The organism is Mechercharimyces mesophilus (genome assembly GCF_059818345.1).
Genome location: NZ_JCBAPH010000003.1, coordinates 67,867 through 125,537, shown reverse-complemented (window position 1 = coordinate 125,537; position 57,671 = coordinate 67,867). Strand labels below are relative to the sequence as shown.

Here is a 57,671-nt window from a genome sequence, read left to right as displayed (position 1 = left end):
GATAGTCGGCGGTTGGGGTCTAGCTTAAACACATGGCGCCATCCCTTCATTCTTTCTCTTAGCATGCCTAAGCCACTCCCTATCTTCATTCACTCAAGGTTCATTATACAATACGAGGGAGTGGGGAAAAAGGAAGAGGAGGCTTTATCCTCAGGCGGGTCATGAAATCGTCTTCCTATCAATCTTTTTGACCAAAAGAGAATCTAGGATACCCCACTCGCCAGAGCGGAAGGTGGTCACCTCCTTTTACTCAGCCGACAGAGCCAGCCCCACACACGCTTGTGCTGTTTCCATCAAGCGTCGATCCCCACGGTCGTATCCATACACAAACAAAGCCAGCGAGGAGAAAATTGCTTTAAACTGCGCCATCTGTTTGGTTGCTCGCTCAACCTCTCCATAGTGGGCAAAAAATCTCTCTCTTTCCGCTACTGGTAAGTAGGTATATACCAAGGAAAGATCAATAGAAGGGTGACCGATGTGTACATCTCCCCAATCAATCATCCCTGTCAAACGTTGCTCACTATCCACCAGAATGTTACGAATGTGCAGGTCTCCATGCACCAAAGCCAGCTGATCCGATAGGGAAATGGGCTGGATCGATCGGATATACACGTGCAACTTACGGTAATGTTGCTGAAGATCACTTTGCTCCATTACATCGAGGTAGTCTTGTAATATGGGTAAGCGCTTCGCTATATTCATCCGCTCCAGAGTGTCCTTCCCCACCCCACACTTCTTTGCTTGATCCAATGGAAAGTCATGAAGGGTTCGTAAAAACCGTGCCAATATAGCTGTCGATGCCCTTCTCCCCTCCTTCACTACTGGTCCCGGAATCTCTCCAGGAACCGTTCCATAACCGAGAAATGGCCAGCGGTACTTTGCTGTCGGCTTTCCATAATAAAACGGACGTGGGATAGGCAAGGGCAGAAGATCGACCAACTCGGGTAGAATCTTGCCTTCTGTCTCCAGCAATTGGACAGCCATTTGGCGACGTGGAAAGCGAAAAACAAGCTGATTGTTGACAAGATAAACCGTATTATCATACCCTTCTCCTAAACTTGTCAGTGTAAGAGGAAGGAGCTGAGGAAACTGCGCACCGATTAACTGCTTCGCTTCCTCTTCCCCTACTTCATGCTCGGGTAGCCAAACCTTCTCCATCTGAATCTCCCCTATTCTGTGAGTATCGCCCATTATACACGAAGACAGAAGCAAAAACCGCCCTCCACTTACGGAAGACGGTCCTCGAGATTTTATCTCACCAAGGGAGTACTGATCCATCTTGGTGATTATCGTATCGAACTTTTCAACTCTCGAAAGAGGCTTGACCGATCGATCTCCCCACTTGCGGAAGTTTACTAGGCCTAAATAAGATGAATAGGATCGCCAGAATGATGATAAACCCTGGAATCCCGATCGTCGCCATCTATATCCTCCTTCTCTCTCTAAATCGTAATAAAAATAGCGGTTACGAGCATAATCAATATCCCCGTCACCAAACCAGAAACACCCGCCGGTGAGAAGAAACCCTCTTTTCGTTCGGAACGAATCATTTTGAATATCTCAACCACTACTTGAAAAATAGCACCAGAACCAATAGCCAAGAAGACCAGAGACCAAACTTGTGAGTAAAGAAAACCACCGATCCATGTACCAAGTATCGCAGGCGCACCACCTAAGAGACCTAGCAAAAACAAATGTCCTAGTAGACGCGCTCGTCTCATCTTTTCACGAGCAATGGGGGCTACAATAGCCAGCCCTTCTGTAATATTATGCAAGGTGAAGCCCATGATCAAAAAGGCACCCATCGCTACTTCTCCCAGGGTGAAAGCAGCCCCGATCGCCAACCCTTCACCTAGATTGTGAATTCCTATGCCAAAGGCGACTAGGTAAGAGACCATCAAAGCCTGCGAATGTCCGCCCTTTTGTAGTTGACGAGATTGCGCATAATCTCCTACGCTCATTAATAAGAGAAATGTCCCCAATCCTGCCAGCAAGAGTAGACCCACACCTTGGTACGCATCAGGTACTTCCATCGCTAACTCCCATGCCTCTACCAACGAATCCAACCCGAGAAAGAGTAACAGACCAGCTGTAATCGCCAGTATAAAGGTATACGCACTCCCTTTTAATTGGGAGACAAACGGCTTCCACAAAAGGCCCAGCAACACAGGGATCACGCCGACAAAAAGGCCAATCAAGGCAAACAATAGGAAACTTTCTCCATTTGGTTTAGGTGCTTCCATCGCTACCGGAACCTCATCAGAAAACTTCGTTCCTGCTTCCGTTAATACGGTCACTTCATAGGGCTCTCCATATACCCAGTGAAAAGGAACCGTAATTTCGGCCTCATCCAAACGAGAGAGTGCTGCTTTCGGCTCAACATTTGCTTCCCATATAGCCCCATTAATCACCACGTGGGTAATGGTAACCGGATCGGCACCTGTATTGGTTACTTTCGCTTTAATGCTTCCTTCTTCCATCCAAACACGATCAAAGGTAATCTCTTCTTGTGGAATATCTGTGGGCTGGAAGACGCGATCTATACCGGAAAAAAGCCCAATCAAAACGGCAACGAGTAATATAACAGGTAACAGACCATAGAACCACTTTTTATAGATACTCATATTGTCCTCCTATTCCTGAACATCAAAGAAGCCCATCCAACCCAACTCAGAGAATTCACTCTGATGAGCATGGAACATAAACTTCCCAGGATACTTGAATGACATCTCCAAAACACTCCGCTCTCCTTGACACAACATCACCGTATCAGTGAACTCGTAATGTTCCAAAGAGGTTCCCGTCCGAAAGAGTTTAAACATATTCCCATGAATATGAAAAGAGTTAATTAGATCGAACTCGGTCACATTTACTAAGTAAATGCGTATTTTCTCACCTAGTTTCACTTTAATCGGTCGATCCATGTAGGCATTAGCAAACCCATTCACCGTATAAAATTCATTTTCTTCATCAAAATCCGTATCAAAAGCGTTCATCACCATAACCATCTCATTTGCTTCTTCACGTGGATCTTTCGGATCGATGATAAAGGCCCCGTACATCCCTTTTTCCATGTGTTTTTTCAACGGCATGACATGGCAATGGTAGAGGTGGCATCCAAAAGGTTCGGCTGTAAATTCATAGGTAAAGCTTTTTCCTGGTTCTACAATCTCAAACACGCCATCCATATTAGCTGGGTGAATACCATGAAAATGGATCGTGTGCGGATGTGAAGAAGAGTTTTGAAAGGTGATGCGAAGAAGATCTCCTTCTGTTGCTCGCAGGGTTGGACCAGGGACCTGTCCATTGTATGTCCATGCAGGATAGAAGACACCGGGAGCAATCTCAATTTCCTTCTCTATCGCAGTAATTGTATATTTTCGCAAAGTGCGTCCATTAGCTAGTTTCTCTATCTTTCCATAATCAAAGTTTTTGAGGATGTGATGCGCGTTATCCAACGACTTTTTCGAAGCCTTTTTCGTCATCGTCCCAGCATCAACCCCGGACATTTCGCTCATTCCATGCTCAGCATTGGCTGTCGTTTGTTCCTCTCGCAAAAGCCCTGGCATAAGGATCGCTCCCACGGTCCCCATCATCCCACCAATGCTTGCCTTTAGAAACTTACGACGGGACCAACGTTTCTTAATCGAAGTAGATGTTATTTGGTTTTTGCTCAATTTATTCCCCTCCTCCAATGGGTTAAAATAAAAGTAAATAATTGCACTGAGGCAAAAAGATTATCTTAATCTAAATATATTTCCTTCGTACCATTCTATTCGTTCCATAGGTATCTGTAAATACAAAAGGGCAAAATCAGAATGGCTTCACCTCTCAAAATAAAAATAACCGTCTTCTTTTGAAGAAGACGGCTCTCTTATTGGTTAGACTCACGATGAAGAAAACGAAAAAGGCTGTGCACATCTATGATGACCAGTCCTCTTCCCCTCATGATTACTCTTTGTTCTTCAGCGCATCTAATGCCAGTTGATACCCTTCCGTTCCATAATGTAAGCATCTCTTCACACGTGAAATCGTTGCCGTGCTCGCACCTGTTTCCGCTTCTATCTGGTTATACGTATACCCTTCTCGTAGCATCCGTGCCACTTCTAATCGCTGTGCAAGCGATTTCATTTCTCCCACTGTACAAAGGTCATCAAAAAATTGATAACACTGCTCCATATCTTCTAAGTTAAGAATGGCTTGAAATAGTTGTTCAATCTCTTTTTTATTTAATTTATTTAGTTGCATCTACTTTTGCTCTCCCTCCGCAACACTTTCACCCTTTACTGTATACAATTCAACAAGGCCCTGTCAAAGACCTTCTCTCATTTAACCTCCTATTCTTTTACTTTCGTACTAGCGAATAATGAAAGCGCCCCTTTCATACAAATTATATAAATTCTCAATCACCGATCAACAGCCATCGTCTATAATGATAGAGAATCGACAGGTTTCAAGGAGGAAACCACTTTGCGGATCGCCTTGTTTACCGATACGTTTGTGCCACAAATTAATGGTGTCTCTTTAACGTTGAAGCGGTTGGTCGCGCATTTAGCCAAACGTAATCTCCCTCATCAGGTATTTGTCCCTGAACATCGTGGGGAGGAAATGAAGGACCCCGCCACCATCTATCGTTATGCTAGCCTACCGTTCCTTCTCTATCCAGAATGTCGCCTTGCTCTGCCCAATTACTTTTCCATTCGCGAGTCCCTTCAGTCCTTTGCACCCGATATAATTCATGTTGCCACCCCCTTTAACATCGGATTATGTGGACACTATTACGGACGCAAAGAAGGCGTACCCTTGGTTGCTTCCTACCATACCAATTTTGATAAGTATCTGGCATACTACCACTTAACCTTCTTATCTTCTTGGAGTTGGCGTTACCTACGCTGGTTCCATCAACCTTGTCACAAGACCTTTGTCCCAACCGAACAGACTCAGACCACCTTAAGACAACAAGGGATTTCTAACGTGTCACTCTGGAAACGTGGGGTGGATGCAGACTTGTTTCACCCGAGCAAAAAATACAGCCATTTTCGTGAACGGTATCAGATTGATCAACCCTACCTCTTTCTCTATGTGGGTCGGATGGCACCGGAAAAGGATATCCATCTCATTCCTGAAATGATGAAATCCCTTCCTACACACGTACGCGAACGGGCTCACTGGGTCTTCGTCGGTGAAGGTCCTCTTCTTGCAGACTATCGCTCCTCTTTTCCCTATTCAGCAACTTTTACAGGCTACTTACAAGGAGAAGAGCTAGCAGAAGCTTACGCTAGTGCGGACTTGTTCATCTTCCCTTCCAGTACAGAAACCTTTGGTAACGTTGTCTTGGAAGCGATGTCTAGTGGGACACCTGTCATCGGAGCCCAAGCAGGTGGGGTGCAAGAAGTCATCAACCATGGAAATACGGGTTGGCTCTGCCCTGCCAATGATTCCTCCAGCTTCGCACAAGCGATTGTCCACATCTTACAGGATGACCATCTGCGCCTCTCTCTTATCCAACAAGGGAGACAATACGCCTTAAGTCAATCTTGGGACACCATTTTTGATCGCCTCTTGGCAGAGTATGAACAAGTGATTACGCGCCAATCCATTCAGAGCGCCTAACGACAAGGGAAAGGGGAATATACAGATGATTACAAAAGCGATCATTCCCGCCGCTGGCTTGGGTACCCGTTTTTTACCCGCTACAAAGTCGTTACCGAAGGAAATGTTGCCGATTATCAATAAACCCACCATCCAATATATTGTAGAAGAGGCGGTTGCATCGGGGATCACAGATATTCTCATCATCACTGGACGGAGCAAGCGAGCGATTGAGGATCATTTTGATAAGGCCTACGAGTTGGAACACATCCTCGAGCAACGGAAGCAGCGTGAACGTTTAGAAGGAGTAAAAGACATCTCTCATCCCGCTCGCATCCATTACATTCGTCAAAAAGAACCAAGAGGATTAGGAGATGCCGTCCTCCAAGCACGTACATTTGTCGGCTCCGAACCATTCGCCCTCTTATTAGGCGATGATATCGTGGAAACCAAAACCGATCAATCCCCCTGCCTCCAACAACTAATAGAGCAATATGAGCGCTTCCGTCGCCCCATCATAGGCGTGCAAACTGTCGCTGAAGAGGAAAAAAGCAGATATGGAGTGATCTTTTCCTCTGGAAAAGAGACCATCTCCGCCGGAGAGACCCTTCCCATTCAAGATGTGATTGAAAAACCATCCCCTGAACAAACCGTCTCACGAATAGCTATTATGGGGCGTTACATTTTGGAACCTTCCATTATGGAAACATTGGCAAGTATCTCTCCCGGTCATGGCGGGGAGTTTCAACTTACAGATGCCATCAAAGCACAAATTCCTTATCAGCCCACTCTCGCCTATGGATTTCATGGAACCCGACACGACGTTGGACATCCGCTCGGCTATTTGAGCGTCAATCTACTATACGCGTTAAAACACCCGCACTACGGACCGTTGCTACGAGAGGTAATACATAAGGTTGACCGCCAACTGCTCCAGTCTACAACGAAGGAGTGATTTCTCATGAAGATTGCTATCATCGGAACGGGCTATGTGGGACTTGTTACCGGCACTTGTCTGTCTGCCCTTGGACATGATGTCTCCTGTATCGACCGCTCTCATCAGCGTATTCAGAGCTTACAACAAGGAGTCATCCCTTTTCACGAACCCCATTTGGACACGCCATTGCAACAAGGACTCGCTCAAAAAAGGTTACACTTTACTCACGACCATAAAACAACCATTGCAACAGCGGAAGCCATTTTCATCGCTGTCGGAACTCCTGCACTTCCTGATGGGCGTGCCGATCTCTCACAAATAGAAGAAGTGGTGGATACCTTAGCCCACATAAAATTAACGAATCAAGTGGTCATCATCAAGAGCACGGTCCCTATTGGCACTGCGGATCAGATTCAGGAGAGATTAGATAGAAACGGTAGCCTATGCGAGGTGGTCTCCAATCCAGAGTTTTTACGTCAAGGGAATGCGGTCTATGACTTCTTTCATCCTGACCGTGTCATCTTAGGTGTTCGTTCGCTTAAAGCAGAATCCTTCATGAGAACCATCTATGAACCCCTGCAAGCACCCATATATGCAAGTGATCGCAGAAGTGCAGAGTTGATCAAATATGCTTCTAATTCCTACTTAGCCACGAAGATCTCCTTCATTAATATGATGGCTTCGATGTGTGAAGAGGTAGGAGGAAACATCGAAGCAGTGGCTACTGGAATGGGGGCCGATCCCCGTATAGGAGATCAATTTTTACGAGCTGGTATTGGGTATGGAGGATCCTGCTTTCCCAAAGATACACAAGCCCTCCTCGCCATGGGAAAAGAAGCGGGGGTTCAACTTCCTTTATTGGAGGCGACAGAAGCGATCAATGAAGCACAGAAGCTATGGGCCCTCCGCAAGCTTCTACAAGAATGGGGCTCCCTTGATGGAAAAAAGATTGCCTTGCTCGGACTTAGCTTTAAACCTGAGACAGATGATATCCGTTCTTCTCCTTCACTAACAATCAGCCAAGCCTGCTTAGCTCAAGGTGCGACCGTAAGTGCTTACGATCCTGTCGCCAAACAATTTCCTGTTGCTGGTGTTAAGATTTTTCCTACTCCCTATGAAGCGATACAAGGATGCGATGCTCTCATCATTCTAACCGAGTGGAAGCATTTTCTCTCACTAAACTGGGGCAAAATAACCTCCCTTTTAAAAGCTCCACTCATTTTGGATGGACGAAATCTTCTCTCTCTCGCTGAGGTAGAAGAGATCGCAACAAAACATCCGCTTCGTTACTTTTCTGTCGGTCGACCCAATATTGTAAATAAAAGCTTAATAGAAAAAACGTAATCACTTCTTATAAAGACGGATTTGAAGCCAGACCTCGCTTCACCCATGCCGAAGCATCAGGGAATCAGGTGGTGATTTGTCTCCACTCATTAAAAAATCACACTAGCGATTACCCCATCGAGATACGAAAAGGCCACCCCTCTGTTACCAATATTTTTCCTCTCTCCTCCGGTGTAATACCAACACCCGGTGAAACACTAGGAATAGCACTGGAGAAAGGAGAGAGGGAGCATGCAAAAAAATGTAGGCAATTGGGATGCCCTCATTCGTATCACCTTAGGATTCATGGGAATTGCTTGGAGTACGTCACAATTGGTTCTTCGTCCTCATCACAGTACTCCCCTTCTTATTGCGATGATGTCTGGAATGAAAATTGCAGAGGGGATTGTTCGCGTCTGTCCTCTCCTCTACATGATGGGACAAAGCACAGTAGGACAGTCCCTCCAACCGGAAGGATGTCAAGACGGAAACAACAGAAGCAAAAATGAACCTACCTCGAAGCAGAAAGAAATTCCTCTCCCATGATAACGTGGCTACTGCAGACGGATCCGTTGGATACGAACAATGCGTTTACAGAAGCCTTGAACGACTATGGTTATGTTTTCTTGTCGGTTATTGGCTCTGCGATTGTCATCGCCTTTGTCGTCGCTCATATGCGAAAAAAAGCGAAATAGCCTGGTTCTAAATATCCTCCCCTTGCATATTCTGTGTATGGATGAAATTGGGGGAGGAATTGTTTTGTTTATCAAAAACTGCCTTACATCGTATGACAAGATTCAACCGATCACCGCTAGCTGTACCTTACGCCAAACGGTCGATCACCTACGCAAGATGAAATTGGATACCATTCCCGTCATCAGCGAATCTCGATTCTTCATGGGGATTACGGGTTATTCCTATATTCTAAAAGCCCTTCTTGATGATGATCAGATGGAAGTCAAAACGGAGAAGTGGGAACAACCTGTTACCACTGCACTCCATACAATTGACCCCTTAAATATACATGACGATTTCGAAGACACTCTTCCCTACTGCACTCGCTATCCTTTTGTTCCTGTAGTACAGGAAGATGGAGAAACATTTGCGGGTATAGTGAAAATTGGTGATATTGAAAAGGCTCTTTCTTCAACCTATGGACAGGAAGTAGAAGGAATTCGTTTCTTACTGGGTGTCTTCATGGATATGCCTCACCAGCTGGAACAAATTATCTCGGCAGTCAAACCTTTCGATGTCAACATCATCTCTATCGCCTCCTTTGATGCAGGAGATTCTACCATTCGCCGTGTCCTCCTCAAAATCGAACCATTCCGAGACGTACGGGCCATTGAACAAGCACTAGAAAAAAGAGGCTTTCGTGTGCTAAATATTAAGCATCAATAATCTCCATAATCCGTACCTGCTTACGGTACCTATCTGAGTCATATCGCTCCCCCATTTGGTGATAAGGGGGGACTTTTTCTATGGACTCCATTTAGTGAAACTTGAATTCATTAAATGGAAAAACTGCCGTTGAAGATAAAAATAAAAGCTCCCTAAGAGTTGTTAGAAGATGGGCGAGCGGTTTCTCTTTAAGAGGCTCTGAGCCGTGGATCATGGATCGAAAAAAATACCACCGCCAATCAACCACACTCCGGGAGAACCTGGAGCGTGGTTGATGGCTACTTTAATCCGGTGTGGCGTGGTAACAACTATGGCGATTTACTATTTAAAACTACCTCACCGTTATAGAGATAGAGTTCAACAGCAAGTTTACCCGTACGTCTATTTATAGATTGCTATAACAACAGGGGTTTTCTCTTCCACTGTAGTATATTAAACTTAGAGAGAGACAAGAAGGGAGTGAAGCGTAGATGTTTATTAAAAATTGTTTATCTCCTCAAGATTCAATAGAAACCCTTACCCCATCTACCAGCATTCGTGACACCATCACTACTTTGCAAAAGCTAGGGCTAGAGTCCATCCCCGTAGTGGATGAACATGGGACTTTTCTTGGCATTACAGGCTATTCATACATCTTTAAAGAGATGTGCGATGAGTCCCTCTCATGGGATGAAGAGGTCTTCAATCGACCTACCCTCATTCATAAGATGGACCCTCTGCTTATCACCGATGATTTCGAAGATACGTTGCCTTTGATCGTACGTTATCCCTTCGTTCCCATCGTCGACGAAGATGGATACACCTTTTTAGGGATTGTTAAAATTAGCAACATTGAGCAAGCACTCATTTCCACCTATGGAAATGATGTTTCGGGTACTCGCTTCCTACTGGGTGTACTAAACGATGTTCCACATGTATTGGAGCATGTGTTGGAAGCCGTCAAACCAACTGACACCAATATCATCTCCATCGCTACTTTTGATGCTGGCAGTGATAATGCCCGCCGCATTCTCTTGAAAGTTGAATCCAACAGTAATATCGAAGAGATTCAACAAAACCTAGAACAAAGCGGATTCCGCATTCTCGGTATCAAAAACAAATAGAGAAGAGTAAGTAAGCCGCCTCAGACACAGGCGGCTTTTCTATAACCTCTAAAGAGAGCTCAAGGAATCCTTCTGCGTGACATTGCTTGCAACCGTCACGCAGAAGGATTCCTTGTGGCCCTCCACCACGTTGCGAAAAACCTGGTACTCCCACACTTTGTCTTCTTTCACCCAGGTGCGTGCATAGACCACGTATGTTTTTCTTTAAAATCCATTATGTTAGACTAACAAAGTCCCTAAATGAATTTATCCTATCTAGAAGGGGATCAAGCCTAGACATCGAAGTGAAACATAGAAGAAAATCAGCGCGTGCCAAATCGGCTTTCTCATGATAGAATAAGAGAAACAGAACATACGATCGTTTACCCAGGAGGTTGAAAACATGTTAAGCCAAAGCGAAAAAGAAACGGTCATTCAATTTGATGAAGCAAACCAACAAGCGAAAGTCTACACGGCCAGTTGGAACATGGCCCGTTCCTTAAAACGTGCAGGCTATCACCCTGTAAAAAAAACCAAAGGAGCATGGTGGTTCGAGATTCCTGTGCACGCGGTGCGCATTGAAGGAAGCAAAGAATCCATCTCCATCAGCTAAACCCTCGGTGTAAGACACCGAGGGTTTTTTATGACTGAAAGCGATAGATGAGTTCTTTCGCTATACATTATCTTATTGGCATCTCTTAAAACTGTTTTCTGAAGATCTTTCGCTCAGGCCTTCTTTTTCGGAGGCATTTTTTCGTATTTGTCAATCATCTCGTTGATCTCCCCAGTCTCTCTTACTTTCCCTCTTTCTAAGATCAACGCTCGATCACATATTTTACGGAGAGGGTTTAGACTGTGAGAAACAACCACCAAGGTTTTACCCTCTTCTCGCAGTTGTAACATCTTCTCATCACATTTTTTCTTAAAGTCTTTATCTCCCACTGCCAACACTTCATCCACAAGAATAATATCGGCATCAATATGGATAGCAATCGAAAATCCAAGACGCGCCTTCATTCCAGAGGAGTAAAACTTAACTGGAGTATTAATGAAATCACCTAGTTCCGAGAACTCCCTGATCAGGGGAGACACTTGTTCCATTCGCTCTCTACTCAGACCAAAGATCGCACAGTTGAGGCGAATATTCTCTTCGCCAGTCAAATCCCGGCTCAACCCCGCTCCTAATTCAATAAGAGGCGCGACTTTGCCGTTAATTTGCACTTTCCCAGCATCTTGTTGAATAATTCCACTCAGTACTTTAAACAGGGTACTTTTCCCTGCCCCATTCTTACCGATGATCGCATAGCCTTCGCCTTGTTTAATGTTAAAAGAAACATCATCGAGCGCAACAAACTCTTCATACATTTTTTCCCGCTTGGCCAAAGAAATAAAGCGACCTTTTAGCGTTTTATCATATGGTTTACGAAAATGTTTGGATATGTGCTCCACCACAATGGCATCATTCATTAGATCACTTCTCCTACACGACGACTCAGTCGTTTAAAGCTATAGCGTGCAATGATATATAACACCAGCGTAAAGATGATTGAATACGCAATCTGATTAACGCTCACCATGCCCGTCTTACTCACTGGGAAGTACAATTGATGGTACAAGTTGGTGATGGCCACCATTGGATTCAGTTGATAGAGGAAAGTGAACACTTCCCACGAGATACCGAAAGGAAGGGTATGCAGGCTTCCCGGTGGACCACCTTGCAGGATGGTTAATGGATAAATAATAGGAGTTAGATACATCCACCCTCTTAATACAAGGGTGATAATAAACTCTACATCCCGATAATAAACGTTTAATGCTCCCAGTAATAGAGCGAAGCTGAAAGTAAGGAGCGCTTGCAGTAAAACTAAGAAAGGCAGATAAAGAAAGTGAAGCCACTGTATTTCTCCTGGGTTAACGATGACAGCAACCAAAAAGACGAGTGCAAGAGCAGGTATTAAATTTACGATATTTGCTAACACGTCGGTTAGAGGAAATATCTCCCGTGGGAAATAGATTTTCTTTAGGAGCGACCCATTTCGTGAGAGTGAAGTCATTCCACGCTTTAACGTATTATTAAAGAACATCCAAGGCATTAAGCCTGATAATATGAAAAGTGGGTAGGTACCATTAAAATCATCAGCAAAGCTTCGTCCGATCACAGAGAAAACCAAAGCGTAAATCACCATCAAACCCAATGGCTCTAATAAAGTCCAAAAGAAACCAAAAAACGAATTGCGATAACGAATACGAATTTCCTTATGCACAAGAAAATAAATAAGTTCTCTGTACTTGAAAAGCTCTCGAAACATATGAAGACTCCTTATCTCCATTGAAACCCGTTTAACAGGATTCAAAAATAAAAGACTTTCACATCAAATATAACCAAAACAATCTTATTTATCATAAAGGATCCGTAACCAATTTTCAAGGGAAGATCTTCTTCCTCTTTCCCTAAACAGAGAGAAGGAAGAGCAACAGCTCTTTCCTTCTCTCCTCATTTATTCAGTTCTAATTTGTAACTAGATCAGCACCCATGTTAATAAAAGCTTAAAATCATTTTGACTGAAAGTTAAAACAAGATCCACCTACTTTAATGCTGCGATGGTAAGATAGAAGCGTGCCGTAGTTTTCAGGATCAAAATAAGCAGGAACAAGGCGACCAGATAGGCAGCAAAGGGAGCTTGTATTGCTGTTTGCGCCAAAACGGCAATCACCAGGACAGCAAAGAAACCAGGCAACCCTGTTAAGAATGCAATCCATTCATTCAACTGCGAGGTCTTGCGCATATCGGTTACAGGATCACTCTCTTCACTCTTTGTCTGTGCTAGGTGAAAAGAGAGTGGAACGAGCAAGGCCATCGTCGATATCAAGGAAGCACAATAGATCAACATGTTCATGGAAAATGACAATGGATCTCCATAGAAAGTAGCGAGAATGGAGAGCGCAAATGAAGTCAGCATCGGGATACTCATGGCACGAATCAATGTGTCCAGAAAAGCCCCTTTCTGACTGGTAATTCCCTTAATCCTAGCCACTTCTCCATCCACACAATCTGCCATATAACCGAGGTTATAAAACAGAGCCGCTAAGAGGAATGCCCATCCTTGACCAATCAACATCATTGTCCCTGTCAAGAAAAAGAAGAACAAGCTCATCCAACTAATTGCATTGGGTGTAATCCTTGTCTTACTTAACGCCACCGCACCGTAAATCGACACACGGCGCAGAACATACCATGTCCAGATATCTTCTAAAGCCCGTGGCTTTTGACATTCTCTGCGCAAAGCAAGGATTTCTTCTGAATCAAAAGGGAGGGTGGGGCGATCCAATTGTGCTTTTTCCTCCGCTGAAATCTGTCGCGAGTCTTCTTGTTCCTTTTCAGGCTTTTCCATATGCGAATCACTCCAAAGATACGACTTCACTAAACCAACGAAGGAGCCTATTCCACGACTCGTATGCAACAGAAAGAAAGACATCATACTGGGTAACAAATAGTTTATCCCTTTTTGCTTCACAATCCCCATTGACGAACTAAAAAGAAGAATAGAATAAAGAGCAAAAATGCTGAGTAAAGCCGCTTTAGCCACAAATGAGAAGAAGGAAGCGATCAGCAAACCCGCACCAATCAACAGAGCAAATAGCGGAATCAAGTGACGCAGACGAAGCACACCCGCTCCTCTCTTTCTGGCAACCATTGTCCATTTTCCGTCACCATAAGATTTCTTTATGAATGAGGAGACGGTATTTCGAACATAATAGGTAGAACGAATCGCTGTCGATAAATAGAATCCTTTACCTGTTTGGCGGATTCTGGAATGCATTTCAAGGTCTTCGTTTCTCTTCAAGCCTTCATCAAAATAGCCTACTTGCTCAAAAACATCTCGTCTGTATGCAGCATAGGGTACCGTGTCCACATACCCTTCCCAGTCTTTCTTCGCTGTACGGAATTTGGAGTTTCCTACTCCAAAAGGATGAGAGTAAACATGAGCATTTACTTCACCCCAGAAGCCTGTGCCTACAGATTCAATCATCCCACCGACACACGCCGCATCCGGTACTTTATTGGCTACTTGGTACGTCTTCGCTAAGAAATCAGCAGGAATTTGACTATGTCCATCCACCCGGATAACATACTCTCCCTTTGCTTCTTTAATTCCAAGGTTCCAGCCCGTCGCTAGCGTTTGTTTGGGGTTGATTAGATATTGAATGCGATTTGGATATTTCTTTACATATTTTTTAATGATTTCTTGGGTTGAATCGGTCGATTCCCCATCTATAACAATGATCTCGTAGTTTTCATTCGGGAAATCTTGGTTTAAAATAGATTCCAATAAAAAACTAATGTGCGTTTCTTCATTTCGTACAACCAATAAAAAAGAAAAGATTAGCTGTTCCTCTATTGGAGACGCGCCAATCATCACATCATGAGGTGTTTTACTCATGTCCATTCACTCTTTCATTATCACCTTTGGTGACAGAATAAGTACCTATATCATAACAGGTTCTGCGCCAAACGACAATGTAAAAAAGGAGTTTTTGGTTATTTTCGTTTCCTAGTTACTCTATCCTTTCATTTAATAGAGATCATAAAAGGAAGATGACTGCACCTAAGTGAACCCACCTTCACTCTGGAAGCAGTCATCTTTAGCGACAGCAACTTTAGACGCCTGTATATCCTCATTCTCTTCATTTATACATGCACGATCCGAATCGTTCTAACAAATGAAGTAGCCTTAGACTCCCCTATTAACAATCGCTTTGTTTCCAATATCTGTGCGCACATGAGCACCAGCAAATTGGATTTGTGCGACGCGGGTGTACGCTTTTTCTTTGGCAGTCGCAATATCCGTTCCCAAAGCAGTTACACCCAATACACGCCCCCCGTTGGTAACAAGTCCGTCAGCTGTCCATTTGGTTCCCGCGTGAAAGACCATTTCTTCTCCCATCTCTAGATTTCCTGCGATCGGAACCCCTTTCTCGTATCCTCCTGGGTACCCTCCAGATGCCATCACCACACAGAGTGCCGCCCCTTCTTTCCAAGTAAGGGACTGTTCACTTAAACGACCATCAACGACCGCTTCCAAGACGTCGACCAGATCCTGTTGCATGCGAGGCAAAACGACTTGTGCTTCCGGATCACCAAAACGGGCATTAAACTCGATTACTTTTGGTCCCGCATCCGTCACCATCAAACCAGCATAAAGAACACCGCGATAGTGAATTCCTTCGCTCCTTAGAGCACGAGTAATGGGAAAAACAATCTCCTCCATCGTACGCTCCACTACCGATGAGGGGAGATGAGGAACAGGGGAATACGAACCCATCCCTCCTGTATTGGGGCCTTGGTCATCATTAAAGACAGGTTTATGATCTTGCGCTGGCGCCATGGCTACTACTGACTCGCCGTCGACAAAAGCCATCAAGGACATTTCTTCCCCATTTAAGAATTCTTCAATGACGACTTCACTACCCGCTTCTCCATATGCCTCCTGTTCCATCATATTCTTCAATGCCTCTTCCGCTTCGGCAAGGGTATGTGCAACCACAACGCCTTTCCCTGCTGCCAATCCGTCCGCCTTGACGACAATCGGCGCTCCCACTTCTCGCACATATTGCTTCGCTTCTTCATATTCAGAAAAAGCCCGGAAATGACCCGTGGGGATGTGGTACTTTTGCATCATCTCCTTAGCAAAGCGCTTACTTCCTTCTAGTTGAGCGGCTCGTTTCGATGGACCAAATATTTTTAATCCACGTTCTTCAAATTGATCCACAATGCCTGCTAACAATGGGGCTTCTGGTCCAACGATGGTCAGATCGATCGCTTCTTGCTCGACAAATTGTATCAACTCGTCAATTTCGCTTCCATCAAGGGGGACACAGGTAGCAAGTTCCTTCATTCCTCCATTTCCCGGCGCACAAAACAAGGCTGTTACTCTGGAGCTCTGCTTTAACTTCCATATCAATGTATGTTCTCTACCCCCACTACCGATGACCAGAATACGCATCCATTATTCCTCCCATATTCAACAAATAGAAAAGCTTGTCCTACAGACTGAAATCAGCCGACAGACGTGGCTGATTTCTCCTATCACTTACGATAATATCGCACTGAAAAAAAAGAGTAGGATCGTGACCAGAATTAAGGTGAGTGACAAATCAATGCGTAGGCTTCCAATCATGCGCTGACGACGACTTCGTGATGTTGTCACGCCCCCTAGCCATAGTGCCATAAAGAAAAAGGTAGCACCAATTACCTTCAAACTTTCTAACCAAAAAACAGGCGTACGGTCTAACCAAGCCGTCATCAACCAGCTTGCGAGTAGCGTAAGTACAAAGAGTCCCAATGTCCACCGAATAACAGGCATTGCCTTCCTCTCCCTGTTCCACTTCTACTCATATATACGCACATCCCACTCATTTGGTCACCTTTTTTAATGATTAAAGTGACGAACTCCTGTAAAGACCATTGCCATCCCATGACGATTCGCTTCTTGGATGGACTCTTCATCTCGAATCGATCCACCTGGCTGGATAATGGCTCTCACACCTGCTAAAGCAGCAACTTCAACGGTATCTTTCATCGGAAAGAAAGCATCGGAAGCTAAGATTGCTCCTGTCACTTTATCGCCTGCTTGACGTATCGCAATTTCTGCTGCTCCCACTCGGTTCATTTGCCCTGCACCAATCCCAATTGTGCCCTTCTCGTTAACCAGTACAATGGCATTCGATTTCACATGCTTCACCACTTTCCAGCCAAAGAGAAGTTGCTCCCACTCCTCAGGAGTTGGTTGTCTCTCTGTCACCACACGACAATCCTGTACTTCGATTTCTTTTTGATCTGCTTCTTGCATTAAGAGACCACCACTTACACTTTTCACTTTCATTCTCTGTCTCTTCATTTTAAATGAAGGGTTATTCACCTTTAACAAGCGCAAATTTTTCTTTGCTTGAAGAATGGTCAAAGCTTCTTCTGTAAAGGAGGGTGCGGCAATAACCTCTAGAAAAATTTCGTGCATTCTGGTAGCTGTCTTGCCATCCACTTCGCGGTTACAAGCAACGATCCCCCCAAAAATGGAAGTCGAGTCCCCTTCATAAGCATGATCAAAAGCTTCCGCCATATTTTCTCCTTGACCGATACCACAAGGGTTGGTGTGTTTAACAGCTACCACAGTCGGCTTTGTGAACTCTTGAACCATTTGCAGTGCCGCATCCGTATCTTGGATATTATTATAGGACAGTTCTTTGCCATGTAGCTGTTCAGCCATGGCGATGCTCCCTTTATCTGCTAAAGGATCTTGATAAAAAGCGGCATGCTGATGAGGGTTCTCCCCATAGCGTAGGGAGTTTTTGAGTAAGAAAGGAAGGGTTAATTCTTGAGGGAATGATGGTTCATCCTCTTTCGAAGAGACGCGTTCAGATAAATATTGTGCGATGATGGCATCATAATGAGCCGTATGCTGAAAAGCTTTAGCTGCTAAACGCTGACGCGTATAAGCATCAATTTTACTCTTTGCTTTCAGTTGCGCAATCACTTCATCATAATCGGCCGCATCAACCAATACCGTTACATCCTCATGGTTTTTGGCTGCTGCCCGAATCATGGAAGGGCCACCAATATCAATATTTTCGATCGCTTCAACGAAAGTTACATCCGGTTGCGCGATCGTTTGTTGAAAAGGATATAGATTGGTAATAACAAGATCAATCGGTTGAATCTCTTGTTCGGCTAGTTGACGCTGGTGGTTTTCACAGTCACGCATAGCCAAAATGCCTGCATGAATACGCGGGTGCAGTGTTTTCACCCGACCATCCAGCACTTCTGGAAAACCCGTCACTTCAGACACAGCCGTTACAGCAATACCTGCTGCTTCCAATGCTTTTTTGGTGCCTCCGGTAGACACGATTTCATAACCTAGTTGAGTCAATGCGTCTGCCAACGAGACAATCCCCGTTTTATCATAAACACTGATGAGTGCGCGTGGTTGTTTCGACAAAGTCATTCCCCTTTTCCTCATTTCCCTATGAAAGTCTCCGAGAACCTGATGCTCCCATGTTGTAAAAAGCGGACTTCCTACATCATGAATAAGAAGCCCCTAGCTTCGTTCGCACCGCCTTCGTCTCGGTCCCTTCGATTATATGGCGGATGGTCTGTGGATAGAGTTGATGCTCCACCTTCTGTATTTTTGCTGTAACTGTTTCACGGTCTTCCCCTGGTAGAATCGGAATGGGCTCTTGTGCAATGATCGGACCCGTGTCCATACCTTCATCTACAAAATGAATGGTGACTCCCGTCCAATGAACACCGCATGCCAACGCCTGCCCGATGGCGTCCTTCCCAGGAAAAGCTGGGAGCAGTGAAGGGTGGATGTTGATCGTTTTTCCCCAATAAGGATGAAGCAAGGTGGGACCAATCAAGCGCATGTAGCCAGCTAAAACTAACCATTCTATTTGGTATCGTTGAAGAGTCGCCAGTATTGCTTCTTCGTACGCCTCTTTGGAGGAATATTGTTTAGGGGAAAACACCTCCACATGGATTCCCAGTCGCTCGGCTCGACGAGTAGCAACCGCTCCAGGACGATCACAGATCAACACCTTAATCTCCTGTTCCCATTGTTGCTTTTTAGATGCTTCCACCAGGGATTCGAAGTTGGAGCCACTACCGGAAGCAAATACGGCAATCCCCATTAGTTGGTCCCACCTTTCCAATGAAACCCTTGCTCACTTGTGATAATTCGTCCGATTACGAAGGCACGCTCACCCAAGTTCGTCAGTTTTGCACAAGCTTCCTCCGCCTCCGCTCTGGGTACACAAAGGACCATACCGATGCCCATGTTAAAGGTGCGCAACATATCTTCTGGTGAAATCTGACCTTCCTTCTCAATACGGGTAAAGATTTCAGGTACCGTCCAACTTTCTCTGTCCACCTCTACCCCATGCCCCAGAGGAAGCATCCGCGGAATGTTTTCAATGAGGCCACCACCTGTGATATGAGCCGCTCCTTTCACCGTTATGGACTCCCGTAGAGAAAGCAAAGAACGTACATAAATGCGGGTAGGACGTAACATTTCCTCTCCTAAATCCGGTTCGTGCTCCAGACGCGATGGATGATTGCCCAGTAATACCTTGCGTGCGAGGGAGTAGCCATTGCTGTGAAGTCCAGCAGAAGCAATCCCGATCAGCGCATCCCCTGCTTGAATGGACTGGCCCGTCCAAATCTCCGCTCGTTCTACTCCACCCACGGCAAAGCCGGCAAGATCATACTCTCCGTCCGCATACATACCTGGCATTTCCGCCGTTTCTCCACCGATGAGAGCACAACCAGCTTGCTCACATCCATCGGCAATCCCTTTAACCACTTGCTCTGCTTGCTGGGGTTCCAAATGACCAGTTGCTAAATAGTCGAGAAAGAAGAGCGGTTGTGCCCCCTGCACCACAATATCGTTCACACACATCGCCACGCAGTCAATCCCGATCGTGTCATGGCGATCAAGTTGAAAAGCCACTTTCAACTTCGTTCCCACACCATCTGTGGCAGAAACAAGAACAGGATGTTGCCATCCACCTAAATCAAAGAGACCACCAAACCCACCGATCCCTCCCATTACTTCCGGACGGAGGGTACGCGCTACATGCGATTTCATCCGATGAACCGCTTCATTGCCCGCATCAATGTCCACACCCGCTCTTTTATATGCTTCGCTCATCGTTTCCCCTCCAGCGCATAGATGGACTCAATCTGTGTTGGATATTCCCCATTGAAACAGGCTAAGCACTGCCCGCAGTTCGGCTCGTTACTCTCCCGTCCAATCGCTTGAATCATACTATGCTCGCTTAAAAATTGCAGAGAGTCCGCCCCGATCACTTCACGAATCTCCTCTACGGTATGATTCGCCGCGATCAACTGCTCTCGGTCCGCTGTATCAATGCCATAGAAACAGGAGTAGCGCACAGGAGGAGAACTGATACGCACATGCACTTCCGTCGCCCCTGCCTCCTTTAACATCTGTACAATTCGACGACTTGTCGTTCCACGAACCAGGGAATCATCTACCATGACCACTCGTTTTCCTTCCACCACTTTGCGTACGGCGCTTAGTTTCATCTTTACGCCTTGTTCCCGCAATTCCTGACTGGGTTGGATAAAGGTTCGACCGACATAGCGATTTTTTATCAGACCCAATTCATACGGAATCCCCGCAGTTTCCGCATAACCGATGGCAGCCGAAGTACTAGAATCCGGCACACCTGTCACCACATCCGCCTCAACCGGAGCCTCTACAGCCAATTGTCGTCCCAACCGTTTGCGTGCAAGGTGCACATTCACACCTTCGATATCACTATCGGGACGGGCAAAATAAATGTATTCAAATGAACAGACAGAACGGCGTTGAACCGCAGCAAACCGCTCTGCACGCAGTCCTGTACGATCGACGATTAACATTTCTCCTGGGCCAACTTCTCGTACATAGCTGGCTCCCACTGCATCAAATGCACACGTTTCCGAAGCAAACACATAGGCATCCCCCAACATCCCCATCGAAAGAGGACGCAGTGCGTGTGGGTCTTGCGCCACAATCAATTGATCTGTCGACATAATGACCATCGCATACGCCCCAACCAATTGATTCAGTGCTTCCTGCACACGATCTTCCAAGCGCGGCTTCGTGGAACGAGCAATCAGATGAGCAATCACTTCGGTATCTGTCGTAGTCTGAAAGATGGAGCCGCTTCGTTCTAGTTCCTGTCGTAAACGCTCTGCATTAACCAAGTTGCCATTGGTGGCGAGAGCAACGGGACCTTCTCCACGGCGGAAAACCAAAGGTTGCACATTCATTAGCGAACTTTCCCCGGTAGTCGAATAACGCACATGACCAATCGCCATGGAGCCGGTCAATTCATTCATGGCGGTATCATTAAACACTTCCGTAACCAATCCCATCCCTCGATGGACATGAAAATCCCCATTTTCGCTGGTAACGATCCCAGCACTCTCTTGCCCACGATGTTGTTGGGCATGTAGGCCATAATAGGTTAAGTGAGCTGCATCTACATGTCCCATGACTCCAAAAACGCCGCACTCCTCATTCAGTTCGTCGAAGATGCATTCATCGCGCATGGTATCGCTCCTTCCCAAATGCGAGTGAGCTCTCTAACCTCTGTTTTTATAACAGTCTCACTGTTCATCCTTACGAGCATATCGTTTCCTGTTACGATACCAATCTCCGAGCAAGGTACGTCCATTTGTACCGCCAAGGCATGGATCTCTTGTACCACCGATGGAGAAGCACTAATTAATACCCGTGATTGGCTTTCGCTAAAGAGAAAGCGGAGTGGAGAAAGTGCTGTTTTCACATCCACTTCAACGCCCAAATTCCCTGCCATACAGGATTCTGCTAGTGCCACCGCAAACCCACCCTCAGCTAGGTCATGCGCTGAAGAAATCCATCCTGACTGGATCGCTGTAAGCACCATTTGCTGCAGACGACTCTCTTTCGCCAAGTCCATGTGGGGGGGACGACCCGCCACTTCACCTGTACATACCTGTTGCCAAACACTACCACCCAACTCGTCATACGTTTCTCCCAGGATCAATAGTCGATCTCCCGACTCCTTCAAACTGAGTGTCGTCGTATGTTTCGCCTCTTCCAATAGTCCAACCATTCCGACCACCGGTGTTGGATAAATCGCTTTGCCACGACTCTCATTATATAAACTGACATTGCCTCCGATGACCGGTGTATTCAGTTCCTGACAAGCCGCACTCATCCCCTCAATCGCTTGTGCCAATTGCCAATAAATATTTGGTTTTTCTGGATTCCCAAAGTTGAGGCAATCCGTCACACCAAGTGGCTTTGCACCGGAACAGACAACATTGCGTGCCGCTTCAGCTACTGCGATCGCACCACCTTGTTTCGGATCCAGATAAACATAGCGTCCATTGCCATCTGTACTCATGGCCAGCGCTTTGTTACTTCCACGTAGCCGAATCACCGCTGCATCGGAACCTGGCTTCACCGCCGTACTCGCCCGAACCGTATGGTCATACTGCTGATAAATCCACTTCTTACTCGCTATATTAGGGGAATTTAGCACCTGCTTTAGTGCTTCTTCCGGACTTGCGGTCAACATCTCTTGCGGAAGCTCAACATTCGCCTGTTCGCGGTAATAAGTAGGCTCTTCTCCCGTGCGCTCATAAACAGGGGCTTCGTCTACTAAGGTATCGACCGGAATATCGGCAACCACTTGCCCCTCATGATAGACGCGATATCGCCCATCATCCGTGACGCGCCCTACCACGGCAGAAGTAAGGCCCCATTTATCCAACACCTCTTTGACTCGTGCCTGCTTCCCCTCTTCGACTACCAAGAGCATCCTCTCTTGGGACTCGGAAAGTAAGATCTCAAAAGGCGACATTCCTGATTCACGTTGCGGCACTTGGTCCAGGTCCAGCTTCATACCCGCTTCCCCTTTGGCCGCCATTTCCGCACTGGAGCAGGTTAGTCCCGCTGCTCCCATATCTTGAATTCCCAATAAAATGCCTTCCTCTACGAGTTCCAAGCATGCCTCTAACAGCAACTTCTCCATAAAGGGGTCTCCTACTTGTACAGCTGGTCGCTTCTCTTCCGAAGCATCACTTAGCTCTTCCGAAGCAAACGTCGCCCCATGAATCCCATCTCGACCGGTACTGGCACCCACGTAAATCACCGGGTTTCCTTTCCCAACGGCCACACCCTTTTGCAGATCTTCATGCTTTAAGACCCCCACACACATGGCATTCACCAGTGGGTTTTCTGCGTAACATTCATCAAAGACCGTCTCTCCTCCAACCGTTGGAATTCCCATCACATTTCCGTAATGAGCGATCCCTTCTACTACCCGCTCCAACAAGTAACGAATCCGCGGTTCTTCAATCGAACCGAAGCGGAGCGAATTAAGCAGGGCAACGGGACGAGCGCCCATGGAAAAGACATCACGAATGATGCCCCCTACTCCCGTAGCGGCACCTTGGAAAGGCTCAATTGCCGAGGGATGGTTATGACTCTCAATCTTAAACACAACAGCCTCTCCATCGCCAATATCAATGACACCCGCTCCTTCCCCCGGACCTTGCAAAATGTGGGGCCCATCGGTAGGAAACATGCGCAGAAGGGGTTTTGAGTTTTTATAGCTACAATGTTCCGACCACATTACACTATAGACACTTACTTCTGTCCAATTGGGGATTCTACCCAAGTGACCAATAACCAATTGGTACTCGTGATCGCTCAGTCCCAGTTCTCGATACAAACCTTGTGTACGTATCTCTTCCGCATTCGGTTCCTGTTTTGTAGTGGTGGTTAGGTTAGGCAACTCCTTCACGCTCCTTCCACGCTTCCAGCATCGATTGAAACATCTTCCGTCCATCTGTAGAACCCATCCACTCGTGTACGGCCCGTTCTGGATGGGGCATCATACCGAGTACATTTCCTCGTTCGTTCACAATTCCAGCAATGCGATCGATCGAACCATTTGGATTTTCTGCCCGATAGCGAAACACAATTTGGTTCTTTTTCTGTAGCTGTTCCAACGTTTGTTCATCACAATAGTAGTTGCCTTCACGATGAGCGATGGGTACATAGGGGGTTTCCTTGGCTGTATAAGCACGTGTAAAAGGAAGGGCCGTATTCTCAACTTGCAAAGGAACAAGATCACAGCGAAATTGGAGATGATCGTTCATGCGCATCGCCCCGGGAAGCAATCCCGCTTCCAATAGGATTTGAAAGCCATTGCATATCCCCACAATCCATTTACCTGCTTCTGCTGCCTGACGCACACCCTCCATCACAGGGGAAAAACGAGCAAGAGCTCCTGTGCGTAAGTAGTCACCATAGGAGAAACCACCAGGCAAGATGATCACATCATAAGTAGAGAGGTCCGTCTGCTGATGCCACACGAGATCGACCGAGACACCCATGACATCTTCCACAGCGTGCACACAATCCTGATCACAGTTAGACCCAGGAAAGACAATTACAGCGACTCGCATGAAGCTTCCTCCTCGATATCAAAGGTGTAATCTTCGATCACGGGGTTGGCAAGCAATTTCTCACACATCATCTTCGCTTGCTCTTCCGCCTGAGCACGGTCGCCAGTCTCTAACCAGACTTCGATTGTCTTCCCCATGCGTACCTCTTCCACTTGTACAAAACCGAGCGAGTGCAGTGAGTTTTTGGTTGCATTCCCCTGTGGATCCAATACACTTTCTTTCAATCGTATATGAATGGTCACCTTCATCATCGGTTTCCCCCTCCTACTCGTTTAAGCACTTCCTGATAACCCTCTACCACTTGCCCCATATCGCGCCGGAAACGATCTTTATCCAGTTTTTCTCCAGTCTCTTGATCCCAAAAGCGACAGGTATCTGGTGAAATCTCATCAGCTAGCAACAGTTTTTCTCCCTCTATCAAACCAAATTCTAGTTTCATATCAATGAGATCGATCCCGTTTTCTACTAGCAGACGGATTAGCTCACGATTGATTTTAAGCGCTTCCCATCTCATTTCGGAGACCAGCTTTGCATCCGCCAATTCCATTACTTCTATGTGGTCTTCTGTAATCAGAGGATCTCCTAAGTCATCATCTTTATAGTAGAACTCGATCAGAGGATAAGGAAGTTCTTTTCCCTCCGGTAAACCAAGACGCTTTGCTAGCGAACCGGCAATCCGATTACGAACAACCACTTCCAAAGGGATAATGGTTACACGTTGCACCAATTGCTCAGTGGGAGAAATCTCTTTCACCCAATGATTCGAGATTCCTTTCTCTTTTAGATATCGAAAGAAAAAGCTGCTGATACGATTGTTCAGCTCCCCTTTGCCTTGCAGGCTTTCCTTCTTCTCTCCATTAAAAGCCGTTGCCTCATCTTTGTATGACACCCAGACTAGCCCCGGTTGATCCGTTTCATAAATTCGCTTGGCCTTTCCTTCGTATAACAGTCCCCGTCGCTCCATCGTGCTCGCTCCTCTCCTGCTTCTCTTACTCTAGCAGACCGACTCTCGCAAAAATCGTATCCACATGTTGCAAGTGATACCGGTAGTCAAAACAGGCTTGGATCTCCTCTGCGGAAAGAATTTGTTGAATCCGTTCATCCCTTTCCACCAGAGATTGGAAAGGCGTCTGTTCTTCCCACGCTTTCATTGCCAACTGCTGTACCCGGTCATATGCTTCTTCACGCTTTAGTCCTTTATCTATCAAGGTGAGAAGCACCCGTTGCGAGTAGATGAGACCATATGTCCGCTCCATGTTTCGCTTCATATTTTCCGGAAAGACGGTCAACTCTTCTACAATCGTAGCAAAGCGGCGCAACATGTAATTCAGGAGCGTCGTCGCATCAGGCAGAATAATACGTTCGGCAGAGGAATGTGAGATGTCCCGCTCATGCCACAACGGGATGTTTTCATATGCCGTTAACATATGTCCACGAAGGACACGAGAGAGTCCACTAATGTTCTCCGAACCCACGGGGTTCCGTTTATGCGGCATGGCTGATGAGCCTTTCTGCCCTTTTTTAAACGCTTCTTCTACCTCACGCAGTTCACTTTTTTGCAGTCCACGAATCTCCACAGCAAACTTCTCTAAGGAGCTAGCGATCAACGCGAGCGTACTAAGGTAGTCAGCGTGTCGATCTCGTTGCAGGGTTTGTGTAGAGATCGGAGCAGGCTGAAGACCTAAGCGATGACAAACCTTTTCTTCCACTGTAGGGTCAATGTTGGCATAGGTTCCAACTGCACCAGAGATCTTGCCAAAGCGGATACCTTCGGCTACTCGTTCAAAGCGTTCTTGATGACGCTTCATCTCTTCATACCACAAGACCATCTTCAGGCCAAAGGTGGTTGGCTCAGCATGAACACCGTGAGTACGCCCCATCATAACCGTCTCTTTGTAGGTGATGGCTTTCTCTTTCAACACCTCTATAAAGTGAGCAATATCCTGACGTAAGACGTCGTTCGCTTTCGTTAGGGTATAGGCCAAGGCAGTATCAACTACATCCGTCGATGTTAGTCCGTAGTGAACCCACTTTGACTCCTCGCCGAGCGTTTCTGCAACTGCGCGGGTAAAAGCGACCACATCATGCCTAGTCTCTGCTTCAATCTCATGAATGCGATTGACATCAATTTGTGCATGAGACCGGATCTTTTCGACCTCTTCATGAGGAATAACGCCTAAGTCTGCCCAAGCTTCGCAGGCAGCAATCTCTACTTCAAGCCAACTCTGAAAGCGACTGGCTTCGCTCCATATCTCTATCATCTCTGACCGCGCATAGCGCTCAATCATACTTTCCACTCCCTTTTGACTCGTACGTGTATCCATTCCTTGCGCGAAACCCCATCATAACGCATTGGCACGCTCTTTCTCCCATATTTCGAGCGATTCCACTTGGGTAAGTGCTTCAGCCAGTGATTCGGCCAACAGGCAAATATGTCCCATTTTTCTTCCTGGCTTCGCTTCTTTTTTTCCATACAGATGCACTTTTATTTCCTCGGGTAGTTGCCCCATTCGCTTAAGCAGAGGCTCTACATCTGGCCCCAATATATTGACCATCACCACTGGGGAGAGCAACCGAGGGCTTCCTAGTGGGAGGCCACACACCGCTCGCAAGTGTTGTTCAAATTGGGAAGTGACACAGGCATCGTAAGTGAAATGACCAGAGTTATGAGGGCGTGGTGCCAATTCATTGACTAAGATTTTTCCCTCTTTCGTGAGAAACATCTCGACAGCGATTAAACCGATCACCGGTAAGGACTCGACGACCAACCTCGCTATCCTTTCCGCCTCTTCTGCAATCGATGCGGGTACTCGTGCCGGCACAATGGTCTGGTGAAGAATATGGTTTCGGTGAATATTTTCTGCCAACGGAAAGGAACGAACCTCCCCTTGTGTATTACGTGCCACCACCACCGATAACTCACAATCAAAGGGAACAAACTGCTCGACGACAAACTCTTCATCCAGCTGGCAAAGGAACGACCATGCCCTCTTCCCATCTTCTGATGACCGAAGAAGTTGCTGACCTTTCCCATCATAGCCACCGGTTGCAGTCTTCATCACACATGGAGTACCAAGCTCTTCAAGTGCCTTCAACACTTCGCTTTCACTACGGACGACTCGAAATGGCGTGACGGGGATACCCGCCGCTTTTAACGCTCGCTTTTCCAATACGCGATGACGGGTAAGTTCCAGTAGATGAGGAGGCTGTGGCATAACACCTTCTTTTTCTAATAAATGTAGGCATCTAGGATCCACATTCTCAAACTCATACGTGACAAGATCACACGCATGCGCCAATGCTTCTGCTGCCTCTTCATCATCAAATGGTGCATGAATTTGTTGATCAGCCACTTGCGCTGCTGGCGCATTGGGCTGAGGGTCCCACACGATAAAACGATATCCCATCTTCCGGCCTTCGAGGATCATCATCCGTCCTAATTGTCCGCCACCTATGATACCAATCGTCTGGCCAGGCAATATCTTCTTTCCTCTAGTTAGTGGTTTCACGAAAGCTCACTCGCTTCCAAAACGTTTTGTCGTATGTCTTCACGTCGCTGATGCAAGCGCTCGCGGATCTCAGGATACTTTATCCCTAGTATTTCAGCCGCCAGTAAGCCCGCATTGGTTGCTCCTGCCGTACCAATGGAGACGGTTGCGACGGGAACACCGCCTGGCATTTGCACTATCGATAATAAGGAGTCCATGCCACTAAGGTTGGACGATTTTATCGGAACACCGATCACCGGAAGAACGGTTTTGGCTGCTACCATTCCTGGTAGATGTGCCGCTCCCCCCGCACCTGCGATAATCACTTCAAAACCTTTCGTTGTTGCTTCTTCTGCAAACCGAAACATTTCATCCGGGGTTCGGTGCGCCGAGACAACTTGGCTCTTGTACTCAATCTCTAGCTCTTGTAGTACCTCACATGTTTTCTGCATAGTAGGCCAGTCTGAGGTACTTCCCATAATGACCGCTACGAGCGGCTCCGCCGACATAGACCATCCAACCTTTCTCCAACATAGTCATGAATAAAAAATGTCCGATGACGCAGGTTTCACTAAGGAAACCTGCGCATCGGACATACCGAAAGGCAGGTTTTCCTCATAGTCCGGTAATTTACGGTTACCAGGTAGAAACGCCCAAGCCCTATCCTTTGGCATATATGAGAAAAACCACATTTAGTTCAATATTGCTTATATCAATGTATTCCCGCTTTCTTCTCCCTCAGTGTACCGTGAGCTGCCGTGCATGTCAATCAAAATACGAACGTTTCTATTTATATTTTCTTCTATCGTTCGTAAAAAGAGATCGAACCCTATTTTGGGATCGATCTCCTATTGAGGAAGCTAGTAATACCTTCCTACTCCTTCTATATACGTTATTCCATTATGCTATGCGCTCTTTTTCGCAAGCTTTTCCTCATGCTTCGCTTCTCCACGTGCCACAACAGCAGCAACCATGGAGTCTCCCGTGATATTGATGGCGGTTCGGCTCATATCAAGCAAACGGTCCACACCCATCACGACGGCAATACCTGCAACGGGCAAGCCTACCGATTCCAATACCATGGCGAGGGTAATCAGTCCCACCCCTGGTACAGCCGCCGTTCCAATGGAGGCGAGCGTCGCCGTCATAATAATGGTCAGCTGATCCACAAGGCTAAGGTCAATACCATACAATTGGGCGATAAACATCGCCGCTACCCCTTGCATGATCGCTGTACCATCCATATTGATGGTAGCCCCTAGCGGGAGTACAAAGCTACTCACTGACTTAGGCACCTTCAAGCCTTTTTCTGCTCGTTCCATCGTCACTGGTAAGGTGGCTGCGCTACTACTGGTTGTAAAGGCAACTTCCATCGCAGGTGCTACCTTTTTGAAGAATGTAAACGGATTCATTTTAGCAAAGACCGCCAACAGACTGCTATACGTAATCACCGCATGGAGGATCAGTGCAATAACCACCGCCAACATATACCAGATCATTTCACCGATGAGGTCGATTCCTGCCTCACCAATGGCACGCGCGATCAAGGCGAAGGCAGCATAAGGCACCAAAATCATGAGAAAATCGACCAATTTCAACATGATTTCATTTCCTTGATCGACAATCTTACGAATGGTATCCACTCTACTTCCTAAGAAAGCCATCGCAATCCCAAAGGCAAGAGCAAAGAAAATGATTTGTAACATTTGACCCTCTGCCATCGCGTTCAAGGGATTCTCCGGCACAATGTTCAAGAGAGTATCCACGACAGGAGGGGGTTCATTAATTTCTGGTGCTTCCGCCTCTCCCAAACTGACGGTATTACCAGGTTGCATCACATTGGCAACGAGCAAAGCAATCGTAATCGCTACCGCTGTTGTCCCCAGATACAGGAGAATGGTTTTTCCACCGATACGCCCGAGCTTCTTTGGATCCGCAATCCCAGCAGCTCCTAATACGAGTGAGAAAAAGACCAATGGTACCACGATCATCTTGATCGCTTTGATGAAAAGCACGCTGACCGGATTGAAGACGTAGTCATTTAGTACAGTAAATACATCCGGTAAGAATAGATTTAAGACGATACCCGTGAGAAGACCTAAACCAATCCCAATGAGGATCTTCTTTGTTAAACTCATCCTTGTAACTCCTCTCTTTATAAGAAATCAGCCGACTGACTCCATCAATCTACTTCCTAAAATACTAGATTAGGAGAAAAATCTGACATCATTATACCATAAGATCAAAAAATGTTCATTAATATGTCATGATTTTTCTTTTTTCTACTTTTTCCCACTGCTTGAACGCTCATTTTTCTACAATGAAAAATGTTGACTGCATCAGGGTAGGCTGTATTCACACTATATGCGCCATAATGTAAAAAAAGTAGCCCATGCACGGGCTACTTCTAACGCTTACTTCTACCTTGCAGACACTGCTTCAGCACGTGCCAAGCGCTTCGCCTCATCTTTGCGTTTATTTATCCAACGTGCAAGGAAATAACTACCTACGACAAACACCGCAGAGAATACTTGGAGTATGATTCCTTCCCAGGTTGGGAACACACCAAACCACAGGCCCGACCAATATGGCAATTCCAATCCGCGAATCGGATGAATAAACATCCACCCTACCACCTGGAAGGCATGAACAGTGCTTCCTACCATCGTCACCAAAACACTGACGATCATGGCACCTGTGATCACTAGCATTTTTTTATAGGGAAGTTTCATCTGAATTTTAAAGAGAGCAAACCCTATCAGACTTACACCTGTTGCTCCGATGACTACCCCTAATAGTACCGGCTCTGTTCCCGCATCCAAAACGAGTGCTTGTAAAAAGAGGACTGTTTCAAATCCTTCTCGATAGATGCTATCAAAACCAAGCATAGCCATCCCAACCCACTGTCCAATCTGACTACCTGCAATGCTCCACTTCTTCGATTGGAACCCTTTCAGCCATCCTGTCCAATACGATTTATGGAAGAACCAATTGGTAATCAGAAGAAGTAGCACCACCGCAATGAGTGAAACAACCGCTTCTAACTTTTCTCCAAACTGAGCAAGCGACATTAAGATGCCCCGGGCTAAAAACCAGGTAAGAATAGTCGCTACAATGGATGCACCAGCACCCCACCATAGCGGTGCTCGCAAATGCCTGTACTCTGCTTTTTGAAAGCCCGCCATAAGTGCAGCAATAATTAATACCGCTTCTAAACCTTCACGAAAAACAATGATAGCTGAGTTGGTAATAATAGCTGATGATGAGCTTGTTCCACCCAACGCTTCCTGTGACTCTTTCAATACACGGTCCAGTTCGGTATGTGTCTTTTTAAACTCAGTGAGTGGAGCTTTATCTTGAATTAGCTTCGCTAAACCTGTATAGCTCTCTTCTTCTCCATACCAAAATAAATTTTCTAACGGAGAAATATACTGTGGGGCAAATGCAATCAATTTCGCTTCGGGTCCGGTATCCAATATCGCATAAGCTTCCAAGCGTGCCGTTTCCGCTAGATTGTACTGCTCTTGAGCGACAGCCGATTCCATCTGATCCAGTACAGAAGAAATCTCATCAAAATCTCCAGAAGTCGATCGTTTCGTCCATTCAGCTGGTATAATTTCTTCTAACAACGATTGCGTCAACTGTACTTCTTCTTCGATCACAGAGGATTCTACAACTTTCGTTTGCTTATGTGTGTCATCCAACTGTTGCTTCAGTTGATCCAACTGATTGCTGATCTGCTTGGTCTTCTCAGCATTACGCTTCATCAGTTCATCTTCTAAGTCAGCAAAAGCAGAAGCAGCACCATCACAGAAAGTCATCGCTTCAATAATCTCAAAGTCCTTCATCACCTCGTCGCCACTTACCCCGCGTCCGTACTCAATCGACACCAAGGTAAGAAAGCGTTGAAATTGTCCAGTTCGCCGCATTTTTTCTTCCAGTGTTAGTGGTGCAGCTCGAAATCCTTCCAGTTTCTCTTCGATACCAGACAGGAGGGATTCAATGGGCTCTCCCGCTTGAATCCTTTTCTTCAGAGAAGAAAAGGATTCAAGTAACTGCTGATGCTTCTTCTCACCCTGTTGATCGATATAAGAATCTGCTAGGATCAGGTAGTATCCCTCTACGAGCGCACCTTGTTCACTTCCACGGATAATATACCCTCTGTCTACTGTATCCGATATTTGTTGCAAAGTCGTTTCCAACTTGAATTGATACGTATCCAATAAATCTGCATGTACGGATTGCTTCACTTCGGCAAGTGATACATCCTTCTCTTCGGATAGTTGTTCCACTGCCATGGTTGCATCTGCATCGGGACGTGAGTAACGCGTTGTCGGGCGATACTCGCGAATTCTTAACCACGCCCGCGCCGTATCAGCATCCTGCGCCTCCACTGCAGCTTCTACCACTTCTGCCCCACCTTGTAGGAGCCCCGTCCAAATCTGTGCCCTTGCATGGGCAAAATCCAGCTCATTTCCTTTTTGCCATGCCTCTTCCGCCTGCACGAATGCGGAGGCAATTCGTTCGTGCGACTCTTTACTCACTTTCTCTATGTATGGGCTGAGTTGAGTCGTATACATCTCTTTCGCTTTAACTAAATTTTGGCTTTTCCCATTTTTCTGGTCCGATAAGGCTAGTTGCTCCGCTACCAACATCGAGCGAATCAACTCAGCCTTTTGGGCAGGATCTTCCTCCGTGGCCCCTACGGTTGAAGGAAAGAAACCGAGGCTGATCATGCCGATAAGAACCCACATACCCAATCGATATCTCACTCTTTCAAACCCCTTTTAACTAAAACTATTACTCTTCTAACTCAATATCCAGCTTCGCTGCGGCCTGAGTAATTTGTCCAGCAATCGTGGTCGCCCGATGTTGTGCTTCAGAACCCATGATATCAGCATCTTCTGGTGCAAATTCCTTCCCTGCTTGTTCATCATTCGAAATCTCACTCACATACTCCTTCAAATTAGCGAGATCCGTCTTGATTTGCTCTGCTTGGGCCTCATCTTCAGCTGCGATCATTGGGTAGACATTTTCATAGACAATGACTAAACCGCTTAAAATGGCTGTAATATCCTGCAAACGCGAAACCGCTACAAACTGATCAGATGTCGCCTCTTCACCACTAATCGCGCGCGATTCTTTCCAAGCTTGAAAGTACTCTTCCATTGTCGGAATCATGACCACCAAGGCGGTAAATGCTTCACTTTCGGTCGGTTGCCACTTATTCGCCTCTTTGGTGAGATCTTGTGACATCGCCGCAAATCCATCCGCCACACCTTTCATGTGGTTGGCATCAGGCAATACCTCGCCAAACTCAACGTCTCCGTTCCCGTTAATGTCCGCTTCTATTCCTGAAGCTGTCCATTCCGGAACCGTTCCCCACAAAGAGCCTTCAGCTAAATAGAAGTAGTTACCCGGTTGCGATAATACGTTCCCACCAGGAAGTTTTAGATCAAATGAGACGACATCTTCTGAACCCTCACTAGCGGCAATCCCAGCATCCAAATCAATATCAAAATGAGCGAGACTGGGAACTCCAGCGACAACTCCTTCCATTAACTCATAAGAAGAGTTCGCTTGGATAAAGGTTTCTTTACCATCTTGTATAAGTTGACTCACTTTCCCTTCTTCATTTTCCCAAAGTTTCTCATAGTCGAAATTATATTCTTCTGCTAATTGATAATACTGATCCATACTTTTCTGTAGAGTTGCCGTGTCTTCTTGTAATGAGTTGGACTGATCAAGCAAGAAAGATTTGACACCACTTAACTCATGATTTACTTCCGCTTCTTTCTCCTTTACCTCTTCATTCGTCACGGCTTCCTTAGCACAGCCTCCCAATACAAGTGCGACAGTCAAAAATGCGATTACTGCCGATTTCCATTTCGTAGTGAAATGAAGCATATAATAACTCTCCTCTGCGTGAAATGAATACCAATTGTTACTTAACCAATAATGATTACCATTCTCAATAACATTGCGTATATATCTTATCGAGTATCTCCAGTTGCTGTCAACTGGTTTATTAAGGATGACCAGAAGACCCATTGCTAATGAAATGGGTCTTCTGGTCATCCTTAATAAAGGTCACTCTATTAGGGAAAGGTGTCGTCCCCTATTTACATCATCGTGTCACACTGTGACTGTATCGATGCTGAGAAAAAAGAAGGATAAAGGAGCGAAAACAGTAGCTCCTTTGCAGAAAATCTCCTCTTTCCAACAACAGGATCGAGGAGATTTCCCAAAGCAGTGATTTTGCAAAATATTCCCCTTATCGAGTAGCCCCATAACTGCAACGTTTACGTTGTTGAGATGACGGGCTCTTGAAAAGACAAATACCTGTGTGCAAGCGCTACAGCTGTCTCTGCGTCCACGTATCCTGCTTGATCTCCTTCCATATATTGAGCAGTACTCTTCAAGATGACTTTGACATCATTGGGACTTAGACGTGGATTCGCTTCTAGTAACAAAGCGACGATTCCCGCGCAGATCGGTGTGGCCATCGAAGTTCCTGAGAGACGGATATACGTTTCTCCTACCCTATTCTCTGGAAGTTGCTGCTCCAATGTTGATCCCTCTGCAGACAAAGAAACAATATCGGTGCCCGGTGCATACACATCCGGTTTAACCAGCCAATCAATCGTCGGTCCGCGACTAGAATAGGGTGCCTTCTCATCATCGTCTCTTGCAGGCGTATCCAGATCATCTGTTGAACCCACCGTAATGATGACCGGATCAATCCCTGGTGTACTGATGGTTCCAGGGTACGGCCCCGAATTGCCCGCTGCTGCACACACAACCATTCCATGATGCCAGGCAATCTCCACTGCTTGTGCCAGTGGATCATTACGATACGATTCAAATGCCTGTGCTCCTAATGACATAGAAATGACGCGGATGTTGTGCTGTTCTCGATGTTCGACACACCACTCAACGCCCTTGATTACCGTTGATAGACGGCCACTCCCATTTTTGTCCAGAACTTTGATTCCAATTAGATTAGCCTCTGGTGCGGGGGAGATATACAATCCTTCTGAATCTGTTCCATTGCCGGCTGCATCCCCTGCACAATGCGTTCCATGCCCTTGATCATCATACGGTTCTTTTTCTTTATTCACCAAATCAACAAAATCAAGCAAACGGGATTTTGGCTCCATCAAATCCGCATGGGGATGAATACCCGTGTCAATGATAGCAATGGTAACCCCTTTCCCCGTCAATGACTCTTGTTGACGCACTTGATACGCTCCTGTAGTCTTAGAAGCCACATCGAGAAAAGCAGTAACTTCCCGATCATAAAAAATACGATCCACTGCTTCATGTTCCGTCAAGCGTCGAATCGTATCTGCCTCCATTTGACCAGAAATCCCTTCGATCAATGGTAATTCCTCACCCAGTCGATTACAAGAACTCCCCTGACAGATCTTGCGTACTTCGGCTGGGTCCCCTTTCTTGGACAACTTTATGATCACTGGGACAGTATGATCTGCCGGCTTTCGGTAACGACGCTGATTCAGCAGTTGTGCTCTCAAACCAGGATCTAGACGAACGCCTGCTTCCTCAAACCAAACTTTCTTACCCAGGCCCATTTCAATCCCCCCTTTGCTTATTATTTTAATTGGATATGAATTCGTAAAAATCCTTCAAAAAATAAAGGCCATCCCCATAATAGTCGGGTGGCTGAATAAAGTAAAAGGTTTATGCATTTCTTGGAAAGGTAAGTATATCTTTCTCCAAGCGCGTCGAACAGGTATTATCAAACCCTAAATGGCGGTAAAATGGCACCAATTTCTCTGTGCCCTCATCCACAGTGATCCAGATGGAACGTACACCCTTGCTTCGAAAGCGTTCTTCCAACTCACTTGTCAAGCGTGTCGCAATTCCTTGACCTTGAAAATCAGGATGAACAGCTAAGCAATAAAAAAATCCTGTGCCTCCATCCATCGTTCCTACGATGGCCCCAATCACTTGCTCTCCTTCTTCTGCTACCAATACTAGATCGCGATCATGTGCTAGCTGCTTGGCCATCACCTTTAACGTCTCACTCTCTTCCCTACGTACAGCATTTAAATCCCATATAGTAGAAACAGCGTAAATATCGGATAATTGAAAAGAACGCAGACGCATCTTATTTGAGTACCTCCTTGGCACGCTAAAATCCTCTTCACATTTTACTAGATATGCTTCTTCATTTCAATTTGCTCCTACTTAAAGTGCATTCCTAATCCACAGCATGATTGGTCAGTATCATTTCCTTTTTATTTGTACGCTCTTGTGCAAGAAGTACCCACGGAATAAAGAGGACAAAAGCACTCCCGATGAGAAGGGGGAACATCATTTCAATCCAGCGGGAAGTGACCACTACGACCAATAAAGCCGTCCATATACATACAGCGACATAAGCGCTTCGTTCCGATAAATAACGCGATTGCAACATAACTCCTGTATACATCAATCCACTAACCGCATAAGCCGTGTTACTAAAGTACCCCATCATCTCTGACATCAACTGATCCCAGGAAGCAAAGTGCTGCGCCAATCCAACGGAAGGCATTTGCATGAAGAGCTTAGAAACACCTGGAATAATCGTCATCTGAATCATATTGTACAGGAGACAAGCGACCGCACCGATCACCCAAATGAGCAGTGCCAGTTGCGAAATCGAGCGAAACATCGGATCCAGCCTCTTCATCAGTATGAAGAGCACGATCACCATCACCAGCGTAGCCACGCTCCATGCACTCCAACCAACGACCACAAGCGTCTGATTCTCTGATATATAGACCATTCGCTCCAAGTCAGAACCGCGCAATGCTTTGCTTAAAAATAAATACGAGAATACGACTGCCAAAAGATTTAAAGTTATCGAGAAAATAGAAAAGTAAGCGTATAATGAAGGTTGACTCTTATTCATTTTCCTTCCCCTCCTCTCCATCTGTTAAACGCTTGCCATACCTAACCATGCCAAGCTATCGTTGCTTCATCGATCATTTTTACTGACGGATGCTTTGTTAAGTCTTCCATCAATTGAAACAACGCCCCATCTTTCTTCTTTGCTTCAATCATGACATCTAACCGATCGGTTACTTGAGCTGCCCCTTCCAATAACAAAATGGCATCCTCTTTATCCACGTAGTCGGCATGAGAACGGAACTGACCCTCACTTTTAGGGCTCGATAGATGAACTTTCGGAGGGAAATGTTCTGCTTTCCAAGTGGCAACAATACGTGGCCATAACTCTTCCAGCGATTCTCCCTCGCCATTCGCGCGAAAATGATGAATATCGAGCACCATCGGTACACCTACTTCTTCCGCTATCTCTAATGTCTCCCGTGCGGTAAACGTCTTATCATCATTTTCAAGACAGATAAATTCTTGTACATGCTGATCTAATGACGAAAATTGATCAATAAAACGTTGACCAGCTTTTTCCTTACTACCATACGTGCCACCTATATGAATGTTACATTTGTAGTTCGAGTTTAAGCCCATTGCCTCCAACATGCTGATGTGCCGCTTGAGATCGGCTATGGACACCTCAATCACTGCCTGCTTCGGTGAATTGAGTACCGTAAAGTGATCAGGATGAAAACCTGTGCGAATATCGTTTTTGCGAATGATTTCGCCTAGCTGGGCAAAATCCTCTTGAAGTGGTGACAGATAATCCAGTTCCGCCGTCAACTCGTGACCGGCTAGTGGCAATAGTTTAGAAGAAAGACGATAGAAATGGATATCATGTCCGACACAGTGATAGAGAAGACGCTTCGTATTCTGGATATTTTCTCGAGCAATTCGCACCAGTTTTCGAAGTCCTGCGCTCTGATCCGCAATCTTTTTAAACTGTGCCACCGTCATTGTTTTAGAAGGGGACGCATTTTTCACTTGCATACTCATCGCCACAAAGCCAAAGCGGACAATCATCCTTAAATCACCTATTCTCTCTGTATCGCCATCACGAACAACCCTTATTACTAGTATATACCGGGAAGTTGTCATCTAATCATAGTTTTACCCAAACAATTCATTTGCAATGGCGATTGCCGCTTTCAATGCTAAAGCTTTGTCCTCCGTCTCGTGATATTCTGCGTCCGCGCTAGAATCGGCAACAATTCCTCCACCAACATGAAACGTAGCTTGGTTTCTGTAACAAACGATGGTACGAATCACCATACTTAAATCCATTGCTCCACGCACATCCCAAAACCCCAACCCCCCCGCATAGATCCCGCGTCTATATGGCTCTAGTTCATCTAAGATTTCAAGGGCACGAATTTTGGGCGCACCTGTCATTGATCCCCCTGGAAAGATCGCACGTACAGCATCCATCTCTTTCAAGCCAGGTTTCAACTGCGCACATACTGTTGAAACAAGTTGATGGACGGTCGCATAAGAATGTACCTCTAATAATTCAGGCACGGATACGCTGCCTGTGGTAGCCACCTGCCCCATATCATGTCGAACAAGATCGACGATCATTACATTCTCTGCCCGATCTTTTGTATGCGTCGCTAGATCTTTGCGCAACACTTGATCCTCATGTTCTCCTTTTCCGCGTGGCCTCGTTCCTTTGATAGGAGAGCTTTCAAGAAAGTAATCCGGAGTCAAGCGCAACAACCTTTCTGGAGAGGACGAAGCGATTTCCACCTCATTAATCTTTAGATAAGCTGAAAAAGGCGCTGGATTAATCCGGCGCAAAACGCGATACAATTGCCATCCATCGGTATAGAGTGGCGCTGTCATCGGATAGGTGAAACAGGCTTGATAAAGATCTCCACGAGCAATATATGATTGGATTTGCTCAATTTTTTGCCTATAGGACGATGGTGTTTCCTCTGGTATCACGTTGGCTTTCATTGCCCATTTCTGTAACGATAAATCTGGTAAACGAAAGGGCTTAGCCCGTTTCAGATGGTAGGCCATTAACTCTTCTCTGTATTTCCGTAGCTCGGCTTCTGCCTTTTCTTCAGACTCTCCTTCTAATTGCCATTTGCTAATCCAACACCTTCCTGAAAAGCGGTCGCAGATGAGGAGTTTGTCCACAAACATCCAACAACCGTCGGGAACCGGGATCAAGCATTCCCCGCTATTTTTCACGGGCTCTGCAAATTGTTTTTGCTCATAACCCATGTAGCCAACACCACCCGCTAGAAAGGGGATGTCTGCCTGGCTACGATCCATGGAATCGACTCTCATAGTCTCCATGATCTCTTGAAGAAGGTGAAACGGGTCCCCTTGTCTCCTGCGAATCTCGCCTCTTCTCCTATCCTTCACATCATGCTGATCTCCCCAGCTTTCCACAACCAAAAAGGGGTCGCCTCCCATAAAAGAAAAGCGCCCTTGATCCAAGCTATTCCCATCCAGCCAAAAAGCATAGGGCTGTTTGTTATACACTTCAGCAAAGAGTGACTCCATCTCGATAGGAAACGAGAGTTCTTCTGTCCATATGTGCATGAATATCCCCCTTTCTGTTCCATAATAGAAAAGAAAAATTACCATCTATGAGGTGATCGAGTATGTATGTGGGTCGTGACTTACAAGAGCTAAATGACCTTCCCATTGATCAATGGGAACTAGAGGAACTAGCCTATCACCATTTTGTGATGGCACAGCTCTCCCCCTTTATCAATCAAGAAGGGGTTGAGCTTCACCATCAGTTAGTAGATGAAATCGAACGACGGGGAGGACTTCAATTTTCCGATAGCTCCTGGGACCGTGGCTCCCATGTTACGTTCGATTAACACCCAGCGCATCCAGCGCTTTCTGATACACCTTAGGAAAAGCATAATGGGAAAGGGACTCCCGCGCTCCCCATTCCCAGTTATCAAGAAGGGCCGTCTCCTCCGTCAAAACCACTTCCAGCACCGTCACCATCCAGCGACGATGACTAAAGACATGTGTAAAGTTAGCTACTTCTCCTACTAACACCCCGTCCAACTTCCATGAAGTAAGCCCTCGTGCAAGGGCCTCTTCCGCTGTTTCATTCTTCTGCTGGTCCATCGTGGGCAATCCCCACATTCCCGCTAACAAACCTTCAGCTGGTCGTTTTTCGATGATGATGTGCTCACCACGGGTGAGCCATGCCATCACAACAGGGACGGGAGTTGGAGGTTTGGTTTTCTTCTTTACAGGTAATTCCGTCTCAATCCCACTGGCAAAAGCGGTGCACTCTGTTTGTAGTGGACAAAACAAGCACTTGGGCGAGGTTGGGCTACAGATTAGCGCGCCCAGTTCCATCAAGGCTTGGTTAAAGTCGCCTGCTCGTTCAGGAATGAGCTGTGTTGCAATTTCCTCTATTTTCCGCCTCGTACTCACTTTGGCAATATCATCATAGAGAGAGAAGAGGCGAGAGAAAACCCGCATCACGTTTCCATCTACCGCAGGCACTGCCTGGTTATAAGCAATACTGAGAATCGCTCCCGCTGTATAGGGACCCACACCCTTCAAACGAGAAATCGCCTTCAGATCGTCCGGCACCTTGCCTCCATACTCTACTGCCACTTCCTTCACAGCCGCATGCAAATTGCGCACACGTGAGTAATACCCCAGCCCTTCCCACGCTTTCACCACTTCATCATCTGTCGCTTCTGCTAGCGCGTCAATAGTAGGAAATTTGTGTAGAAACCGTTCGAAGTAGGGAATAACGGTATCGACACGTGTTTGTTGCAACATGATCTCAGATACCCATATTCGGTAGGCATCCTGATTTTCCCGCCACGGAAGATCCCGTTTCTCCTGGTCATACCAAGACAACAACGCTTGTTGGATATTTTGTATTGTATCTAGTGGAATTTCTTTTGCTATCTGACTCATATGCTACGAAATAACTCCTTCGCTTCTTTAGGAGAAGGGATTATTCCCCTTCTCCTTTGTGATCTTTACTGATAAAAGGACCTTTTCGCATGAGGGAACCGTCCGATTCCGTCGAAGTGGCATAGTCGATTACACGACGCGGATAAGCCAGCCTCAATCCTTGTTTATTAAATGCTTCCAGCACCGTTTTTCGTATCTCACGTTCCAAAAACCAATATTGATCCGCATCACATAATGTCATCAGGGTAAATTGCGTTCCTTGATCATCGATGCTAGTAATCCCCAAGATAGAGGGAGTTTCCTTCAAATAGGGAGCATAGCGACGGCCAATATCTTGGCAGATCTCATCCAACACGGACCACACATGGGTTACATCCTCTTCATAAGGAACCGTCACATTTACGAGAGGACGCATTTCATCGCGACTGTAATTGGATACTTGGGTAATTTCCCCATTGGAAACATAGTGAAGACGTCCATCCCATGCGCGAATCTGAGTAACCCGCAGGCCAATCTCTACTACAACCCCTTGAATTCCGCTATTCAATTCAACGTAGTTTCCCACTTCCATCTGATTGTCGAAGATAAGGAAGAAACCACTGATCACATCTTTTACTAAGCTTTGCGCACCAAACCCAATGGCCAGCCCGACGATCCCGGCACCAGCCAATAGCGGAGCCGGATTAATGCCAAACCCGCTGTACAAGATCATCAAACCCGCAAGGAAATAAATCACATAGCGAGCAGTGGACTGAATCAGCTTACTAAGGGTTACATTCTTGTTTCCATCCTTACGCAACTCAAACACACGGTTAATGAAACGGTTGGCAAACTTTAATGCGAGGTAGGCAAGAAGGACAATTAGAAGCACTTTGACAGAAGGGTAGATCACCAAATCCAATCCTCCTTGCCAAACCTTTTCCGCTGCCTCTCCCGGATTATCTATCGTTTTATCCACCGTTTCTTTCAATCCACTCTCTGCTTTCTCTAAATCAATCATGAACGTCATACGTAACATTTCACTCCTAATGAATAGATTTCTTCTTCAGGCGACCACCCAGTACATCGTGTACATCCTCAATAGCTATAAACGCATGGGGGTCGTGTTCGGTGACAATACTCTTGAGCTTTGCCACTTCAATACGGGTCACAATACAGTACAAGAGCTCCTTCGGTTCTTGCGTATAGGCACCTTTGCCATAGATATGCGTGACACCACGCCCTAAGCGAAAGAGAATCGCCTCTGCAATTTCATCTGGTTTATCCGATATGATCATGATGGATTTGGATTCATCCAGTCCTTCTACCACAACATCAATCACTTTAAACGCAATAAAATAAGCAATCAACGAATACATGGCACGGTCCCAGCCGAAAACAAACCCAGCACTACCAAGAATAAAGATATTAAAAAACATGACAATCTCGCCTACCGAAAAACCAAACTTCTGGTTGCCGAGAATAGCGAGAATTTCTGTCCCATCCAAAGATCCGCCATTACGTATGATCAACCCCACTCCAATTCCGATCACAATGCCTCCAAAAACAGTCGCCAGGAAAAGGTTTTCTGTCGCCGGATGGATCTCATGGAAGAACGGCACAAAAATAGATAAGAGACCGACTGCTACTAAAGTTGAGAGGGCAAACGTCTTTCCAATCTGTCGATAACCCAAATAAAGAAAAGGAATGTTAATCAAAATTAAATAGATGGACAAGGACAAAGGAGTGATCTCACTGAAGATGATGGATAAACCGACCACTCCCCCATCGATAATTTGGTTCGGAATCAAGAAGAGCTCCAAACCAACAGCTACCAGTAGACTGCCTAGGGCCAGCACTACCCATTTTCGTATCACTTTAAACGCGCGGTATATGTTACTATTCATCGTTCGATAACTCCTCCAATAGTGCCATTCGCATTCACTTCTTTCACGATCGCTTTTGCTCCATTATATCAAAATGGGGTGTCTTTATTTTTCAGCCTTCTTTATAGAAAACCGTCATGGTTGGTGTCACACGCCCCGGATAAAAGCAGCCATCATGGAGGTTCCAGGTTCTCATGTAGCGTGGCGGAGGGTGAGCTTTCATCCCAATCTTAAAGAATCGTTTTCAAATAGTGAAAGGAAGTTTCATCAATCAATAATAGAAATAATTACCATAGCATTTTATCCGTTATCTAGTAAAATAGAATGAAATAGGATCAATTCTTACCGGTCATTTTTTATGCGAAAGGGGGAAGCGGATGAGCATAGGGAAACGAGCTCTATCATCACAGCCATTTTGGTTGGTCATAGGGGTCCTCATTCTGGTCGGTTCGGCTTGGTGGATGTATTGGATTTATCAAGAAAGAACACAACATGAGCAAATCCTGCTGGAAGCGCAGTTCGAATCGATCATCCCCCACCAGTTCGAAAAAAACCGTCTTTATTTCTCTGCCGAAAAACAGGATGGTTCTGAGCATGACTACATACTCGATTTGGATGCGAAAGAGCTGAAAAATGGTTACGGCGACCAATATTACGGAAAAAATTACAGTCGTCATCCTTTGGGAGATACGGCTTGGATCGTCCAACGTAAGAGTACGACACTTCAACTCCATCACAAAAAGCGAAACGAGACAAAATCCATTACCACAAGTTTAGCAGGCTATTGGCCATCACCTAGTGGGCAATTCGTTGTATATGCAGAAAAAAAAGAAGAGCAAGCGAAACTCCATGTTTATCTCGTTGAACAAAAAACAAGCGTCCCACTCTCAGAAGAGATCACAACGGAGGCCTTTCTAGATCCTACTTTTATTCAATGGTCTTCCCAGGAACATCATCTACTAGTCGCAAGCCAAGATCTCTATCACGCACCGAGTGGACAAAAAGTAAAACACATTTCTGGACAAGGAGCTTCATTCGTCCCCAATAGTGACGCCCTTACCTATCTGATGGTACAGAATGAAGAATATACACTGAACAACCCTATCGGTAAAAAAATCATATGGTGGGATTATAAAAGCGACGAGGAACACACTCTTTTTACCGCAAAAGACGAAGGCTGGATTCTCCATCGGCCTTTATGGAGCGATGATGGCAATACGTACACTTTTGCTACTGGAACCCTCATCAATGAGAAAGCACAAATCTCCCGCGTCCATGTGAAAGATCGCCAGCTTTTTCACTATGTGGAGAGCGAGCAAAACTTACTTCCTACCGGACTGGATCATTTGGCACTCAGTGACAACGGAACTTACCTATCCTACACAATGAATGGTGTGTTGAAATTATTAAATCTAGAGACACAACAATCGCGCGTATTTGATGTTTACCCGCATGCGAAAAGAACTAATCCTCACTTTCTCTATTACAAGCCTAGTGGCGTTTGGATCGCTCAATCCCATGAAATTGTTCGGGTGGCTCAAAAGATGGAGGAAAAAGTTATGTATCAGACCCCGCAACAAATTCTCCACTTTTATCTTTCGGAAAACGAACAAAATCTTGTGGTCATTGAAGAAACACCGACAGGTATTCGACTACGACTCATTGATCTGCAAGCGCAAATCACACCCTAAATCCCCTGCTTAGTAAGGTTACTAAACAGGGGCATTTTCGTTTTTCCCTCGCTATCAATTAAAATACGGAGCCAATAATCAAAGCAAGTATGAATATGGTTACCGTTGAGATCCCCAACCACAATCCCAGTCGCTTCAAATCACGAGAGAGAACTTGTACAGGAGGAACCACGTGTTCATTTTTCGCCTTTTTTTGTTTCGTTTTTTTTGCCATGTTTGTTACACTCTCCAATTATCAGACATTTTACAAATTGGTCATTTTGATGTAATATTAATGCAAATGAGACGTCAAGACACCCACGGACACATAGCAGATGGTATGCATATACTATAACAAACCTTTTACATGTTTACACAGACAAGAATCAGGGAAAAACCATACTTGAGGTGAGCCAGTTCATGATATTTTTTGATCGTATGGTTGTTATCCACGAATCTCTAGGAACACCCCGCGTAATTTACTCCCTTCGTAACCAGCTTGATCGCCACAACATTTACAGTGAGCTTAAAGTTTCCCGCAAGCGACTCATTGCCACCTATCAGTTACTTGTTCCCAAAAAGGACGAACAAAAAGCACAAAGGCTACTCAGCCAGTATAAAGAAGCCCTACATGACGCCTAAAGCACCCATCTTACGAAAGTGAATCCCATAAGTAATAAGTAGCATAGCTTTTCCAAGGGCTCCACTTTCGTCCGCGTTGGCGCACTTCTTGTTCTGACGGTTTCTCACTTAATCCATACGCCTTCCATATGGCGTTTCGTAATCCGATGTCAGCAGCCGGCAATAGGTCTTTTCTCCCCAATCCAAAAAGTAAAAAGCACTCCACCGTCCATCTTCCGACTCCCCGATAAGGAAGTAAAACAGAAGATACACTCTCATTATCAACCGAGCGCAAACCTTCCAAATCCAATTTTCCATCTGCAATCTGACGGGAAAGGTCGATCACGTACTCCGCTTTTCTCCGACTAAACTGTTTCTCTTGCAATGTTGCCACTTCCAATCGTGCAACCTGCTCTGCCGTTGGAAAGACAGGAAGACTGATTCCCTGCCATTGGATCGGTGAAGACGCTAACTGCACAAAACGGTCAATCAACGTGACTGCGAATGAAAGATTTAGTTGTTGGCTAATAATCGTCCGCATCAGACACTCATATAAGGATGCATCTCGCACCAAGTGAAAGCCCCAACGCTTTTCCACGATGCCCTGTAAAACGGGATCTCCTTTCGCAAGTTGATAAAAAGGAGAAAGATCCACATCGAGTGAAAACATGCGACCAATCATCTTTTGCAGTTCCTTCTGTTCTTCCAAGGAAGGGTTGCCCGCTACCTGTACATAAAGCATGGCTTCTGGTTCATCTTGCCAGCCAAATCCAATGACGTGTGCGCGGTTGGTCGTTCGCAGAGTACAGTAATGGAGACCATCGCTTTCGGTGAAGCGTGTCTTTGTAAAAGAAAGGAGGCGCCTCATCGTCTTGGCAAACGAATAGGGCACCTGTGGTCGGTATTCCCATGTATTCACTGTCACTTTGGCCCCCTTCTTTTCCCTAGCTTCGTATACGCTCTCTCTTCTCCATTGTACACGTTTCTTACGTGTTGCTCATCACCTAATTGACTACTTCTACTTGATGTCCTTTTTTCACTCCAAATTGACGGGCCGCTGTTACGTCATGCATATAGACATCGATCCGCTTCCCTTGTATCGCACTTCCCGTATCTTGTGCAACAAAATACCCTAGTCCTTCAATATATACCCGTGATCCAATAGGAATGATGTCAGGATCGACGGCGATCGTCACCCCTTCAACAGCATCCGCACCACTCGATGTGACGCCATAGCCAGGATCTCCAGGTTTTTTCCCTGTCGATTCAGGTCCTGAAGTATAAGCGGTAAGAGTAAAGTCCCCCAGCGAGTGTCCTCGTGTCATAGCGGGAACTGCTTCATCACTTGCCTCCACTTTTTTGTCTGCATCGCCCCCCGGCGTAGTGGCTACTTTATCATTCTCACTCGACTTTTGCTTTTCCACTTGCCTTGAGCTTGCTGACTGGATGTTTGGTACCTTCAATTCCGCTCCGATACGAATGAGAGAGGGATTGGTCAATTCATTTATCTTTACCAATGTATCCACATCAGTCTGATACTTCTTGGCTAGTCCATACACGGTATCTCCCTTAGCTACCGTCACCACTTGAAATTGTCCAACATTGGCTTCTACTTCTGGCTCGCTCTCTTTTATCACGTGAGAAGATAGATAGAGTAGAACGAGTACACCAAGAAGTAACAAGCCCCGTTTTATGTACATTTGTGGACCTCCTCATAGATTACTAGATCACTAGATTATCTATCAGGATATCCAACTCCTCAACTTCGTATACTTTATCAAGGAGAGGCGAACCATTTCTCTTTTCCACCAACAGCACGCTAAAACCCTCAATACCTTCACCGTTCCCCATAACGAGAACTTGTAAGAGTTTCACTCCGAAGCACCCTCAGTCCATCATCCTTCTCCTATCGTTTCCTTGAGAACTCACCTAATGCCGATAATGATCTTCGCAACAACAAACAGCAGGTCATCTAAACAGAAGCTTCCCATCTCGCCCTTCACTAGTCCCCTCGTTCCGTACAGCATCGTTCATATTGATCATGAATCCATATCACGCTGAGGAAGAAAATAAGTCCAATCTGAGGGGTCTGGATGGGATGATCATACATCCCATGACTCAAGAGGGCCACCATCAAGGAGGTCAACATACCAGCCAAGCGTTTTTCTACTCGCAAGGAAGCAGATTTTCTCCAGCGTCGTGCCCGCGAAATAGTAGTAACCACTAAAACACAAAAGACGATAATCCCAATGACACCGTATTCACTCGCTACGCTGAGAAAAGTGTTATGTGCATGATTGATATACTCTCCCGTACGTGCAGCAAACAACTCACCAAAACGAATAGGTAACGTTCCTAGAGGCCAATGTTCAAGAAAAATGAGAAAGGAGTTTTGCCAAATTTCTATCCGCACTTTCGCAGTCGCAAATAGCGTTTCTTCTCGCGGTATTAATGTTCGGTTGGTGTATACAAGTAGGGCCAGTGCCACTAATCCCATAAACAAGCCCACCGTACGCTTGCGGTTACCAGTCATCCACACTTGGACCAAAAGACCAATTAACAAGCCAACCCATGCGCCACGCGAGCCTGTAAACCAAATAGCCATACAATAGGTAAAAAAAGAAGCGAGGGCAAACCACTTATGCCATTTCTTTTGCAATACATAGGCAGCATAAATACTGATGAGCGCCAAACAGATAAACAGTGCTGCCGCCAAGTTGGAATTGGTGGAGGTCCCAATGACTCGTGTCATATGGGCATTTTGCAAAGGGTAGTATCCAAATAAAAAGAGGATAGGTTCCTTCACCATCGGGATCCACCCTACACGCTGTAAAACAGCGACTAGAGCGGGATACAAACCTGCCAACCAAAACATCAGATAAACCGTTTGGATCTCTTTCCAAGTCCATCCCAAAGATTTAATCCAGTTCGTTAGAGAAAAATACAGAAAGAAGAGCGCAATAGGCAGGATAAAAACGGGGATTTTGTATATAAAGTAGGGATTTACCACCCAACTGACGATCGACACACAAATAAGTGTGAGGAAAAAAGCTTCGGGCCACGCTATCCCACGCCACTTCTGTCTCTCTTTTAATCCTTTGATGCCCATCCATAATAAAAGAAGCACTGGAATCACAGGAGAAATCAAGATGGATATATATAAGGCAATTAAAAAGCGTTCTTTTTCATTTCGGGATTGAATGTACAGCATTAACCTTCTCTTCATAGGAACCTCCAGAGGTATGTCCGCGCCAGATCGGCAACCAAGAAACCATCCTATTATAACACCATATCCTTTTGTTCGCGCACAAGGATTGAGGGCTTGCATAATATTTGACATGATTTTATCATGATTATATGATAGCAGCAAAACACCTAATAATTACAATTTATTGTCAAATACTTAATAATAAAAACCTTGACAAATCATAATATATATAATATTATATTTTTAAAATAGGGTATCTCCCTCTTTTTCTCCCTTATTTTCGTAGATGGCTCTTAAATATCATGCTAAAGAAAGAGGTTTATCTCATTGTTCGTACAAAAAGCGCATGGCCCACACAGACTTTCTCTATTCCAAGCATGGACAACATTTGAACAAATGCTTTTACATAAACACACCTTACAAGAACGGTTAGCTCAAGTAGTAAGGGTGATTAGTGAGCTCGCACAGTTTGACCGCGGATGTTTGTTCTGGAACCCGACTCATTCAGCCAATTGCTCTCATATCTATACCTACCAGGTAAAAACAAAAGATGTCTGCTCGGTAATTAGTACAAGTGAATTAATCGACACCGTCTCCCCTTACCTAATCGATTGTCGTCCCCTCTACTTCGAAAATGTAAGCCCTTACATCCCAGAAAAATGGAGCAAACATTTCGCTTTAACCTCCGTCTATCTGCTCCCAATCTTACTTCCCAATCACCAGTATGAGCAGAAAAACATTGGCTTTTTCATCCTCGACATGAGTGGGCGCCCTTTCTATCCTACTTCTGAACTTATGCTTTTATTGGAAGCCCTGCACTTACAACTTTTGATCGCTATCCGCCCCTTTATCTATCCATTATCTGCACCGATTCTTCAGCAACCATCTCCTCTCACCTCGCGGGAAAAGCAGGTGTTGGAACAGATCGCAAACGGCTTGAGCACCAAAATGATCGCACATCACTTAACCATCAGTGAACACACGGTTAACGAATATGCTCATACGGTACTACAGAAGCTGCAGGCTAAAAATCGTGCAGAAGCTGTCGCTATCGCTATCCGCAGTGGATGGATTTCCTAGAGAGTGCTTCTCCGCTTCGGAACGACTAAAGGAGAAACCTCTCCACCTCCATCATCACTTTCCCAATGTAAATAGAGCATGCACCTTCCGGGAGCAACAAATTCCCATTGCAAAACCTTCTTCAAAAGCCTCTATGATCCTCTTTCGAATGCAAAGTGGTAAGGCTCCATTCCAGTGCATTTTATTATCTTTTTCTAGTAAATAAGGCAACACTCTCCACATGGCTGGTTTGCGGGAACATATCGACCGGTTGCACTTCTTCCACTTTCCATCCTCTCTCCCATAGGTAACGACTATCACGGGCTAAGGTAGAAGGATTACAAGAAACATAAACCAACCGCTTCGCTTCCATTTGCGATATCGCATCCAGCAACTCCGGTGCACACCCTTTGCGTGGTGGATCAACAACAATCACATCGGGGGAAAGCCCATCTTGATGCCACCTCGGCATCACTTCCTCTGCTTGTCCCGTTACAAAGTGGACATGCTCCATACCATTGAGCACAGCATTCTTTTTCGCATCTTCGATCGCTTGAGGAACCGCTTCCACTCCATAAACCAAACCCGCATGTTCTGCTAAGTACAAAGCGATCGTCCCAATTCCGCAATAGGCATCGATCACCGTTTCATCGCCCGTCAATTGAGCATACTTCCTCACTTGATCATACAGAACCTCTGTCTGCTCTGGATTCACCTGATAAAAAGAGTGAGGAGAGATAGAAAAGGTAACAGAGCCAATCTGATCTCGAATAGACTCTCGCCCCCACAAGAGGCGATTCTCTTTCCCCAGAATCACGTTGCTTTTGTGTCGATGAATATTTTGCACAAGCGAACATAAGCCAGGAAGTTTTTCACGCAATTCTTGAACCAACTTCTCACAATGAGGAAGCTTTTCTCCATTGGTCACCAAGATAACCATCTGTTCTCCTGTCTTCGTTCCAGTTCTAACAACAACATGGCGTAATAAACCTTGGTGCGTCTTCTCATTGTAAACAGACAAACCCCATTTTTGCGCTATCTCCCTAACTGCCAGAACGGCCTGATCATTTTCCGGCCGTTGAATGGGACACTGATCCATATCGATAATCTGGTGCGTACCCATCTGATAAAATCCAGCAATCACGCGTCCCTTTTGCTTTCCTACGGGAACCTGCGCCTTATTGCGATACTCCCAAGGGTGATTCATTCCGATGACAGGCCGAATTTGTACGTCTGTCAATTTAGCAATCCGCTCAAATTGATCGATTACTTGTGCCCGTTTCATCACCAACTGTGCAGGGTAAGATACGTGTTGCAACTGACAACCTCCACATCGATCATAGACGGCACAATCGGGTTTTACTCGATCCGGGCTCTGCTTCTCCCATGTAAGGACGCGTCCATGCCCATAAGTCTTCTTTACTTTTGTTACCTTTACCTGGGCAATTTCCCCCGGGATCGCTTGGGGGATAAACAAGGTAAATCCATCAATCCTCCCAATACCATCTCCAGAATGGCTTTGCCCAGTCACTTCAACCGTTACCTTCTCTCCCGGCTGAACCGGTGGCTTACTCATCGATCTCTCTCCTTCTTGTAACCCAATCTGTTAGCAAAAAATTTCTAAATGATGGGGATAAACCTCAAAACAACCGGAAACCGTCCCTCCCCATTCTCCATCTAGATTTAAATGCATGTCAGAAGAGGAGGCCACTTCGACCCGCTCTGTTTGAAAGTAAAACACATGAGGGTCCTGTGGATGTTCACCCCGTAATAGCAGGCTGATAATATGTAGGAGTTCAGGTAGACTACACTTCCGGACACCCAGTACATCCAATTTGCCATCCGTCAGCGTTGCTTGTGGAGCCAACCGGGGAAAACCGCCAATGGAAGGGCTATTTGCTACAACCAGCAGAATCAACTCTTCCTCCATTTGTTCAGCCTGGGTAGTCAGTTTTACGGGAAAGGGTTGCGCAAGTTTTCCTAACTTCTCCAATCCCTTCGCATAATAAGCCGCTTGACCGAGGAGCGTCTTGAGCCGGCTTGGCACTTCATACGTCACTTCCGTTAGCGAGCCTGCCGCAGCAACATTAATAAAGAAATGTTCATCCTTCCTGCATACATCCATCCGCTTCGTTTGCCCTCTACCAATTACCTCACACGCCTCGATTAGATCCCGCGGCAACCCAGAAGCACGGGCAAAGTCATTGCTTGTACCTGCCGGTATCACACCCAATTGTGGTCTTTTTTCCAAGCGCGACAAACCATTGACCACTTCATGTACCGTCCCATCTCCCCCAGCCGCAATCACCACATCATACCCATTTTCGCCAGCTGCTTTCGCTGCTTCAGCCGCATCCCAGCTTCCCGTCGTTGCATGGCAGGAAGTTTCCAGACCATATTCTTCTAACTTCCCCAAAATCGCATGGAGCTTTCGCTCCACCGCTTCCCTTCCAGAAGATGGATTATATATTAATCGTGCTTTCTTCATTTTTCTCCCCCCAATGGTCTAATGGTAACCCATTCCGATTAAGGATAAGTGAAAGCTCTATCATCTATCTATAAAATGGAGGGTGCCAATTCATGACCAACCATTCGTCTAATGAACCGTCTCCTCCACCTGAGCAGGTCCAATCACCTACAAAGACCATTGACCAACGGATTCTCCAGTCAATAAACGATTTACAGAAAACCATCCAAGCGGAAGAAGTGATTCTCTCCTTCACATCACAACTCCTTCTCGTGCATCCGGGTTCGCGTACAATATGGAATCCTGTCGTCACAGAAAATCATGCCATCGCTTATCATCTTTTAGCCGCTAATGGTGGCCTCAAACGCATCAACTGTGGCGATTGGCATCCCCAACTACTTACTGCCTTGATCCATTGCCTCTACTATACAAGAAACCATCAACGGGCACGCGTCGGCTCATTGAATCAATCGTGCTCTCAGATCGCTCCCACGGAGAAAGCCGCTATTCAATCGCTCTTCCACTGGTCTTCGATTGCAGAAGAGCAACTACAATGTACTCTTCAATCTACACAATCCGTCATTGGTATAGAACGTTGGAATGAACTTGCAAGTAATCAGGTTCCCCAAACCACTGGTGACTAATCGGACTTTCGTATGCGCCGTTGGGCTTGTAAGGCAAAGAAAGCAAAGAACAGGCTTATAATTCCCATTAAATAATTGCTCTCCTCTGCGTAGAAAAATTGAATAATCGCATTCCCTATCAAGATGGCCGCGAGTAGCAAATAGGTTCTTCGATGAAAGGGTTGACCGATAAATTCAAAGGCAAGCACGAAGAAATACAGCGCAATCGAAAAATAATGGACAGCGAGTAATGGCTGGGGCTCTACTGTTAGATGATAAAAGCCTCCTCCCAGCATCAAGAAGACAATTAGGATATAGAGAATGCTTACCATCTTCATTCACCTCACTTCTTCCTCAATAAATCGAGACTGCCCACATGAGGTGGGCAGCTTCAACGTTTCTCTATGCCTTTATTTTTTCTAAAATCATTTGGTTGACCATTTGTGGATTCGCCTGTCCGCGTGTTTGCTTCATCACTTGTCCTACTAAAAAGCCAAGTGCTCGGTCTTTCCCGTTCTGATAATCGATCACCGATTGTGGATTTTGCTGTAACACGGCTTCCACCACCTCAACCAACTTGCCTTCATCGCTAATCTGTACCAAGCCTTTGTCTTTGACGATTTGCTCAGGGTCGCCGCCTTGTAGGAGCAGTTCCTTAAAGACTTTTTTCGCGATTTTATTACTAATGGTCCCTTTCTGGATCAACTGGATCATGTTAGACAAAGAAGCAGGGGTTAAAGCAAGATCACCGAGTGCTTTCTCTTCCTTGTTTAAAAAGCCAAGTAGCTCAGTGGTAATCCAGTTGGCTGCTAATTTGCTTTCTGCCCCTTCTGCCACCACTTGATCAAAGAAATCGGCAAGCGGTTTGGTAGAGACCAAGATGTCCGTGTCGTAATCGGATAAACCCGCCTCCGTTTTATAGCGAAGCTTGCGCTCATCGGGTAGTTCTGGGATTTCGCTTTTCACTCGTTCTTTCCAATCCGTATCCAAGGAGAGCTTAACGAGATCGGGCTCAGGGAAATAGCGATAGTCATGTGCTTCTTCCTTACTTCGCATAACCACTGTTTCTTCTTTCTCTTCTAACCAACGCATCGTCTGATGCTGCACCTTTTCTCCACACTCAAGGACTTCTTGTTGTCGATCTTGTTCAAAATGAAGGGCTCTTTCCACATTGCGGAAGGAGTTGAGGTTCTTCAACTCGGTCTTTGTCCCAAAAGCAGATTGCCCCACAGGACGTAAACTAATATTGGCATCACAACGCAACGAACCCTCTTCCATCTTCACATCAGAGACATCCGTATATTGCATAATCAACTTCAACTTCTCTAGATAGGCACGTGCTTCAGCAGGTGTACGCATATCGGGCTCCGATACAATCTCGATCAACGGCATCCCCACGCGGTTAAAATCGACGAGCGAGCTTTTGCCGTCTTCCTCGTGTTGTAGTTTACCCGCATCTTCCTCTAAATGAACACGAGTGATGCCGATGCGTTTGGTTTCCCCTTCTACTTCAATCTCCAGCCATCCATTCTCACCTATTGGTTGATCATACTGTGAGATTTGATACGCTTTTGGGCAATCGGGGTAAAAATAGTTTTTGCGATCAAACTTACTGACGTCCGCTACTTCACAATGAAGAGCCATCGCAGCCTTCATCGCCAAGTGAACCGCTTGCTTATTCAACTTGGGCAGAACCCCCGGGTGACCTAAGCATATCGGACACGTTTGGGTATTGGGCTCTGCGCCAAATTGCGTTCGACAACCACAAAAGATTTTTGATTGCGTGGATAGTTCCACGTGTACTTCGATTCCGATGACGGTTTCATATCGCGTCATTGACCCACACCGCCTTCGAGTACAGGTTTAGGCAGACGTTCGCCTGCTTGTTCATAAGCATACGCAACATTGAGTAGCTTGGCCTCCGAGAAAGCTGGCCCCATCAATTGCAAGCCCACCGGCAAGCCATCCACTTGTCCGCAAGGAACACTGATCGCAGGAAGGCCAGCGAGATTGGCTGGAATCGTACAAATGTCATTCAGGTACATCCGAAGTGGATCGTCCACTTTCTCCCCAGTTGAGAAGGCTGGCGTAGGAGTCGTTGGCCCCAAAATGACGTCATAGTTTTGAAAGATGGCCTCAAAATCTTGTCGAATGAGCGTTCGCACCTTTTGCGCTTTGAGGTAGTAAGCATCATAGTAACCAGAGCTAAGGGTATACGTTCCAAGCATCAACCGTCTCTTCACCTCTGGACCAAACCCTTCGCTACGCGTCTTCTCGTATAACTCCAACAAATTTTCTCCTTCAATGCGCTGTCCATAACGAACGCCATCGAAACGAGCGAGGTTAGAGGACGCTTCCGCCGGTGCTAACAGGTAATAGGTGGCAACAGCGTAATCGGAATGAGGCAACGTTACTTCCTCTACAACTGCACCGAGACTCTCCAATACACGAATCGACTCTTCGATTTTCGCTTTAACTCCAGGATCAATCCCTTCCCCCATCATTTCTTTGGGGACCCCTACCTTTAAGCCCTTAATCTCGCCCGTCAGTGCATTGACGTAATCCGCTGGTGCTACTTGGGCAGAAGTAGAATCATTCGGGTCATGTCCAGCAATCGCTTGTAGGACATAGGCGGAGTCGGTTACATCCTTTGTCAAAGGACCAATTTGATCAAAAGAGGATGCAAAAGCGACTAATCCGTAGCGAGATACCAAACCGTACGTCGGCTTTAGTCCCACTACCCCACAAAAGGCGGCCGGTTGTCGAATAGAGCCACCTGTATCCGAACCCAATGCGAAATAAACCTCTCCCGCGGCAACAGCTGCCGCAGAGCCACCACTCGATCCTCCTGGTACACGTGAAAGATCCCATGGGTTTCGTACAGGGAAGAAGCCGGAGTTTTCATTGGAGGAACCCATCGCAAACTCATCCAGGTTGGTTTTTCCTATCATAATGGCATCGGCTGCGCGCAACTTCTTTATCACAGTCGCATCATAGATGGCTTCATAATTTTGCAAGAGCTTGCTCCCACAAGTTGTTTTCCAACCTTTCGTACAGTGATTGTCTTTGACGCCCACTGGTAAAGCGGAAAGCAAGCCATGCTCATCCACTTCACTTCTCTTATTTTCCAACTCTTTCGCTCGTGCACGCGCTCCCTCTTCATCCACGAATAAGAAAGCTTGTACTTGGCTATCTACCTCTTTAATCCGCTTCAGCGACGCCTCTACTAAATCTAGAGGGGTAATCTCCTTCGCAGACAACCGTTTATGTATGTCTGTAAGCGATTCATGTAATAGCGACATCGTATCCCTCCTATTCCTCAAATACGGCTGGTACCCGTATCATGCCATCTTTTTGATCTGGTGCATTTCTTAGCACCTCACGCCGATCCAGAGAAGGGCGTACTTCGTCCTCACGTAGTACATTCATGAGTGGAAGAACATGACTTGTTGGCTCCACTTCGGATGTATCCAATTCATTCAGCTTTTCCGCAAACTGTAGAATATCATTAAGTTGGCTTGTATAATCGCGTACTTCCTCTTCGTTCAGTGTTAAGCGTGCCAGCTTGGCAATATGCTTCACATCAGATGTTGAAATACTCAAGTGAATGTCACCTCCATCAAAATAAGCCAGTCCATTTTCTAAAGCCAGTATAGCACAAAATAGCGTCCAACCTTAGTCCTTCATGGAACCAGACATTATCCACTAACATATACTTATAGCGATAAGGGGGGATACCCATGGGCTCATTAGAACGATCGCATCGTAACAATCACCCACAAGCACCGGGCGAATGGGATCTCTTCACCCAGTTTCGCCAAGAAATCGACCGTATTTTCAAGCGCTTTTTGGATGACTCTTTTTTTAATAGCTCCTTCACTCCCTCACTGCCTTCTCTTCAAGTATCAGAAGAACACGATCGCTATATTATTGAGGCTGACCTACCTGGGATAGGACCAGAGGAGATGGAAATCGAGGTGCAAGGAAACATTCTCACCATCAAGGGAGAACGTTCTCTACAGAACGAAAGAGAGCAGGAGAGTGGAATGCGGATTCAGGAACGACAATACGGCTCTTTTTTCCGTACATTTACCCTGCCACCCAATACAAATCCGGACGCCGTTGAAGCCAAACAGAAAAATGGTGTCGTTTATATCCATATTCCTAAAGATGGTAGCCTTTCTAATCGTACAATCGATGTCGAACGATTGGATTAAGCACCCCTCTGCCGTCACACAGATGGCAGAAGGGGTTCGTCCATTCTTTCTAGACGTCGTACAGGCTTTTCCTCTACTTAGAGATCCATCTTATCATCATACACAAACATGCTTTTTGCTTAAGGTTTTTATTTTCCCATTGCGATTCCTCTCTGTTCATGTATAATAAATGCGATTCATCTTAACTTGGAGGAGATGCAACTATGTCTTGGTCGCGCAAAATCATCTTATCCGTGGCAGGAAACTCACTCGTCACAAAAATCGTATCCAGCATTGGCATGAAATTAGGGGCTGCTCGCTTTGTTGCAGGTATTCAATTAGAGGAAGCAATCCAAATTGTGAAAGCGCTTAACCAGGATGGACTGGCTGTCACTTTGGACTTGTTAGGCGAAAGCGTAACAACACGCGAAGAGGCAATTCGTTGTACTGATTCTGTACTCGCCATCTTCGATGCCATTCACACACATCAGGCAAACTCCAATGTATCCGTTAAATTAACCCAGCTAGGGTTGGATATCGATCCAGAGTTTTGCTATGAAAATATGAAACGAATTGCAGAAAAAGCGAACGCATTAAATAACTTTGTGCGAATTGACATGGAAGATAGTCCTCGCATCAATGTTACCCTTGACATTTTTAGACGTTTATTAGATGAATATGGAAAAAATACTGTTGGCGTCGTCATCCAATCCTACCTATACCGTTCTCAAACAGACGTTGAAAAGTTAGGTCAACAAAAGGTGAATCTTCGGATAGTAAAAGGAGCTTATAAGGAGCCAGACGAGCTGGTGTACCCCGATAAAAAAGAGGTGGATCAAAAATATCGTGATCTTGTGCAGCTTCATTTGCAAAATGAATGTTATACAGCCATCGCCACACATGATGAAGCGATTATTGAATGGAGCAAACAATTCGTAGAAGAAAACCACATTCCACGGGATCAATTTGAATTCCAAATGCTTTATGGCATTCGCGCTAGCCTTCAGAGACAATTGGTTGACGAAGGGTTCAAAGTTCGTGTGTATACGCCATTCGGAAAAGATTGGTACCCTTACTTTACGAGGCGTATTGCCGAACGACCTGCCAATGCACTGTTCGTCCTCAAGAGCTTATTTAAAAAATAGTAATATAGCGAGTGAAATGAGCATTCCTGTAGGCTTCAATCATTCTGAGAGTGAGCTCTTACCCTTATTTTCAAGGGTAGTTTTTTTCACTTAGTCAAATCAAGTGCCATCCAGTGGAGACGAAGGAGTTTGTCACCTTACAAGCGATAAGAGAT

The 57,671-nt window shown here is 45.7% G+C and carries 60 protein-coding genes and 1 riboswitch (2 of these 61 only partly in view); of the genes, 15 read left to right on the top strand and 45 right to left on the bottom strand.

The window, feature by feature from the left end; genetic code table 11:
• From pcrB to AC6RGY_RS10430, 6 genes are all read right to left on the bottom strand, one after another.
• Window positions 1-65, bottom strand: the 5' end (the start) of a protein-coding gene (pcrB, locus tag AC6RGY_RS10455; protein ID WP_499862727.1) for a heptaprenylglyceryl phosphate synthase. Its footprint begins 691 nt before the window's first position; only the first 65 of its 756 coding nucleotides appear in the window; it begins with the start codon at window positions 63-65; its stop codon lies beyond the left edge, outside the window.
• 181 nt (window positions 66-246) lie between these two features.
• Complete coding sequence (locus tag AC6RGY_RS10450) at window positions 247-1,158, bottom strand: phosphotransferase (protein WP_499862725.1); 912 nt, start codon at window positions 1,156-1,158, stop codon at window positions 247-249.
• A 145-nt stretch (window positions 1,159-1,303) separates the two neighbouring features.
• Window positions 1,304-1,423 (bottom strand): twin-arginine translocase TatA/TatE family subunit, encoded by a 120-nt coding sequence (locus AC6RGY_RS10445; RefSeq protein WP_499862723.1) that lies wholly within the window; start codon window positions 1,421-1,423, stop codon window positions 1,304-1,306.
• A 19-nt stretch (window positions 1,424-1,442) separates the two neighbouring features.
• Entirely contained in the window at window positions 1,443-2,624 is a 1,182-nt protein-coding gene (locus AC6RGY_RS10440) for a ZIP family metal transporter (RefSeq protein WP_499862721.1), read from the bottom strand.
• Between the two features lie 9 nt (window positions 2,625-2,633).
• The gene (locus AC6RGY_RS10435; RefSeq protein WP_499862719.1) at window positions 2,634-3,677 is read right to left on the bottom strand and encodes a multicopper oxidase domain-containing protein; all 1,044 of its coding nucleotides are present in this window, start codon (window positions 3,675-3,677) and stop codon (window positions 2,634-2,636) included.
• A 274-nt stretch (window positions 3,678-3,951) separates the two neighbouring features.
• Complete coding sequence (locus AC6RGY_RS10430) at window positions 3,952-4,248, bottom strand: YerC/YecD family TrpR-related protein (RefSeq protein ID WP_499862717.1); 297 nt, start codon at window positions 4,246-4,248, stop codon at window positions 3,952-3,954.
• Window positions 4,249-4,470: 222 nt separating this feature from the next.
• Here AC6RGY_RS10430 and AC6RGY_RS10425 point away from each other — a divergent pair, with 222 nt between their 5' ends.
• From AC6RGY_RS10425 to AC6RGY_RS10390, 8 genes are all read left to right on the top strand, one after another.
• Window positions 4,471-5,613 (top strand): glycosyltransferase family 4 protein, encoded by a 1,143-nt coding sequence (locus tag AC6RGY_RS10425; RefSeq protein ID WP_499862715.1) that lies wholly within the window; start codon window positions 4,471-4,473, stop codon window positions 5,611-5,613.
• A 25-nt stretch (window positions 5,614-5,638) separates the two neighbouring features.
• Window positions 5,639-6,547: a UTP--glucose-1-phosphate uridylyltransferase GalU gene (gene galU, locus AC6RGY_RS10420; protein ID WP_499862713.1), complete on the top strand. Its 909-nt coding sequence runs from the start codon at window positions 5,639-5,641 to the stop codon at window positions 6,545-6,547.
• A 6-nt stretch (window positions 6,548-6,553) separates the two neighbouring features.
• Window positions 6,554-7,873, top strand: coding sequence for a UDP-glucose dehydrogenase family protein (locus tag AC6RGY_RS10415; protein WP_499862711.1), 1,320 nt, complete (start codon window positions 6,554-6,556; stop codon window positions 7,871-7,873).
• Between the two features lie 231 nt (window positions 7,874-8,104).
• Window positions 8,105-8,398, top strand: coding sequence for a YgaP family membrane protein (locus AC6RGY_RS10410; RefSeq protein WP_499862709.1), 294 nt, complete (start codon window positions 8,105-8,107; stop codon window positions 8,396-8,398).
• The gene (locus AC6RGY_RS10405; RefSeq protein WP_499862707.1) at window positions 8,395-8,547 is read left to right on the top strand and encodes an EYxxD motif small membrane protein; all 153 of its coding nucleotides are present in this window, start codon (window positions 8,395-8,397) and stop codon (window positions 8,545-8,547) included. Before AC6RGY_RS10410 ends, AC6RGY_RS10405 begins: the two co-directional genes overlap by 4 nt.
• Before the next feature lie 64 nt (window positions 8,548-8,611).
• Window positions 8,612-9,253 (top strand): hypothetical protein, encoded by a 642-nt coding sequence (locus tag AC6RGY_RS10400; protein ID WP_499862705.1) that lies wholly within the window; start codon window positions 8,612-8,614, stop codon window positions 9,251-9,253.
• 470 nt (window positions 9,254-9,723) lie between these two features.
• A complete protein-coding gene (locus AC6RGY_RS10395) occupies window positions 9,724-10,356 on the top strand; it encodes a CBS domain-containing protein (RefSeq protein WP_499862703.1) in 633 nt (210 codons plus the stop codon).
• A 382-nt stretch (window positions 10,357-10,738) separates the two neighbouring features.
• Window positions 10,739-10,948, top strand: a complete 210-nt coding sequence (locus tag AC6RGY_RS10390; RefSeq protein ID WP_499862701.1) for a hypothetical protein — start codon at window positions 10,739-10,741, stop codon at window positions 10,946-10,948.
• Window positions 10,949-11,061: 113 nt separating this feature from the next.
• On the opposite strand, the gene AC6RGY_RS10385 is transcribed toward AC6RGY_RS10390, so the two are convergent.
• The 24 genes from AC6RGY_RS10385 to pabB all read right to left on the bottom strand — a co-directional run bounded on the left by AC6RGY_RS10385 (window position 11,062) and on the right by pabB (window position 39,303).
• Complete coding sequence (locus AC6RGY_RS10385) at window positions 11,062-11,802, bottom strand: ABC transporter ATP-binding protein (RefSeq protein ID WP_499862699.1); 741 nt, start codon at window positions 11,800-11,802, stop codon at window positions 11,062-11,064.
• Window positions 11,802-12,644, bottom strand: a complete 843-nt coding sequence (locus tag AC6RGY_RS10380) for an ABC transporter permease (protein WP_499862697.1) — start codon at window positions 12,642-12,644, stop codon at window positions 11,802-11,804. Before AC6RGY_RS10380 ends, AC6RGY_RS10385 begins: the two co-directional genes overlap by 1 nt.
• Window positions 12,645-12,920: 276 nt before the next feature.
• Window positions 12,921-14,777 carry a glycosyltransferase gene (locus AC6RGY_RS10375; RefSeq protein WP_499862695.1) on the bottom strand — a complete coding sequence of 619 codons (1,857 nt, stop codon included), beginning with the start codon at window positions 14,775-14,777 and terminating at the stop codon, window positions 12,921-12,923.
• A gap of 291 nt (window positions 14,778-15,068) precedes the next feature.
• Complete coding sequence (gene purD, locus AC6RGY_RS10370) at window positions 15,069-16,340, bottom strand: phosphoribosylamine--glycine ligase (RefSeq protein WP_499862693.1); 1,272 nt, start codon at window positions 16,338-16,340, stop codon at window positions 15,069-15,071.
• 87 nt (window positions 16,341-16,427) lie between these two features.
• Window positions 16,428-16,700 carry a hypothetical protein gene (locus AC6RGY_RS10365; protein ID WP_499862691.1) on the bottom strand — a complete coding sequence of 91 codons (273 nt, stop codon included), beginning with the start codon at window positions 16,698-16,700 and terminating at the stop codon, window positions 16,428-16,430.
• Between the two features lie 66 nt (window positions 16,701-16,766).
• Window positions 16,767-18,329, bottom strand: a complete 1,563-nt coding sequence (gene purH, locus AC6RGY_RS10360) for a bifunctional phosphoribosylaminoimidazolecarboxamide formyltransferase/IMP cyclohydrolase (protein WP_499862689.1) — start codon at window positions 18,327-18,329, stop codon at window positions 16,767-16,769.
• 82 nt (window positions 18,330-18,411) lie between these two features.
• Entirely contained in the window at window positions 18,412-19,020 is a 609-nt protein-coding gene (gene purN / locus AC6RGY_RS10355; protein ID WP_499862687.1) for a phosphoribosylglycinamide formyltransferase, read from the bottom strand.
• Window positions 19,020-20,039, bottom strand: a complete 1,020-nt coding sequence (gene purM / locus AC6RGY_RS10350; RefSeq protein ID WP_499862685.1) for a phosphoribosylformylglycinamidine cyclo-ligase — start codon at window positions 20,037-20,039, stop codon at window positions 19,020-19,022. Before purM ends, purN begins: the two co-directional genes overlap by 1 nt.
• Complete coding sequence (gene purF / locus AC6RGY_RS10345) at window positions 20,036-21,451, bottom strand: amidophosphoribosyltransferase (RefSeq protein WP_499862682.1); 1,416 nt, start codon at window positions 21,449-21,451, stop codon at window positions 20,036-20,038. Before purF ends, purM begins: the two co-directional genes overlap by 4 nt.
• Window positions 21,421-23,685 (bottom strand): phosphoribosylformylglycinamidine synthase subunit PurL, encoded by a 2,265-nt coding sequence (gene purL / locus AC6RGY_RS10340; protein ID WP_499862680.1) that lies wholly within the window; start codon window positions 23,683-23,685, stop codon window positions 21,421-21,423. The genes purF and purL overlap by 31 nt, the downstream gene beginning before the upstream one ends.
• Window positions 23,678-24,361, bottom strand: coding sequence for a phosphoribosylformylglycinamidine synthase subunit PurQ (purQ, locus tag AC6RGY_RS10335; RefSeq protein ID WP_499862678.1), 684 nt, complete (start codon window positions 24,359-24,361; stop codon window positions 23,678-23,680). Before purQ ends, purL begins: the two co-directional genes overlap by 8 nt.
• Window positions 24,346-24,612 (bottom strand): phosphoribosylformylglycinamidine synthase subunit PurS, encoded by a 267-nt coding sequence (gene purS, locus AC6RGY_RS10330; protein ID WP_499862676.1) that lies wholly within the window; start codon window positions 24,610-24,612, stop codon window positions 24,346-24,348. Before purS ends, purQ begins: the two co-directional genes overlap by 16 nt.
• Window positions 24,609-25,325 carry a phosphoribosylaminoimidazolesuccinocarboxamide synthase gene (purC, locus tag AC6RGY_RS10325; RefSeq protein ID WP_499862674.1) on the bottom strand — a complete coding sequence of 239 codons (717 nt, stop codon included), beginning with the start codon at window positions 25,323-25,325 and terminating at the stop codon, window positions 24,609-24,611. The genes purS and purC overlap by 4 nt, the downstream gene beginning before the upstream one ends.
• Window positions 25,326-25,350: 25 nt before the next feature.
• Entirely contained in the window at window positions 25,351-26,649 is a 1,299-nt protein-coding gene (gene purB, locus AC6RGY_RS10320; RefSeq protein ID WP_499862672.1) for an adenylosuccinate lyase, read from the bottom strand.
• A 54-nt stretch (window positions 26,650-26,703) separates the two neighbouring features.
• Window positions 26,704-27,870 (bottom strand): 5-(carboxyamino)imidazole ribonucleotide synthase, encoded by a 1,167-nt coding sequence (gene purK, locus AC6RGY_RS10315; protein WP_499862669.1) that lies wholly within the window; start codon window positions 27,868-27,870, stop codon window positions 26,704-26,706.
• Window positions 27,867-28,358, bottom strand: a complete 492-nt coding sequence (gene purE, locus AC6RGY_RS10310) for a 5-(carboxyamino)imidazole ribonucleotide mutase (protein ID WP_499862666.1) — start codon at window positions 28,356-28,358, stop codon at window positions 27,867-27,869. The genes purK and purE overlap by 4 nt, the downstream gene beginning before the upstream one ends.
• 89 nt (window positions 28,359-28,447) lie before the next feature.
• A riboswitch (purine riboswitch) is annotated at window positions 28,448-28,549 on the bottom strand.
• 205 nt (window positions 28,550-28,754) lie between these two features.
• A complete protein-coding gene (locus AC6RGY_RS10305; protein ID WP_499862664.1) occupies window positions 28,755-29,987 on the bottom strand; it encodes a dicarboxylate/amino acid:cation symporter in 1,233 nt (410 codons plus the stop codon).
• A gap of 282 nt (window positions 29,988-30,269) precedes the next feature.
• Entirely contained in the window at window positions 30,270-32,621 is a 2,352-nt protein-coding gene (locus tag AC6RGY_RS10300; protein WP_499862662.1) for an FTR1 family iron permease, read from the bottom strand.
• A gap of 28 nt (window positions 32,622-32,649) precedes the next feature.
• A complete protein-coding gene (locus AC6RGY_RS10295; protein WP_499862660.1) occupies window positions 32,650-33,756 on the bottom strand; it encodes an imelysin family protein in 1,107 nt (368 codons plus the stop codon).
• 395 nt (window positions 33,757-34,151) lie between these two features.
• A complete protein-coding gene (locus AC6RGY_RS10290) occupies window positions 34,152-35,441 on the bottom strand; it encodes a S8 family peptidase (protein WP_499862658.1) in 1,290 nt (429 codons plus the stop codon).
• Between the two features lie 109 nt (window positions 35,442-35,550).
• A complete protein-coding gene (locus AC6RGY_RS10285) occupies window positions 35,551-35,979 on the bottom strand; it encodes a GNAT family N-acetyltransferase (protein ID WP_499862657.1) in 429 nt (142 codons plus the stop codon).
• A 94-nt stretch (window positions 35,980-36,073) separates the two neighbouring features.
• Entirely contained in the window at window positions 36,074-36,766 is a 693-nt protein-coding gene (locus AC6RGY_RS10280; protein WP_499862655.1) for a hypothetical protein, read from the bottom strand.
• 41 nt (window positions 36,767-36,807) lie between these two features.
• Window positions 36,808-37,773, bottom strand: a complete 966-nt coding sequence (gene uvsE, locus AC6RGY_RS10275; protein ID WP_499862653.1) for a UV DNA damage repair endonuclease UvsE — start codon at window positions 37,771-37,773, stop codon at window positions 36,808-36,810.
• Window positions 37,774-37,860: 87 nt separating this feature from the next.
• A complete protein-coding gene (gene pabB / locus AC6RGY_RS10270) occupies window positions 37,861-39,303 on the bottom strand; it encodes an aminodeoxychorismate synthase component I (RefSeq protein WP_499862650.1) in 1,443 nt (480 codons plus the stop codon).
• 62 nt (window positions 39,304-39,365) lie between these two features.
• On the opposite strand from pabB, the gene yfhS reads away from it, so the two are divergent.
• Window positions 39,366-39,590 (top strand): mother cell protein YfhS, encoded by a 225-nt coding sequence (gene yfhS / locus AC6RGY_RS10265; protein WP_499862649.1) that lies wholly within the window; start codon window positions 39,366-39,368, stop codon window positions 39,588-39,590.
• Here yfhS and mutY read toward each other — a convergent pair.
• From mutY to AC6RGY_RS10250, 3 genes are read right to left on the bottom strand one after another with little or no spacing between them, the layout of a single operon-like run.
• Window positions 39,577-40,662, bottom strand: coding sequence for an A/G-specific adenine glycosylase (gene mutY, locus AC6RGY_RS10260; RefSeq protein WP_499862647.1), 1,086 nt, complete (start codon window positions 40,660-40,662; stop codon window positions 39,577-39,579). The genes yfhS and mutY overlap by 14 nt on opposite strands.
• 40 nt (window positions 40,663-40,702) lie before the next feature.
• Complete coding sequence (locus AC6RGY_RS10255; RefSeq protein ID WP_499862645.1) at window positions 40,703-41,671, bottom strand: mechanosensitive ion channel family protein; 969 nt, start codon at window positions 41,669-41,671, stop codon at window positions 40,703-40,705.
• Window positions 41,672-41,687: 16 nt separating this feature from the next.
• Window positions 41,688-42,548, bottom strand: coding sequence for a YitT family protein (locus AC6RGY_RS10250; protein ID WP_499862643.1), 861 nt, complete (start codon window positions 42,546-42,548; stop codon window positions 41,688-41,690).
• Between the two features lie 356 nt (window positions 42,549-42,904).
• Between AC6RGY_RS10250 and AC6RGY_RS10245 the strand changes: the two genes are divergently transcribed.
• A complete protein-coding gene (locus tag AC6RGY_RS10245) occupies window positions 42,905-44,218 on the top strand; it encodes a hypothetical protein (RefSeq protein ID WP_499862641.1) in 1,314 nt (437 codons plus the stop codon).
• Between the two features lie 58 nt (window positions 44,219-44,276).
• Here AC6RGY_RS10245 and AC6RGY_RS10240 read toward each other — a convergent pair whose 3' ends face one another.
• The gene (locus AC6RGY_RS10240; protein WP_499862639.1) at window positions 44,277-44,432 is read right to left on the bottom strand and encodes a hypothetical protein; all 156 of its coding nucleotides are present in this window, start codon (window positions 44,430-44,432) and stop codon (window positions 44,277-44,279) included.
• Window positions 44,433-44,617: 185 nt separating this feature from the next.
• On the opposite strand from AC6RGY_RS10240, the gene AC6RGY_RS10235 reads away from it, so the two are divergent.
• Complete coding sequence (locus tag AC6RGY_RS10235; RefSeq protein WP_499862637.1) at window positions 44,618-44,839, top strand: hypothetical protein; 222 nt, start codon at window positions 44,618-44,620, stop codon at window positions 44,837-44,839.
• Between the two features lie 10 nt (window positions 44,840-44,849).
• On the opposite strand, the gene AC6RGY_RS10230 is transcribed toward AC6RGY_RS10235, so the two are convergent.
• The 4 genes from AC6RGY_RS10230 to AC6RGY_RS10215 all read right to left on the bottom strand — a co-directional run bounded on the left by AC6RGY_RS10230 (window position 44,850) and on the right by AC6RGY_RS10215 (window position 48,044).
• Window positions 44,850-45,737: a DNA-3-methyladenine glycosylase family protein gene (locus AC6RGY_RS10230; protein WP_499862635.1), complete on the bottom strand. Its 888-nt coding sequence runs from the start codon at window positions 45,735-45,737 to the stop codon at window positions 44,850-44,852.
• An 85-nt stretch (window positions 45,738-45,822) separates the two neighbouring features.
• Window positions 45,823-46,518, bottom strand: coding sequence for a 3D domain-containing protein (locus AC6RGY_RS10225; RefSeq protein WP_499862633.1), 696 nt, complete (start codon window positions 46,516-46,518; stop codon window positions 45,823-45,825).
• 22 nt (window positions 46,519-46,540) lie between these two features.
• Complete coding sequence (locus AC6RGY_RS10220) at window positions 46,541-46,693, bottom strand: hypothetical protein (protein WP_499862632.1); 153 nt, start codon at window positions 46,691-46,693, stop codon at window positions 46,541-46,543.
• A 127-nt stretch (window positions 46,694-46,820) separates the two neighbouring features.
• Window positions 46,821-48,044 carry an O-antigen ligase family protein gene (locus AC6RGY_RS10215; RefSeq protein WP_499862630.1) on the bottom strand — a complete coding sequence of 408 codons (1,224 nt, stop codon included), beginning with the start codon at window positions 48,042-48,044 and terminating at the stop codon, window positions 46,821-46,823.
• A 309-nt stretch (window positions 48,045-48,353) separates the two neighbouring features.
• On the opposite strand from AC6RGY_RS10215, the gene AC6RGY_RS10210 reads away from it, so the two are divergent.
• On the top strand, window positions 48,354-49,106 hold the full coding sequence (locus AC6RGY_RS10210; protein WP_499862628.1) for a helix-turn-helix domain-containing protein: 753 nt from the start codon (window positions 48,354-48,356) through the stop codon (window positions 49,104-49,106).
• A gap of 184 nt (window positions 49,107-49,290) precedes the next feature.
• Here the strand turns inward: AC6RGY_RS10210 and rlmD are convergent, their stop codons facing one another.
• Both rlmD and AC6RGY_RS10200 read right to left on the bottom strand, forming a co-directional pair.
• Window positions 49,291-50,661 (bottom strand): 23S rRNA (uracil(1939)-C(5))-methyltransferase RlmD, encoded by a 1,371-nt coding sequence (gene rlmD / locus AC6RGY_RS10205; protein WP_499862625.1) that lies wholly within the window; start codon window positions 50,659-50,661, stop codon window positions 49,291-49,293.
• A 30-nt stretch (window positions 50,662-50,691) separates the two neighbouring features.
• The gene (locus AC6RGY_RS10200; RefSeq protein WP_499862623.1) at window positions 50,692-51,573 is read right to left on the bottom strand and encodes a YegS/Rv2252/BmrU family lipid kinase; all 882 of its coding nucleotides are present in this window, start codon (window positions 51,571-51,573) and stop codon (window positions 50,692-50,694) included.
• Between the two features lie 92 nt (window positions 51,574-51,665).
• Between AC6RGY_RS10200 and AC6RGY_RS10195 the strand changes: the two genes are divergently transcribed.
• Complete coding sequence (locus tag AC6RGY_RS10195; RefSeq protein WP_499862621.1) at window positions 51,666-52,196, top strand: hypothetical protein; 531 nt, start codon at window positions 51,666-51,668, stop codon at window positions 52,194-52,196.
• Here the strand turns inward: AC6RGY_RS10195 and AC6RGY_RS10190 are convergent.
• From AC6RGY_RS10190 to gatC, 4 genes are all read right to left on the bottom strand, one after another.
• The gene (locus AC6RGY_RS10190) at window positions 52,193-52,513 is read right to left on the bottom strand and encodes a hypothetical protein (RefSeq protein WP_499862618.1); all 321 of its coding nucleotides are present in this window, start codon (window positions 52,511-52,513) and stop codon (window positions 52,193-52,195) included. The two genes, AC6RGY_RS10195 and AC6RGY_RS10190, sit on opposite strands and share 4 nt — an antisense overlap.
• Before the next feature lie 64 nt (window positions 52,514-52,577).
• Entirely contained in the window at window positions 52,578-54,011 is a 1,434-nt protein-coding gene (gene gatB / locus AC6RGY_RS10185) for an Asp-tRNA(Asn)/Glu-tRNA(Gln) amidotransferase subunit GatB (RefSeq protein WP_499862617.1), read from the bottom strand.
• The gene (gene gatA, locus AC6RGY_RS10180; protein ID WP_499862615.1) at window positions 54,008-55,477 is read right to left on the bottom strand and encodes an Asp-tRNA(Asn)/Glu-tRNA(Gln) amidotransferase subunit GatA; all 1,470 of its coding nucleotides are present in this window, start codon (window positions 55,475-55,477) and stop codon (window positions 54,008-54,010) included. Before gatA ends, gatB begins: the two co-directional genes overlap by 4 nt.
• 10 nt (window positions 55,478-55,487) lie before the next feature.
• On the bottom strand, window positions 55,488-55,778 hold the full coding sequence (gene gatC, locus AC6RGY_RS10175; protein WP_499862613.1) for an Asp-tRNA(Asn)/Glu-tRNA(Gln) amidotransferase subunit GatC: 291 nt from the start codon (window positions 55,776-55,778) through the stop codon (window positions 55,488-55,490).
• 137 nt (window positions 55,779-55,915) lie between these two features.
• Between gatC and AC6RGY_RS10170 the strand changes: the two genes are divergently transcribed.
• Entirely contained in the window at window positions 55,916-56,392 is a 477-nt protein-coding gene (locus tag AC6RGY_RS10170; RefSeq protein ID WP_499862611.1) for an Hsp20/alpha crystallin family protein, read from the top strand.
• A 203-nt stretch (window positions 56,393-56,595) separates the two neighbouring features.
• Window positions 56,596-57,516 (top strand): proline dehydrogenase family protein, encoded by a 921-nt coding sequence (locus tag AC6RGY_RS10165; RefSeq protein ID WP_499862609.1) that lies wholly within the window; start codon window positions 56,596-56,598, stop codon window positions 57,514-57,516.
• A gap of 137 nt (window positions 57,517-57,653) precedes the next feature.
• Here the strand turns inward: AC6RGY_RS10165 and AC6RGY_RS10160 are convergent, their stop codons facing one another.
• Window positions 57,654-57,671 carry the final stretch of a hypothetical protein gene (locus tag AC6RGY_RS10160; RefSeq protein WP_499862608.1) on the bottom strand. Its footprint extends 1,080 nt past the window's final position, so the window shows 18 of its 1,098 coding nt (coding positions 1,081-1,098); its start codon lies beyond the right edge, outside the window; its stop codon occupies window positions 57,654-57,656.

What these genes read in the sequence shown, in the direction of transcription:
- purM (WP_499862685.1), bottom strand. Translation starts at nt 20,039, where the DNA reads ATGAGCGAAGCATATAAAAGAGCGGGTGTGGACATTGATGCGGGCAAT.
- yfhS (WP_499862649.1), top strand. Translation starts at nt 39,366, where the DNA reads ATGTATGTGGGTCGTGACTTACAAGAGCTAAATGACCTTCCCATTGAT.
- AC6RGY_RS10395 (WP_499862703.1), top strand. Translation starts at nt 9,724, where the DNA reads ATGTTTATTAAAAATTGTTTATCTCCTCAAGATTCAATAGAAACCCTT.
- AC6RGY_RS10235 (WP_499862637.1), top strand. Translation starts at nt 44,618, where the DNA reads ATGATATTTTTTGATCGTATGGTTGTTATCCACGAATCTCTAGGAACA.
- AC6RGY_RS10240 (WP_499862639.1), bottom strand. Translation starts at nt 44,432, where the DNA reads ATGGCAAAAAAAACGAAACAAAAAAAGGCGAAAAATGAACACGTGGTT.
- AC6RGY_RS10305 (WP_499862664.1), bottom strand. Translation starts at nt 29,987, where the DNA reads ATGAGTTTAACAAAGAAGATCCTCATTGGGATTGGTTTAGGTCTTCTC.
- purQ (WP_499862678.1), bottom strand. Translation starts at nt 24,361, where the DNA reads ATGCGAGTCGCTGTAATTGTCTTTCCTGGGTCTAACTGTGATCAGGAT.
- AC6RGY_RS10365 (WP_499862691.1), bottom strand. Translation starts at nt 16,700, where the DNA reads ATGCCTGTTATTCGGTGGACATTGGGACTCTTTGTACTTACGCTACTC.
- purS (WP_499862676.1), bottom strand. Translation starts at nt 24,612, where the DNA reads ATGATGAAGGTGACCATTCATATACGATTGAAAGAAAGTGTATTGGAT.
- AC6RGY_RS10245 (WP_499862641.1), top strand. Translation starts at nt 42,905, where the DNA reads ATGAGCATAGGGAAACGAGCTCTATCATCACAGCCATTTTGGTTGGTC.
- AC6RGY_RS10440 (WP_499862721.1), bottom strand. Translation starts at nt 2,624, where the DNA reads ATGAGTATCTATAAAAAGTGGTTCTATGGTCTGTTACCTGTTATATTA.
- AC6RGY_RS10285 (WP_499862657.1), bottom strand. Translation starts at nt 35,979, where the DNA reads ATGCGTCTGCGTTCTTTTCAATTATCCGATATTTACGCTGTTTCTACT.
- purE (WP_499862666.1), bottom strand. Translation starts at nt 28,358, where the DNA reads ATGTCGGCGGAGCCGCTCGTAGCGGTCATTATGGGAAGTACCTCAGAC.
- AC6RGY_RS10450 (WP_499862725.1), bottom strand. Translation starts at nt 1,158, where the DNA reads ATGGAGAAGGTTTGGCTACCCGAGCATGAAGTAGGGGAAGAGGAAGCG.
- galU (WP_499862713.1), top strand. Translation starts at nt 5,639, where the DNA reads ATGATTACAAAAGCGATCATTCCCGCCGCTGGCTTGGGTACCCGTTTT.
- AC6RGY_RS10225 (WP_499862633.1), bottom strand. Translation starts at nt 46,518, where the DNA reads ATGTACATAAAACGGGGCTTGTTACTTCTTGGTGTACTCGTTCTACTC.
- AC6RGY_RS10250 (WP_499862643.1), bottom strand. Translation starts at nt 42,548, where the DNA reads ATGAATAGTAACATATACCGCGCGTTTAAAGTGATACGAAAATGGGTA.
- AC6RGY_RS10445 (WP_499862723.1), bottom strand. Translation starts at nt 1,423, where the DNA reads ATGGCGACGATCGGGATTCCAGGGTTTATCATCATTCTGGCGATCCTA.
- AC6RGY_RS10430 (WP_499862717.1), bottom strand. Translation starts at nt 4,248, where the DNA reads ATGCAACTAAATAAATTAAATAAAAAAGAGATTGAACAACTATTTCAA.
- AC6RGY_RS10280 (WP_499862655.1), bottom strand. Translation starts at nt 36,766, where the DNA reads ATGAATAAGAGTCAACCTTCATTATACGCTTACTTTTCTATTTTCTCG.
- AC6RGY_RS10165 (WP_499862609.1), top strand. Translation starts at nt 56,596, where the DNA reads ATGTCTTGGTCGCGCAAAATCATCTTATCCGTGGCAGGAAACTCACTC.
- AC6RGY_RS10410 (WP_499862709.1), top strand. Translation starts at nt 8,105, where the DNA reads ATGCAAAAAAATGTAGGCAATTGGGATGCCCTCATTCGTATCACCTTA.
- purN (WP_499862687.1), bottom strand. Translation starts at nt 19,020, where the DNA reads ATGGGGATTGCCGTATTTGCTTCCGGTAGTGGCTCCAACTTCGAATCC.
- uvsE (WP_499862653.1), bottom strand. Translation starts at nt 37,773, where the DNA reads ATGATTGTCCGCTTTGGCTTTGTGGCGATGAGTATGCAAGTGAAAAAT.
- AC6RGY_RS10290 (WP_499862658.1), bottom strand. Translation starts at nt 35,441, where the DNA reads ATGGGCCTGGGTAAGAAAGTTTGGTTTGAGGAAGCAGGCGTTCGTCTA.
- AC6RGY_RS10200 (WP_499862623.1), bottom strand. Translation starts at nt 51,573, where the DNA reads ATGAAGAAAGCACGATTAATATATAATCCATCTTCTGGAAGGGAAGCG.
- AC6RGY_RS10375 (WP_499862695.1), bottom strand. Translation starts at nt 14,777, where the DNA reads ATGAGTAAAACACCTCATGATGTGATGATTGGCGCGTCTCCAATAGAG.
- purF (WP_499862682.1), bottom strand. Translation starts at nt 21,451, where the DNA reads ATGCGCGATGAATGCATCTTCGACGAACTGAATGAGGAGTGCGGCGTT.
- gatA (WP_499862615.1), bottom strand. Translation starts at nt 55,477, where the DNA reads ATGTCGCTATTACATGAATCGCTTACAGACATACATAAACGGTTGTCT.
- mutY (WP_499862647.1), bottom strand. Translation starts at nt 40,662, where the DNA reads ATGAGTCAGATAGCAAAAGAAATTCCACTAGATACAATACAAAATATC.
- rlmD (WP_499862625.1), bottom strand. Translation starts at nt 50,661, where the DNA reads ATGAGTAAGCCACCGGTTCAGCCGGGAGAGAAGGTAACGGTTGAAGTG.
- AC6RGY_RS10190 (WP_499862618.1), bottom strand. Translation starts at nt 52,513, where the DNA reads ATGAAGATGGTAAGCATTCTCTATATCCTAATTGTCTTCTTGATGCTG.
- AC6RGY_RS10405 (WP_499862707.1), top strand. Translation starts at nt 8,395, where the DNA reads ATGATAACGTGGCTACTGCAGACGGATCCGTTGGATACGAACAATGCG.
- AC6RGY_RS10215 (WP_499862630.1), bottom strand. Translation starts at nt 48,044, where the DNA reads ATGAAGAGAAGGTTAATGCTGTACATTCAATCCCGAAATGAAAAAGAA.
- purB (WP_499862672.1), bottom strand. Translation starts at nt 26,649, where the DNA reads ATGATTGAGCGCTATGCGCGGTCAGAGATGATAGAGATATGGAGCGAA.
- purD (WP_499862693.1), bottom strand. Translation starts at nt 16,340, where the DNA reads ATGCGTATTCTGGTCATCGGTAGTGGGGGTAGAGAACATACATTGATA.
- AC6RGY_RS10295 (WP_499862660.1), bottom strand. Translation starts at nt 33,756, where the DNA reads ATGCTTCATTTCACTACGAAATGGAAATCGGCAGTAATCGCATTTTTG.
- purC (WP_499862674.1), bottom strand. Translation starts at nt 25,325, where the DNA reads ATGGAGCGACGGGGACTGTTATACGAAGGAAAGGCCAAGCGAATTTAT.
- AC6RGY_RS10390 (WP_499862701.1), top strand. Translation starts at nt 10,739, where the DNA reads ATGTTAAGCCAAAGCGAAAAAGAAACGGTCATTCAATTTGATGAAGCA.
- AC6RGY_RS10195 (WP_499862621.1), top strand. Translation starts at nt 51,666, where the DNA reads ATGACCAACCATTCGTCTAATGAACCGTCTCCTCCACCTGAGCAGGTC.
- AC6RGY_RS10385 (WP_499862699.1), bottom strand. Translation starts at nt 11,802, where the DNA reads ATGAATGATGCCATTGTGGTGGAGCACATATCCAAACATTTTCGTAAA.
- AC6RGY_RS10255 (WP_499862645.1), bottom strand. Translation starts at nt 41,671, where the DNA reads ATGACGTTCATGATTGATTTAGAGAAAGCAGAGAGTGGATTGAAAGAA.
- pabB (WP_499862650.1), bottom strand. Translation starts at nt 39,303, where the DNA reads ATGCACATATGGACAGAAGAACTCTCGTTTCCTATCGAGATGGAGTCA.
- AC6RGY_RS10170 (WP_499862611.1), top strand. Translation starts at nt 55,916, where the DNA reads ATGGGCTCATTAGAACGATCGCATCGTAACAATCACCCACAAGCACCG.
- gatB (WP_499862617.1), bottom strand. Translation starts at nt 54,011, where the DNA reads ATGACGCGATATGAAACCGTCATCGGAATCGAAGTACACGTGGAACTA.
- AC6RGY_RS10415 (WP_499862711.1), top strand. Translation starts at nt 6,554, where the DNA reads ATGAAGATTGCTATCATCGGAACGGGCTATGTGGGACTTGTTACCGGC.
- AC6RGY_RS10380 (WP_499862697.1), bottom strand. Translation starts at nt 12,644, where the DNA reads ATGTTTCGAGAGCTTTTCAAGTACAGAGAACTTATTTATTTTCTTGTG.